The sequence below is a fragment of the Streptomyces sp. NRRL F-6492 genome, assembly GCF_001280125.1.
Lineage (GTDB): Bacteria > Actinomycetota > Actinomycetes > Streptomycetales > Streptomycetaceae > Streptomyces.
Genome location: NZ_LGEG01000269.1, coordinates 1 through 48,354 on the forward strand (window position 1 = coordinate 1; position 48,354 = coordinate 48,354).

Annotated in this window: 35 protein-coding genes, 2 pseudogenes and 1 riboswitch; of the genes and pseudogenes, 22 read left to right on the top strand and 15 right to left on the bottom strand. The window is 72.3% G+C overall.

Annotated elements, in window-relative coordinates; genetic code table 11:
• Positions 1 to 121 precede the first annotated feature (121 nt).
• Positions 122 to 1,003 carry an aldo/keto reductase gene (locus ADL08_RS31995; protein WP_053649297.1) on the bottom strand — a complete coding sequence of 294 codons (882 nt, stop codon included), beginning with the start codon at positions 1,001 to 1,003 and terminating at the stop codon, positions 122 to 124.
• 11 nt (positions 1,004 to 1,014) lie between these two features.
• Positions 1,015 to 1,938: an NAD-dependent epimerase/dehydratase family protein gene (locus tag ADL08_RS32000; protein ID WP_053649233.1), complete on the bottom strand. Its 924-nt coding sequence runs from the start codon at positions 1,936 to 1,938 to the stop codon at positions 1,015 to 1,017.
• Between the two features lie 67 nt (positions 1,939 to 2,005).
• Between ADL08_RS32000 and ADL08_RS32005 the strand changes: the two genes are divergently transcribed.
• From ADL08_RS32005 to ADL08_RS32025, 5 genes are all read left to right on the top strand, one after another.
• Complete coding sequence (locus ADL08_RS32005) at positions 2,006 to 2,545, top strand: Lrp/AsnC family transcriptional regulator (RefSeq protein WP_078968564.1); 540 nt, start codon at positions 2,006 to 2,008, stop codon at positions 2,543 to 2,545.
• Between the two features lie 61 nt (positions 2,546 to 2,606).
• Positions 2,607 to 3,011: a MerR family transcriptional regulator gene (locus tag ADL08_RS32010; protein ID WP_053649235.1), complete on the top strand. Its 405-nt coding sequence runs from the start codon at positions 2,607 to 2,609 to the stop codon at positions 3,009 to 3,011.
• 5 nt (positions 3,012 to 3,016) lie between these two features.
• Positions 3,017 to 3,358, top strand: a complete 342-nt coding sequence (locus ADL08_RS32015) for a thioredoxin family protein (RefSeq protein ID WP_053649237.1) — start codon at positions 3,017 to 3,019, stop codon at positions 3,356 to 3,358.
• A 63-nt stretch (positions 3,359 to 3,421) separates the two neighbouring features.
• Positions 3,422 to 3,907: a GNAT family N-acetyltransferase gene (locus ADL08_RS32020; protein WP_053649238.1), complete on the top strand. Its 486-nt coding sequence runs from the start codon at positions 3,422 to 3,424 to the stop codon at positions 3,905 to 3,907.
• Between the two features lie 125 nt (positions 3,908 to 4,032).
• Complete coding sequence (locus tag ADL08_RS32025) at positions 4,033 to 6,267, top strand: HelD family protein (protein WP_053649241.1); 2,235 nt, start codon at positions 4,033 to 4,035, stop codon at positions 6,265 to 6,267.
• Between the two features lie 18 nt (positions 6,268 to 6,285).
• Here ADL08_RS32025 and glgB read toward each other — a convergent pair whose 3' ends face one another.
• The 4 genes from glgB to ADL08_RS32045 form a co-directional block, all read right to left on the bottom strand.
• On the bottom strand, positions 6,286 to 8,616 hold the full coding sequence (gene glgB, locus ADL08_RS32030) for a 1,4-alpha-glucan branching enzyme (protein ID WP_078968565.1): 2,331 nt from the start codon (positions 8,614 to 8,616) through the stop codon (positions 6,286 to 6,288).
• A 166-nt stretch (positions 8,617 to 8,782) separates the two neighbouring features.
• A complete protein-coding gene (locus ADL08_RS32035) occupies positions 8,783 to 10,132 on the bottom strand; it encodes a maltokinase N-terminal cap-like domain-containing protein (RefSeq protein WP_053649245.1) in 1,350 nt (449 codons plus the stop codon).
• A 234-nt stretch (positions 10,133 to 10,366) separates the two neighbouring features.
• Positions 10,367 to 12,061, bottom strand: a complete 1,695-nt coding sequence (treS, locus tag ADL08_RS32040; RefSeq protein ID WP_053649247.1) for a maltose alpha-D-glucosyltransferase — start codon at positions 12,059 to 12,061, stop codon at positions 10,367 to 10,369.
• Positions 12,058 to 14,043, bottom strand: a complete 1,986-nt coding sequence (locus ADL08_RS32045; protein ID WP_053649249.1) for an alpha-1,4-glucan--maltose-1-phosphate maltosyltransferase — start codon at positions 14,041 to 14,043, stop codon at positions 12,058 to 12,060. Before ADL08_RS32045 ends, treS begins: the two co-directional genes overlap by 4 nt.
• A 447-nt stretch (positions 14,044 to 14,490) precedes the next feature.
• On the opposite strand from ADL08_RS32045, the gene glgP reads away from it, so the two are divergent.
• Both glgP and ADL08_RS32055 read left to right on the top strand, forming a co-directional pair.
• On the top strand, positions 14,491 to 17,061 hold the full coding sequence (gene glgP / locus ADL08_RS32050) for an alpha-glucan family phosphorylase (protein WP_053649252.1): 2,571 nt from the start codon (positions 14,491 to 14,493) through the stop codon (positions 17,059 to 17,061).
• Between the two features lie 167 nt (positions 17,062 to 17,228).
• Positions 17,229 to 18,152 (top strand): serine hydrolase, encoded by a 924-nt coding sequence (locus ADL08_RS32055; protein WP_053649254.1) that lies wholly within the window; start codon positions 17,229 to 17,231, stop codon positions 18,150 to 18,152.
• 83 nt (positions 18,153 to 18,235) lie between these two features.
• Here ADL08_RS32055 and ADL08_RS32060 read toward each other — a convergent pair.
• The 3 genes and pseudogenes from ADL08_RS32060 to ADL08_RS32070 all read right to left on the bottom strand — a co-directional run bounded on the left by ADL08_RS32060 (position 18,236) and on the right by ADL08_RS32070 (position 24,282).
• A pseudogene (locus ADL08_RS32060) lies at positions 18,236 to 20,195 on the bottom strand (M4 family metallopeptidase).
• 455 nt (positions 20,196 to 20,650) lie between these two features.
• The gene (locus tag ADL08_RS32065) at positions 20,651 to 22,489 is read right to left on the bottom strand and encodes an ABC transporter ATP-binding protein (protein ID WP_053649256.1); all 1,839 of its coding nucleotides are present in this window, start codon (positions 22,487 to 22,489) and stop codon (positions 20,651 to 20,653) included.
• Positions 22,486 to 24,282, bottom strand: coding sequence for an ABC transporter ATP-binding protein (locus ADL08_RS32070; RefSeq protein ID WP_053649259.1), 1,797 nt, complete (start codon positions 24,280 to 24,282; stop codon positions 22,486 to 22,488). Before ADL08_RS32070 ends, ADL08_RS32065 begins: the two co-directional genes overlap by 4 nt.
• 153 nt (positions 24,283 to 24,435) lie before the next feature.
• Here ADL08_RS32070 and ADL08_RS36910 point away from each other — a divergent pair.
• Positions 24,436 to 24,591, top strand: a pseudogene (locus ADL08_RS36910) (ATP-binding cassette domain-containing protein); the annotation flags it as partial.
• 391 nt (positions 24,592 to 24,982) lie between these two features.
• Here ADL08_RS36910 and glgX read toward each other — a convergent pair.
• Positions 24,983 to 27,184: a glycogen debranching protein GlgX gene (gene glgX / locus ADL08_RS32080; protein WP_053649263.1), complete on the bottom strand. Its 2,202-nt coding sequence runs from the start codon at positions 27,182 to 27,184 to the stop codon at positions 24,983 to 24,985.
• A 164-nt stretch (positions 27,185 to 27,348) separates the two neighbouring features.
• On the opposite strand from glgX, the gene ADL08_RS32085 reads away from it, so the two are divergent.
• A complete protein-coding gene (locus ADL08_RS32085; protein WP_053649265.1) occupies positions 27,349 to 28,566 on the top strand; it encodes a L,D-transpeptidase in 1,218 nt (405 codons plus the stop codon).
• Between the two features lie 49 nt (positions 28,567 to 28,615).
• On the opposite strand, the gene ADL08_RS32090 is transcribed toward ADL08_RS32085, so the two are convergent.
• Positions 28,616 to 28,861, bottom strand: a complete 246-nt coding sequence (locus ADL08_RS32090) for a hypothetical protein (RefSeq protein ID WP_053649267.1) — start codon at positions 28,859 to 28,861, stop codon at positions 28,616 to 28,618.
• Between the two features lie 686 nt (positions 28,862 to 29,547).
• Here ADL08_RS32090 and ADL08_RS32100 point away from each other — a divergent pair.
• The 5 genes from ADL08_RS32100 to ADL08_RS32120 all read left to right on the top strand — a co-directional run bounded on the left by ADL08_RS32100 (position 29,548) and on the right by ADL08_RS32120 (position 33,528).
• Positions 29,548 to 30,801 (top strand): L,D-transpeptidase, encoded by a 1,254-nt coding sequence (locus ADL08_RS32100; RefSeq protein ID WP_053649272.1) that lies wholly within the window; start codon positions 29,548 to 29,550, stop codon positions 30,799 to 30,801.
• Between the two features lie 84 nt (positions 30,802 to 30,885).
• On the top strand, positions 30,886 to 31,653 hold the full coding sequence (locus tag ADL08_RS32105) for an enoyl-CoA hydratase/isomerase family protein (protein ID WP_053649274.1): 768 nt from the start codon (positions 30,886 to 30,888) through the stop codon (positions 31,651 to 31,653).
• 125 nt (positions 31,654 to 31,778) lie between these two features.
• The gene (locus ADL08_RS32110) at positions 31,779 to 32,285 is read left to right on the top strand and encodes an ATP-binding protein (RefSeq protein WP_053649300.1); all 507 of its coding nucleotides are present in this window, start codon (positions 31,779 to 31,781) and stop codon (positions 32,283 to 32,285) included.
• A 390-nt stretch (positions 32,286 to 32,675) separates the two neighbouring features.
• A complete protein-coding gene (locus ADL08_RS32115) occupies positions 32,676 to 32,891 on the top strand; it encodes an EF-hand domain-containing protein (protein WP_053649276.1) in 216 nt (71 codons plus the stop codon).
• Between the two features lie 82 nt (positions 32,892 to 32,973).
• Positions 32,974 to 33,528, top strand: a complete 555-nt coding sequence (locus ADL08_RS32120) for a hypothetical protein (RefSeq protein WP_053649278.1) — start codon at positions 32,974 to 32,976, stop codon at positions 33,526 to 33,528.
• 51 nt (positions 33,529 to 33,579) lie between these two features.
• On the opposite strand, the gene ADL08_RS32125 is transcribed toward ADL08_RS32120, so the two are convergent.
• The 4 genes from ADL08_RS32125 to gcvT form a co-directional block, all read right to left on the bottom strand.
• Positions 33,580 to 34,950 (bottom strand): L-serine ammonia-lyase, encoded by a 1,371-nt coding sequence (locus ADL08_RS32125; protein ID WP_053649280.1) that lies wholly within the window; start codon positions 34,948 to 34,950, stop codon positions 33,580 to 33,582.
• Positions 34,951 to 35,108: 158 nt separating this feature from the next.
• Positions 35,109 to 36,377: a serine hydroxymethyltransferase gene (gene glyA / locus ADL08_RS32130; protein WP_053649282.1), complete on the bottom strand. Its 1,269-nt coding sequence runs from the start codon at positions 36,375 to 36,377 to the stop codon at positions 35,109 to 35,111.
• Positions 36,378 to 36,409: 32 nt separating this feature from the next.
• Positions 36,410 to 36,790 (bottom strand): glycine cleavage system protein GcvH, encoded by a 381-nt coding sequence (gcvH, locus tag ADL08_RS32135; protein WP_053649284.1) that lies wholly within the window; start codon positions 36,788 to 36,790, stop codon positions 36,410 to 36,412.
• 77 nt (positions 36,791 to 36,867) lie between these two features.
• On the bottom strand, positions 36,868 to 37,992 hold the full coding sequence (gcvT, locus tag ADL08_RS32140; protein ID WP_053649285.1) for a glycine cleavage system aminomethyltransferase GcvT: 1,125 nt from the start codon (positions 37,990 to 37,992) through the stop codon (positions 36,868 to 36,870).
• Positions 37,993 to 38,160: 168 nt separating this feature from the next.
• Positions 38,161 to 38,276, bottom strand: a riboswitch (glycine riboswitch).
• Positions 38,277 to 38,427: 151 nt separating this feature from the next.
• Here gcvT and ADL08_RS32145 point away from each other — a divergent pair.
• The 8 genes from ADL08_RS32145 (at position 38,428) to ADL08_RS32180 (ending at position 47,964) form a co-directional block, all read left to right on the top strand.
• A complete protein-coding gene (locus ADL08_RS32145) occupies positions 38,428 to 39,090 on the top strand; it encodes an AAA family ATPase (RefSeq protein WP_053649286.1) in 663 nt (220 codons plus the stop codon).
• 222 nt (positions 39,091 to 39,312) lie between these two features.
• Entirely contained in the window at positions 39,313 to 40,053 is a 741-nt protein-coding gene (locus tag ADL08_RS32150; RefSeq protein ID WP_053649287.1) for an enhanced serine sensitivity protein SseB, read from the top strand.
• 93 nt (positions 40,054 to 40,146) lie between these two features.
• Positions 40,147 to 40,938: an enhanced serine sensitivity protein SseB C-terminal domain-containing protein gene (locus ADL08_RS32155; protein ID WP_063885393.1), complete on the top strand. Its 792-nt coding sequence runs from the start codon at positions 40,147 to 40,149 to the stop codon at positions 40,936 to 40,938.
• A 352-nt stretch (positions 40,939 to 41,290) separates the two neighbouring features.
• Complete coding sequence (locus ADL08_RS32160) at positions 41,291 to 42,319, top strand: ABC transporter permease (RefSeq protein WP_053649289.1); 1,029 nt, start codon at positions 41,291 to 41,293, stop codon at positions 42,317 to 42,319.
• A gap of 109 nt (positions 42,320 to 42,428) precedes the next feature.
• Positions 42,429 to 44,198: an ABC transporter substrate-binding protein gene (locus tag ADL08_RS32165; RefSeq protein ID WP_053649291.1), complete on the top strand. Its 1,770-nt coding sequence runs from the start codon at positions 42,429 to 42,431 to the stop codon at positions 44,196 to 44,198.
• 114 nt (positions 44,199 to 44,312) lie between these two features.
• Positions 44,313 to 45,311 carry an ABC transporter permease gene (locus tag ADL08_RS32170; RefSeq protein ID WP_053649293.1) on the top strand — a complete coding sequence of 333 codons (999 nt, stop codon included), beginning with the start codon at positions 44,313 to 44,315 and terminating at the stop codon, positions 45,309 to 45,311.
• Entirely contained in the window at positions 45,308 to 46,459 is a 1,152-nt protein-coding gene (locus tag ADL08_RS32175) for an ABC transporter ATP-binding protein (protein ID WP_053649295.1), read from the top strand. Before ADL08_RS32170 ends, ADL08_RS32175 begins: the two co-directional genes overlap by 4 nt.
• An 8-nt stretch (positions 46,460 to 46,467) precedes the next feature.
• Positions 46,468 to 47,964: an ABC transporter ATP-binding protein gene (locus ADL08_RS32180; RefSeq protein WP_107092156.1), complete on the top strand. Its 1,497-nt coding sequence runs from the start codon at positions 46,468 to 46,470 to the stop codon at positions 47,962 to 47,964.
• Positions 47,965 to 48,354 lie beyond the last annotated feature (390 nt).

A 48,354-nucleotide genomic window follows, 5' to 3' on the forward strand; every position in this document is an offset into this window, starting at 1 on the left:
CGGGGACACCCCGTTCCCGGGGACACCCCGTTCCCGGGGACACCCCGTTCCCGGGGACACCCCGTTCCCGGGGACACCCCGTTCCCGGGGACACCCCGTCCCCGGGGACACCCCGTCCCCGTCACCCCCGTACCGCCTCCCCCGCCAGCTCCGCGAGTTCCTCCTCCGTCAGGACGAGCCCGGCCGCGGCCGCCGAGTCCCGGGCCGTCTCCGGACGGCTCGCTCCCGGGATGGGCAGGACGTTCCCCGGGCGCGAGAGCAGCCAGGCGAGCGCCACCCGCTGCGGGCTGGTCCCGCGCGCCCGCGCCACCCGGTGGAACGCCCCGAACTCCGGGTCCTCCTCCAGGGCGGACGTCCCGTCCAGGGAGCTGCGCGAGATCCCGCCCAGCGGGCTCCACGGCAGGAAGGCGAGACCGAGGTCCGCGCACAGCCGCAGCTCCGCCTCGCCCGCGCGGACGGCGGGGGAGTACCGGTTCTGTACGGAGACGAGCCGGTCGCCCAGGACCTCCCGGGCCAGCAGGATCTGCTCCGCGTCCACGTTCGAGACCCCGGCGAGGCGGACCGTGCCCGCGTCCAGCAACTCCCGCACCGCGCCGAGCGATTCGGCGTACGGGACGGCCGGGTCCGGCTTGTGCAGCTGGTACAGGCCGATCGCGTCGCCCCCGAGCCGCCGGGCCGAGGCCTCCGCCGCCCGCCGCAGGTGCCCGGGCCGGCCGTCCACGGTCCAGCCGCCGCGGGCCGTCCGCCCCCGCCCGCCCTTCGTCGCCACCAGCACCCCGTCCGTGCGGCCCCCGTACGAGGCCAGGGCCCGGGACACCAGGAGCTCGCCCTCGCCCGGCTCCCCGCCCGGCGGGTGGTAGGAGTCGGCGGTGTCGAGCAGGGTCACGCCCGCGTCCAGGGCCGCGTGCACCGTGGCGACGGCCCGCGCCCCGCCGGGCCGCCCCTCGATGGAGAGCGGCATCGTGCCGAGCCCGACCGCCCCGACCCGTACGTCCCCCAGCATCCGGAACCGCGTCACCGCACCGCTCCGACCGCCTCGGCGACGGCCCGCGCGAGCCACTCCGAGGAGTGCGTGAAGGAGTAACCCAGCTCCGTGGCCCGCGTGTTGTCCATTCCATAGGAGCGGGCGAAGGAGAACGGCGAGTTCTCCCCCGCCTCCACCTCCCCGACCGCCACCTCCCGGAACACCGTCCGGCCGCCCACCTGCCGCTCGATCTCCGCGCAGAGGTCGGCCGTGCGCAGCGGGCCGTGGGAATGCGCGTTCACCGGTCCGGTGAAGTCCGTCTCCACCGCCCAGGCGAGGAACGCGGCGATCTCCTCCACGTGGACGTAGGTCGCCGGGTGGTTCACCGCCGGCACCGCGATCGGCTCGCCGTCCCGGACGCGCCGCACGTAGTGGTCGAGCCGGCCGGTGAAGTCGTCGTCGCCGCCGAGGACGTGCGCCACCCGCACCGAGGCCCACGCGAACGGCGTCCCGGCCGCGAACACCGCCTCGGCCTGCCGCTTGCCCTCCCCGTAGTGCGCGTCGCGGAACGCCGGGTCGTCCCAGGCCGCGCCGGTGTCGACGGCGACCGACGCCAGGTCGAGGGCGGTCTCCGGGACCGGCGCGGCCGAGTCCTCGTGCTCGTACACCTCCACCGTCGACGTCATCACATAGCGCCGGACGCGCCCCGCGAAGACCCGCCGGGCGATCTCCGCCTGGCGCGGGGTGTAGCAGACCTGGTCGAGGACGACGTCGAAGGAGCGGCCCGCGAGCGCGGACGCGAGCGCGGCCTCGTCGTCACGGTCGGCCACCAGGTGCCCGATTCCCCCGGAGGGACCGCCGGGGGCTCCGGAAGAGCCCCGGTTGAGCACCGTGACGCGATGTCCGGATTCCCGCAGGAGGGCGATGACCCGCTTGCCGAAATAGCGGTTCCCGCCGATGACCAGAACGTCCATGAATTCCCACTCCCTCGCCTCTGGGGACAAGTGTTACGTTCGCCGTTCGCCGTCTGAAGGGGGAAACATGGGCGTTCCGACCGTCACGCCGAAGGAACCACGGCATTCGAGGAGCGCCGCCGACGAAACGTCGGCGGCCCCCTATGCGGCTTTCGACCCCGTCGACCGGCAGATCCTGGACCTCCTCCAGACCGACGGCCGGATCAAGCTGAGCGAGCTCGGCCGCCGCGTCCGGCTCAGCCCGGCGGCCGTCACCGAACGGGTCCGCCGCCTGGAGGCGAGCGGCGCGGTCACCGGCTACGGGGCCCGGGTCTCCCCGGCCCGCCTCGGCTACGGCCTCCAGGCCTTCATCCGGGTGAACCCGCACGGCGGCTACACCCTCAAGCACCCCCGCACCCTCGAACTGACCGCCCGCCCCGAGGTCCTGGAGGTCCACCACGTGGTGGGCGAGGACTGCTGGATCCTCAAGGTCGCCGTCACCGACACCGTCCACCTCGAAGACGTCCTGGAGCAGACCTCGGCCCTCGGCCGCACCACGACCTCGATCGTCCTGTCCTCCCCGGTGGAGGGGAAGCCGCTGCTGCCGCCGGACCGCACGCGCCCCTGAAGCCCATCCGGCTACCCCGCCCCTTGCCCTGACGCCGACGTCAAGGCCTACGGTCGGGGGCATGCGCATCGGAGAGCTGGCCGAGCGGGCCGGGACCACCACGCGGACCCTGCGGTACTACGAGTCCCGCGGTCTCCTGACCGCCCGGCGCACGGACCGGGGGCACCGCACGTACGACGAGGACGACCTGCGGCTCCTCCAGCAGATCAGGACCCTCCAGGACTTCGGGTTCGAGCTGGAGGAGACGCGGCCGTTCGTCGACTGCCTGCGCGCGGGGCACCCGGCGGGGGACGCGTGTCCCGCGTCGATCGCCGTCTACCGGCGCAAGGTCGCCGAGCTGGACGGGCTGATCGAGCAGCTCCGGGCGGTGCGCGCCCAGGTGGGCGCCCAGCTGCTGCGGGCCGAGGCGGAGCTGCCGCACGGCCCGGAACCCCGGTGCGAACTGACCACGGACACGGAGGAGTGACGGACATGACGACGAACACCACGGGCGTGACCGAGGTGACGGACGCGGACTTCGACACGGAGGTGCTGGGCTCGGGGCCGCCGGTCCTGGTGAAGTTCACCGCCGAGTGGTGCGGGCCGTGCCGGCAGCTGAAGCCGGTGCTCGGCGCGCTCGCCCAGGAGGAGGCCGGACGCCTCCGGATCGTCGAGATCGACGTGGACCGCAACCCGGGGACCACGGTGCGCTACGGGGTCCTCGCCACCCCGACCCTCATGGTCTTCCGGGCCGGCGAGCCCGTGAAGTCCCTGGTGGGCGCCCGCCCGAAGCGCCGCCTCCTGGAGGAGCTGGAGGACGTGCTCGGCTCCTGAGCCGCCGGGGCTCCCGCACCCGCCGGGAGGCACTCCCGGCGGCCCGTGCCAGACTCGGGCGGCATGAACCGTGATCACGACACGACCGGTCTGACCGTCGGGGACCGCGACCCCGAGCTGGCTGAGCTCCTCGACCGGGGGCTCGACGCGTACAACTTCGCGGCCACCGGGACCGGCCCCGAGGACCAGAGCGAGTTCTCGGTGAAGGCCGTCGATCCGGCGACCGGCGAGGTCGTCGGCGGGATCACGGCCTGGACCTGGGCCGGACTGCTCGGCATCGGCATGCTCTGGGTCCACGAGGAGCACCGCCGCGACGGCTGGGGCGGCAGGCTCCTCCGCGCCGCAGAGGAGGAGGCCCGCCGTCGCGGCTGCGACCGGGCCACCGTCTCCTCCTTCACCTTCCAGGCCCCGGACTTCTACCGCCGGCACGGCTATGTGGAGACCGGCCGCACCCTCGGCATCCCGGGCGGCGCCGAGGACGTCCACTTCCACAAGGACCTGACCGGGAACCCGGCGGACGGAGAACGGGAAAACCCCGACCGGAATTGACAGTCGGGGTGTTGTGAAGCGTATATTGATGGATTCCGTGTCTGCATATCAAAAAAGCGCACCCAGGTGCGCCTTTGAGTCACGGTGAATCTCAATAAACGCACTGTATCGCGCCGGGAGTCGAATTGTCAACCGAGGAATTTCGGAACGAACAACAATTCATCACCGATCTCTACACACGACTCGACGACCTGAGGGACCAGGCCGAGGCCGCCGTCGACCGCGCCCTGCGCACCCCCGGCACCGGCGGCAACCAGGGCCGGCTCGAACGGGACGTGATGGTCGCCGAGCAGTCCGGGCTGCTCGCCGCGCTCGACGCGGGGGAGAGCGGGCTCTGCTTCGGCCGGCTCGTCTTCCGCGACGGGCGCGACCACCACATCGGCCGGCTCGGCATCCGCGAGGACGACCCGAACCGCACCCCCCTCGTCGTCGACTGGCGCGCCGAGGTCGCCCGCCCCTTCTACCTCGCCACCGGGTACGAGCCGATGGGCCTCTCCCGCCGCCGCCACATCGGCACCACCGGCCGCACGGTCACCGCCCTCCACGACGAGGTCCTCGACCTCGCCGACGCCACCCGCACCGGGCACGAGAGCCGGGACGCCGACGAGGTGCTGCTCGCCTCGCTCGACGCCGCCCGCACCGGCCGCATGCACGACATCGTGCAGACCATCCAGGCCGAGCAGGACGCCATCATCCGTTCCCCGCACCGGGGCGTCCTCGTCGTGGAGGGCGGCCCCGGCACCGGCAAGACCGCCGTCGCCCTGCACCGGGCCGCGTACCTCCTCTACGCCCACCGCGAGCAGCTCGCCCGGCGGGCCGTCCTCATCGTCGGCCCCAACCCCGCCTTCCTCGGCTACATCGCCAACGTGCTGCCCTCCCTCGGCGAGACCGGCGTCCTGCTCGCCACCCCCGCCGAGCTCTTCCCCGGCGTCCGCGCCACCGGCACCGACGCCCCCCGGGCCGCCGCCGTCAAGGGCTCCGCCGCCATGGCCGACGCCCTCGCCGCCGCCGTACGGGACCGCCAGCGGGTCCCCGAGCGCGGCGAGCCCCTCGTCGTCCCGCACGACGACGGCGACCTGGTCGTCGACTGGGACATGGCCCTGGAGGCCCGCCACAAGGCCCGCGAGACCGCCCTCCCGCACAACCTCGCCCGCCCCTACTTCGTCTTCCGGATCCTCGACGCCCTCGCCGAGCAGCTCGCCGACCGCATCGGCGCCGACCCCTACGGCGGCCCCAACTTCCTCGGCCCCGACGACATCGCCCTGCTCGCCAAGGGCATCGCCGCCAACCCCGAGGTGTACGCGGCCCTCGACACCCTCTGGCCCGCCCTCACCCCACGGGACTTCCTCGCCGACTACCTCACCGAGCCCACCCACCTGCCCGACGCCGACGCGGACGCGATCCGGCGCGAGGGCGGCGCGTGGACCCCGGCCGACGTGCCCCTGCTCGACGAGGCCGCCGAACTGCTCGGCGAGGACGACTCGGCCCTCCGCGCCACCGAGGAGGCCGAGCGGCAGAAGCGGATCCAGTACGCGCAGGGCGTCCTCGACGTCTCCTACGCCTCCCGCACCTACGAGTTCGAGGACAAGGAGGAGCAGGACAAGGACGCCTCCGAGGTCCTCTCCGCCCACGACATCATCGACGCCGAGCGGTTCGCCGAGCGCCACGAGGAGGCCGACCACCGCACCGCCGCCGAGCGGGCCGCCGCCGACCGCACCTGGGCCTTCGGGCACATCATCGTCGACGAGGCCCAGGAGCTCTCCGCGATGGCCTGGCGGCTCCTGATGCGCCGCAGCCCCACCCGCTCCATGACCCTGGTCGGGGACCCGGCCCAGACCGGCGACCCGGCCGGCGTCGGCGCCTGGCGGGACATCCTCGGCCCGTACGTGGAGGACCGCTGGGAGCTGGTCCGGCTCGGCGTCAACTACCGCACGCCCGCCGAGATCATGGCCGTCGCCGCCGACGTGCGGCGCGAGGCCGACCCCGGCTTCGAGCCGCCGAGCTCGGTCCGCTCCACCGGCGTCGAGCCCTGGGACCGCACGGTCGAGGACCCGGTCGAGGAGGCCGCCGACGCGGTCGCCGCCGAGCGGCGCCCCGACGGACGGCTCGCCGTGATCGCCCCGCCGGAGCTGCACCCGGCCCTGGCCGGCGCCCTCCCGGACGCCGCCCGCGGCCCGGCCCCCGACCTGACCCGGCCGGTGGTCCTGCTCGACCCCCGGCAGGCCAAGGGCCTGGAGTTCGACACGGTCCTCGTCGTCGACCCGGACGGCATCCGGGCCGGCGCCCCGCACGGCGTGAACGACCTGTACGTGGCGCTGACCCGGGCCACCCAGCGCCTGGGCGTGATCAGGCCCGCGTGATCACGCCCGCCGTGCCCTTCAAGCCGGCCTGAGCCAGACCGTCGCCAGCGGCGGCAGCGTCATCCGCACGCTGGACGAGCGTCCGTGCCACGGCACCGACTCGGTCTTCACCGGGTCGGTGCCGACCACGTCCGAGCCCCCGTAGCGGCCCGCGTCCGTGTTCAGCACCTCCGTCCAGGCCGCGAAGGTGTCCGGCACCCCGAGCCGGTAGTCGTGCCGCACCACCGGCGAGAAGTTCGACACGGCGAGCAGCGGCGAGCCGAAGCCGTCGAAGCGCAGGAACGCGAAGACGTTGTCCTCGGCCGCGTCCCCGACCACCCACTCGAACCCCTCGGGCGAGGTGTCCCGCTCCCACAGCGACGGCGTCACCGTGTACACCGTGTTCAGGTCGCGGACCAGGTCCCGCACGCCCCGGTGGTCGGCCTCCGCCCCGTACTCCGGGTCGAGCAGCCACCAGTCCGGGCCCTGGTCCGCCGACCACTCCCCGCCCTGCGCGAACTCCTGGCCCATGTAAAGAAGTTGCTTGCCGGGGTGGGCCCACATGAAGCCCAGGTAGGCGCGGTGGTTCGCCCGCTGCTGCCACCAGTCGCCCGGCATCTTCGACACCAGGGCCCGCTTGCCGTGCACCACCTCGTCGTGCGAGATCGGCAGGATGTAGTTCTCGCTGTACGCGTACACCATCGAGAACGTCATCTCGTCGTGGTGGTACTTCCGGTGCACCGGCTCCTTCTGCACGTACTCCAGGGAGTCGTGCATCCAGCCCATGTTCCACTTCATGCCGAAGCCGAGGCCGCCGAAGCCGCCCGGACCCACCTGGTCCGTCGGCCGCGTCACCCCGTCCCAGGCGGTGGACTCCTCGGCGAAGGTCACGATCCCCGGGCAGCGCCGGTACACGGTCGCGTTCATCTCCTGGAGGAACGCCACCGCGTCCGGGTTCTCCCGGCCGCCGAACTCGTTCGGCACCCACTCGCCGTGCTCGCGCGAGTAGTCCAGGTAGAGCATCGAGGCGACCGCGTCCACCCGCAGGCCGTCGATGTGGAACTCCTGGCACCAGTACACGGCGTTGGCGACGAGGAAGTTCCGCACCTCCTTGCGGCCGTAGTCGAACTCCAGGGTCCCCCAGTCCGGGTGGTGCGACCGGCGCGGGTCCTCGTGCTCGTACAGCGGCCGCCCGTCGAACTCCGCCAGCGCCCAGTCGTCCTTCGGGAAGTGCGCCGGGACCCAGTCCATCAGGACCCCGATCCCCGCCCGGTGCAGCGCGTCCACCAGGTGCTTGAAGTCGTCCGGGGTGCCCATGCGGGCCGTCGGCGCGTAGAAGCCGGTCACCTGGTAGCCCCACGAGCCGCCGAAGGGGTGCTCGGCGACCGGCATGAACTCCACGTGCGTGAAGCCGAGGTCGCGCACGTACGCGGGCAGCTGCTCGGCCAGCTCGCGGTAGGTCAGCCCGGGACGCCAGGACGCCAGGTGCACCTCGTACACCGACAGCGGGGACTCGTGCGCCGGGCGCGCGCCCCGCCGTTCCATCCACTCCCCGTCGCTCCACGCGTGGTGCGACTCGGTGACGATCGACGCGGTGTTCGGCGGGCACTCGGTCCGCCGGGCCATCGGGTCCGCCCGCAGCGTGTGCGAGCCGTCGGGGCGGGCGATGTCGTACTTGTAGGCCGTGCCCTCGCCGAGGCCGGGCACGAACAGCTCCCACACGCCCGTCGAGCCGAGCGAGCGCATCGGCAGGCCCGCGCCCCAGTACGTGAACTCGCCGGTGAGCCGCACCCCGCGCGCGTTCGGCGCCCAGACCGCGAAGCGGGTGCCGGTCACGCCCTCGTGCGTCATGATCCGGGAGCCGAGCGCCGTCCACAGCTCCTCGTGCCGGCCCTCCCCGATCAGGTGCAGATCGAGGTCGCCGAGCGAGGGCAGGAAGCGGTACGGGTCCTGGACCTCCAGCTCCGTGCCCCCGGGGCCTTCGTCGTAGCGCACCCGCAGCTCGTACGCCGGCACCTTCCGCAGCAGCGGCAGCAGCCCGGAGAAGAGGCCGTCCCCGTCGTCGTGGAGCACGACCCGGCGGCCCTTGGTGAGGACGGCGACCTCCCGGGCGAACGGGCGCAGCACCCGCACCACCACCCCGCCGCGCACCGGGTGCGCGCCGAGCACCCCGTGCGGGTCGTGGTGCTCCCCGGCGAGCAGCCGGGCCCGGTCGCCCGGGTCGAGCGGTGGCGCCTTCCGTACGGCGGGCCGCTCCGGCGCCGGCTCCTTCCGCACGGCGGGCAGGTCCGCCGCGGACGCCTTCCTGGCAGTGGCTGACGCGGGCGCCTTCTTGGCAGTGGACGTCTTTCCTGCGGATCGGGCGGTCACGGGGATGCCTCCTGGAGGACGGGAAGGGGAAGGGGGGGAGTCGTGGCGAACACGCCTGTGGAACGGGCCGCGGGGACGCCGGGACACTCGGCCGAACGGGGCCGGTGGGGGTTCCCGCGGGTGGGAGCGGGCCCGGAGGACGGGCCCGCTGCTCCGAACGGGGTACTCACGGGATCGCCGCCAGACGTTCGATCGCCGCCATCGGGACCGGCAGCCAGTCCGGCCGGTGCCGGGCCTCGTAGACGACCTCGTACACCGCCTTGTCGGTCTCGTAGGCGCGCAGGAGCGCCGGGTCCGAGCGGGGGTCGGCGCCCGCCGCCTCCGCGTAGCCGGTGCAGAAGGCGGCCCGGCAGCGGGCCGCCCAGTCGGCGTTCCAGGGGCGGTGGGTGCGGGCCGCGTAGTCGAAGGAGCGGAGCATCCCGGCGACGTCCCGGACCGTGGGCTGGGGGCTGCGCCGCTCGTCCAGCGGCTTCGCGGGCTCGCCCTCGAAGTCGATCACCGCCCAGGCCCCGTCGGAGCCCCGCAGCGTCTGTCCGAGGTGCAGGTCGCCGTGGATGCGCTGGACCGCGCCCGCCCCGGCGGCCCCGCTCGCCGCCGCGAAGACGGCCCGGAGGCCGGGCACGTGCGGCAGCAGCGCGGGCACGGCCTGCGCCGCCGTGTGCAGCCGCCGGTCCATGGCGTCGGCGAGCAGCTCGGTCTCGGCCTTCCCGAGCCGCCGCGTCGGCAGCGTGTCGGCGAGGGCCAGGTGCACCTCGGCCGTGGCGCGGCCGAGCGCCCGTGCCTCGGTGGTGAACTCCCGCCCGTCGGCCAGCGCGTCGAGCGCCAGCCGCCAGCCGTCCCGGGAGTCCCGCAGGTACGGCTGGAGCACGCCGAGGGTCGCGGCCCCCGACTCGAACCAGGCGACCGGCGCGGGCACCCGGGCGCAGCCGGCCCGGCTGAGGGCGAGCGGCAGCTCCAGGTCGGGGTTGGCGCCGGGGCTGACCCGGCGGAAGATCTTGAGGATGTACGCGTCGCCGTAGACGAGCGAGGAGTTGGACTGCTCGGCGTCGAGCACGCGGGGCGCGAGCGCGGCCGGCAGGGCGGTGGTGGCGTGGAAGCGCAGCGGGCCGGTCCGGCCCGGGGTGCGCAGCCGCTCGTAGAGGAGCCCGGCGAGCCGCGGGTCGCGCAGCCCTTCGTAGACGGCCCGTCCGGCGAGCGGCCCCTGCCGGATCCGCCCGATCAGGGCGGGGGCGAGGCGGGGCGGGAGCTGGGTCCGTACGCCCAGGAGCAGTTGGTAGCAGTCGGAGGGCGAACCGGCCGGGCGGCCGGGTTGTTCGACCCGTACGAGCAGATGGAGGAGGCCGGGCCCCGGGCCGTCCGGCGGCAGCAGCTCGGTGGCCGCGTCCAGGGTGAATCCGGTGACCCTGCGGCCCTTGCCCGCGAACCAGCGCTGCCGTGGCAGCCATTCGTGGAGCAGGGGGGCGAGGGAGGGCAGGAGGGCGTCCGGGGCCCGGGTGTTGGATGCGGTCTCCGGCATGGCATCGCGTCCTTTCCCCGGGGCGCGCAGTTGGCTTTCGTATACGTTCAAATGCGCAGAGTGTCCCGGATGGCGGCTTGGACTGTCCGGATGTGCGGGACGTGTCGGAAAGGGAAGATCCGTACGGGCCCGGGAAGAAGGCCCGTATGGACCTGAATCGTGCTGTCGTTCCCAGTGCCCGTGGCGGGACGGGCGAAACCGCCCCGCCGCGGACATGGCCGAACCCGTGCGGTGTCAGTCCTTCTTGAGGCGGAACCAGTAGAACCCGTGGCCCGCGAGGGTCAGGAGGTACGGGAGTTGCCCGATGGCAGGGAACTTCACGCCACCGATCAGCTCCATCGGGTGCAGGCCGGCGAAGCGCCGCAGGTCCAGCTCGGTCGGCTGCGCGAACCGCGAGAAGTTGTTCACGCAGAGCACCAGGTCATCACCGTCCTCGCGGAGGAAGGCGAGCACCGCCGGGTTCGACGCCGGGAGTTCGGTGTACGTCCCCGTGCCGAAGGCCCGGTTCTGCTTGCGGATCTCGATCATCCGCTTCGTCCAGTGCAGCAGCGACGACGGCGACGCCATCCCCGACTCCACGTTGGTCACCTGGTAGCCGTGGACCGGGTCCATGATGGCCGGAAGGTAGAGCCTGCCCGGGTCGCAGGAGGAGAAGCCGGCGTTCCGGTCGGGCGTCCACTGCATCGGGGTGCGCACCCCGTCCCGGTCGCCCAGCCAGATGTTGTCGCCCATGCCGATCTCGTCGCCGTAGTACAGCACCGGCGAGCCGGGCAGCGAGAAGAGCAGGGCGGTGAACAGCTCCATCTGGTTGCGGTCGTTGTCCAGGAGCGGGGCGAGTCGGCGCCGGATGCCGATGTTGGCCCGCATCCGCGGGTCCTTGGCGTACTCCGCGTACATGTAGTCGCGCTCTTCGTCCGTGACCATCTCGAGCGTCAGCTCGTCGTGGTTGCGCAGGAAGATGCCCCACTGGCAGCCCGACGGGATCGCCGGGGTCTTCGCCAGGATCTCGGAGACCGGGTAGCGCGACTCGCGCCGCACGGCCATGAAGATCCGAGGCATGACCGGGAAGTGGAAGGCCATGTGGCACTCGTCGCCGCCGGACCGGAAGTCGCCGAAGTAGTCGACGACGTCCTCCGGCCACTGGTTGGCCTCGGCGAGCAGCACCGTGTCCGGGTAGTGCTCGTCGATCTCCTTCCGGACCCGCTTCAGGAAGGCGTGGGTCGCCGGGAGGTTCTCGCAGTTGGTGCCCTCCTGCTGGTACAGGTACGGCACCGCGTCGAGCCGGAAGCCGTCGATCCCCAGGTCCAGCCAGAACTTCAGCGCGGACAGGATCTCCTTCTGCACCGCCGGGTTCTCGTAGTTGAGGTCCGGCTGGTGGGAGAAGAACCGGTGCCAGTAGTACTGCTTGCGCACCGGGTCGAAGGTCCAGTTGGAGGTCTCCGTGTCGACGAAGATGATCCGGGCGTCCGGGTACTGCTTGTCGTCGTCGGCCCAGACGTAGTAGTCCCCGTACGGCCCGTCCGGGTCACGCCGCGACTCCTGGAACCACATGTGCTGGTCGCTGGTGTGGTTCATGACGAAGTCGATGACCACGCGCATGCCGCGCTGGTGGGCCGCGTCCACGAACTCCACGAAGTCGGCCAGGTCGCCGAACTCCGGGAGCACCGAGGTGTAGTCGGCGACGTCGTAGCCGCCGTCCCGCAGCGGGGACTTGAAGAACGGCGGCAGCCAGAGGCAGTCCACGCCCAGCCACTGGAGGTAGTCCAGCTTGGACGTGATGCCCTTCAGGTCGCCGACGCCGTCGCCGTTGCTGTCCTGGAAGGAGCGGACGAGGACCTCGTAGAAGACGGCCCGCTTGAACCAGTCGGGATCACGGTCCTTGGCGGGGGTGTCCTCGAACTTGTCGGGGACGGGCTCGTTGACAGTCATGAGATGGGTGACCCTCCGGTCTGCGGGGACGGTCGCAGGGCCAGCACGTGCGCCGGCGTGACGCCCGGTTCCAGGCGCACGTAGTTGGCCCTGCCCCAGTGATAGGTGTCGCCGGTGAGCTCGTCGCGCACCGGAGCGGTCTCGTGCCAGTCGAGGCCGAGTTCCGGCATGTTCAACGAGACCGTCGCCTCCTGGGTGTGGTGCGGGTCGAGGTTGACGACCACCAGAACGGTGTTCGAACCGGAGCGCTTGCTGTACGCGATCACCTGCGGGTTGTCCACGTCGTGGAAGGTCAGGTTCCGCAGCCGGCGCAGCGCCGGGTGACGGCGTCTGATCCGGTTCAGGGCCGTGATCAGCGGGGTGATCGTGCGCCCCGCGCGCTCCGCCGACTCCCAGTCCCGGGGCCGCAGTTCGTACTTCTCCGAGTCGAGGTACTCCTCGCTGCCCGCCCGCAGCGGGGTGCCCTCGCACAGCTCGTACCCGGCGTACATGCCCCAGGCGGGCGAGAGCGTCGCCGCGAGCACCGCCCGCGCCTCGAACGCGGGCCGGCCGCCCTCCTGGAGGTAGCCCGGCAGGATGTCCGGGGTGTTCACCCAGAGGTTCGGCCGCATCTGCGCGGCCGTGTCGCGGGACAGCTCCGTGAGGTACTCCGTCAGCTCCTCCTTGGTGTTGCGCCAGGTGAAGTACGTGTACGACTGCTGGAAGCCGATCGCGCCCAGGGTCCGCATCATCGCGGGCCGGGTGAACGCCTCCGCCAGGAAGATCACGTCCGGATCGGCCCTGTTGACCTCGCCGATCACCCGCTCCCAGAACACCACCGGCTTGGTGTGCGGGTTGTCGACGCGGAAGATCCGGATCCCGTGGTCCATCCAGTGCCGCAGCACCCGCACGGTCTCCTCGACGATCCCGTCCATGTCCTTGTCGAACGCCACGGGATAGATGTCCTGGTACTTCTTCGGCGGGTTCTCCGCGTACGCGATCGAACCGTCCGGGCGGTGGTGGAACCAGTCCGGGTGCTTCTCCACCCACGGGTGGTCCGGCGAGCACTGGAGCGCGAAGTCGAGCGCGACCTCCAGGCGCAGCTCCCGGGCCCGCGCCACGAAGGCGTCGAAGTCCTCGAAGGTGCCCAGGTCCGGGTGGAGGGCGTCGTGCCCGCCCTCCGGCGAACCGATCGCCCACGGCACGCCCACGTCGCTCGGCGACGCCGACAGCGAGTTGTTCGGGCCCTTGCGGTGGGTCTCGCCGATCGGGTGCACCGGCGGCAGGTACAGCACGTCGAAGCCCATCGCCGCCACCGCGGGCAGCCGCTCGGCGGCCGTGCGGAAGTTCCCCGGGACCGTGCGCCCGTCGACCGTCCGCGCCCCCTCCGAGCGCGGGAAGAACTCGTACCACGAGCCGTACAGGGCCCGCTCGCGCTCCACCTGGAGGGGGAACTTCGGTGAGGAGGTGAGCAGTTCGCGCAGCGGGTGGCGGTCCAGGACCTCCACCACCCGGGGGGCGAGCGCCGCCGCGAGCCGCACGGCGGCGGGGCGGGAGGGGTCGCGCAGGGTGTCCGCCGCCGCGAGCACCGCCTCCCGGCCGCCGCCCTTCTTCGGGACGCCCTTCGCGGCCCGCTCGTACAGCTCGGCCCCCTCGGCGAGGACCAGTTCGGAGTCGATCCCGGCCGGGATCTTGATCTTCGCCGTGTGCCGCCAGGTGGCGACCGGGTCGCTCCAGGCCTCCACGGCGTACGTCCAGGAGCCCTCGGCGTCCGGGGTGACCTCGGCCCCCCACCGGTCGGTGCCCGGGGCCAGTTCGCGCATCGGGATCCAGGGGCCGGGGCGGCCCGACGGGCCGCGCAGCACGACATTGGCGGCGACCGCGTCGTGGCCCTCGCGGAAGACGGTCGCCGTCACCTCGAAGGTCTCTCCGGCCACCGCCTTCGCGGGGCGCCGGCCGCAGTCGACCAGTGGGCGGACGTCCAGTACGGGAATGCGTCCCATGAGCGGATTCACAGCATCACCTGACGGGGTACGGGGGTGCGGGTGGTGGTGCGCTCTTTCTAGCTCCGCCGACGGCCGGCGGGTCGGGGGCGTGCCCTCTCCCGTCCGCGTTCACCCGGACGGCCGAACCGAGGGGGTGAAAGGGGGTCAGGAACGGGCGCGTGCCGGGCGTTACCGGAGGAGCCTTCCCATGGTGCACCCTCGGGCAATCCGGCGCTTTGTTAACTACTCGGTCGTAGCAAATCGGGCAAGGGCGGAAGTCGGACACGCATCCGTCACCACCCCTGTGGCACCAGGAGGTTGCTCCCGTCCGTCCCGTCACGGGGGTGTCCTCACCCGTCGGTTCCCGTTGCTCCGATCCGGTCGGGGCTACCATCGGAGCGGCACGCCGGACACACAGCGTGGTGCGTCCGCTCCGGTCCGTACTCGCCTGCGAAGGTGGAACACGTGAAGGCAATCCGTCGATTCACCGTGCGCCCCGTCCTCCCCGACACCCTTCGACCCCTCGCCGACCTGGCGCGCAACCTGCGCTGGTCCTGGCACGAGCCCACCCGGGCCCTCTTCGACTCCCTCTCCTCCGACCCGGCCCGGCCGGGCCCCCGGCCCGGCACCGACCCCGTCCGGATCCTCGGCGCCCTCGAAGCCCCCCGGCTCGCCGCGCTCGCCGCCGACCAGGACTTCCTGGCCCGGCTCCGCGCCGCCGCCGAGGACCTCGACGCCTATCTGAACGCCCCCCGCTGGTACCAGCGGCAGCCCGACGGCCTCCCCGCCGCGATCGCCTACTTCTCGCCCGAGTTCGGCGTCGCCGCCGCCCTGCCCCAGTACTCCGGCGGCCTCGGCATCCTCGCCGGCGACCACCTCAAGGCCGCCAGCGACCTCGGCGTCCCCCTGATCGGCGTCGGACTGCTCTACCGGCACGGCTACTTCCGCCAGTCCCTCGCCCGGGACGGCTGGCAGCAGGAGCAGTACCCCGTCCTCGACCCCGGCGAGCTGCCCGTCACCCTGCTCCGCGAGCCCGACGGCACCCCCGCCCGCGTCACCCTCGCCCTGCCCGGCGGCCGCAGCCTGCACGCCCGGCTCTGGACCGCCCAGGTCGGCCGCGTCCCGCTGCTCATGCTCGACTCCGACGTCGAGGAGAACGCCCCCGGCGAACGCGGCGTCACCGACCGCCTCTACGGCGGCGGCAGCGAGCACCGCCTCCTCCAGGAGATGCTCCTCGGCATCGGAGGCGTCCGCGCCGTCCGCACGTACACCCGGCTCACCGGCCACCCCGTGCCCGAGGTCTTCCACACCAACGAGGGCCACGCCGGCTTCCTCGGCCTCGAACGCATCCGTGAACTCCAGGGCGAGGGGCTCGACTTCGACAGTGCCCTGGAGACCGTCCGGGCCGGCACCGTCTTCACCACCCACACCCCCGTCCCGGCCGGCATCGACCGCTTCGACCGCACCCTGGTCGCCCGCCACCTCGGCGAGGACGGCGCCCTGCCCGGCGTCGACACCGGCCGCGTCCTCGCCCTCGGCGACGAGCTCCCCCTCGGCGGCGAACCCGGCGTCTTCAACATGGCCGCCATGGGCCTGCGCCTCGCCCAGCGCGCCAACGGCGTCTCCACCCTCCACGGCGCCGTCAGCCGCGCCATGTTCGCCGGACTATGGCCGGGATTCGACCCCGACGAAGTGCCCATCACCTCCATCACCAACGGCGTCCACGCCCCCACCTGGGTCGCCCCCGAGGTCGGCCCCCTCGGCCCCGACGCGAGCGACCGCGAGCTGTGGGACCTGCGCCGCACCCTGCGCGAACGGCTCGTGACCGACGTGCGGGACCGGCTGCGCGCCTCCTGGCGGCAGCGCGGCGCGGCCGCCGCCGAACTCGGCTGGACCGACTCCGTCCTCGACCCCGACGTCCTCACCATCGGCTTCGCCCGCCGCGTCCCCTCGTACAAGCGGCTCACCCTGATGCTGCGGGACAAGGACCGGCTGCGGTCGCTGCTGCTCCACCCCGAGCGGCCCGTGCAGCTCGTCGTCGCCGGCAAGGCCCACCCCGCCGACGACGGCGGCAAGCGGCTCGTCCAGGAACTCGTCCGCTTCGCCGACGACCCCCGGGTCCGGCACCGGATCGTCTTCCTGCCCGACTACGGCATGGAGATGGCCCGCGGCCTCTACCCCGGCTGCGACGTCTGGCTCAACAACCCCCTGCGCCCCCTGGAGGCCTGCGGCACCAGCGGCATGAAGGCCGCCCTCAACGGCTGCCTCAACCTCTCCGTCCTCGACGGCTGGTGGGACGAGTGGTTCGAGCCGGACTTCGGCTGGGCCATCCCCACCGCCGACGGCGCGGCCGCCGCCGACGAGGAGCGCCGCGACGACCTGGAGGCCGCCGCCCTCTACGAGCTGATCGAGCGCCGGGTCGCCCCCCGCTTCTACGACCGGGGCGCCGACGGCGTCCCGGCCGGCTGGACGGCGATGGTCCGGCGCACCCTCGCCGACCTCGGCCCCAAGGTCCTCGCCGACCGCATGGTCCGCGAGTACGTCGAGCGGCTCTACGCCCCCGCCGCCACCGCCCGCCGGGCGCTCACCCCGGACCGGGCCGGCGAGCTCGCCGCCTGGAAGGCCCGGGTCCGGGAGGCCTGGCCCAAGGTGACCGTCGACCACGTCGAGGTCGGCGACGGCCTCGCGGACGACGTGGCCGACGCGGAGCTGGGCGCCACCCCGGTCGTCCGGGTCCGGGTCGCCCTCGGCGCGCTCGGCCCCGACGACGTCGAGGTCCAGGCCGTCACCGGCCGGGTCGACGCCGACGACACCCTCACCGCGCCCCGCACCGTCACCCTCAAGCCGGCGGGCGGCCCGGACCTGGAGGGCCGCCTCCCGTACGCGGGCACCCTGGAGCTCGACCGCACCGGCTCCTTCGGCTGCACCGTCCGCGTCCTGCCCGCCCACCCCCTCCTCGCCCACCCGGCCGAGCTGGGCCTCGCGGCCCTGCCGGAGGAGACGACGGGGGAGGGGGCGGGGGTGCTGCTGCGATAGCGGCCCGTCCGGTCCGTCGCGGGGCGCCCTGATCGTGGGGCGCCCCGTGCCACGGTGACGCCCGATCCCCCTGTTTCGCTGGATTCGTACAACCATCCGCACGCTCATGAGTCATCCAAGGCGATGACGCCGTAGGCGTGCTGGTTTCGTTTCCAGGGGGAACCCACATGAATCACCGCATATCCCTGCGCGCCCGCGTGCTCCCGGCCGTGGTCGCCGCCGGAGTGCTCGTGCCCGCCGTGGTGGGCGCGGCGCCCGCCTCCGCCGCCACCGCGCCGCAGGTCAGCTGCACGTCGGGCAAGGCCGGGCTCGCCGCCAAGCTCCAGAAGGACATCACCGCCGCCCTCGCCACGCGCACCGGCACCGTCGCCGTCGGCCTGCGCGACCGCGCCACGAACACCACCTGCACCCTGCGCGCCACGTCCTCGTACGACTCGGCCAGCGTCGTGAAGGTGACCGTCCTCGCCGCGCTCCTCTGGGACGCCAAGAAGACCAACCGCTACCTGACCTCGCGCGAGAACACCCTCGCCACCGCCATGATCACCAAGTCCGACAACGCGGCCACCACCTCCCTGTGGAACCAGCTCGGCGTCACCAAGGTGAAGGGCTTCCTGACGGCCGCCGGCATGACGCGGACGGTGCCGGGATCCGGCGGCTACTGGGGGCTCACCCAGATCAACGTCACCGACGAGCAGCGGCTGCTCTCGCTGATCAGCGCCAAGAACTCCGTCCTGAGCGACAACTCCCGCGCCTACGTCCTCAAGCTCATGAAGAACGTCGTCAGCTCGCAGAAGTGGGGCACCCCGGCCGGCGCGCCCTCCTCCGTCTCCGTGCACGTCAAGAACGGCTGGCTGCAGCGCGCCACGCGCGGCTGGCGCGTGCACAGCGTCGGCGCGTTCCAGGGCGGCGGCCACGACTACACCGTCTCGATCCTCACCGACGGCAACAGCTCGATGAACTACGGCGTGACCACGATCCAGGCCGTGGCCAAGGTGATCCACCGGGACCTGGTCCCGACCGCGCCCGCCGCGTCCCGCTACACGCCGACCGCCGCGCCCCAGGAGGCGCACGTCGCGGTGCCCCGCGGCTGACGGGCCCGGCGGAGACGCGCGGACGCCCCGGGGGCAGTGCCCCCGGGGCGTCCGTCACTTCGTTCCGGCCCGTCCCGTGAGGGTTACGGGAAGGTCAGCTTGAAGGCGTTGATGTAGCCGGTGTCGGCCGAGGCCTTGTCCTGGACGCGGAGCTTCCAGGCGCCGTTGGCGAAGGTTGTAGACCGAGCCGTCGGGGGCGACGAGGTCGACGATCAGGTCGCCCTTGTAGGTGTGGACGATGTCCACGCCGACGGAGAGGTTGCTGGGCGCGTTGCCGGTGACGCCGGTGACGTTGACCGTCGAGGTGACGGCGGCGCCGTTGTCCGGGACCGCGACGTCGGCGGTGTTCTCGAAGACCTTGCCACCGGGGTTGCCGCCGCCGGGGCGGGCGCCGACGTTGATGCCGGCCCAGGCGTTCTCGACGGCCGTCACCTCGGGGCTGGTGGCGCCGTAGAGCGCCTTCGCCACGTCGACCGTGCCCGTGCGGGCGGCCGCGTAGTTGGTGTTCGAGCCGAACTTGGTGGTGAGCGCCTTGAACCAGATCAGCGCGGCCTTGTCCCGGCCGATGCCCGTGACGGGCAGGCCGTCCGAGGTCGGCGAGTCGTAGTTCACGCCGTTGATCGTCTTGGTGCCGCTGCCCTCGGAGAGCAGGTAGAACCAGTGGTTCGCCGGGCCCGAGGAGTAGTGGACGTCGATCGAGCCGATGCCCGAGTACCAGGCGTCCTTGGACGAGCCGTCCTTGCTCGGCTTGTCCATGTAGCGCAGCGGGGTGCCGTTGCCGCGGATGTCGATCTTCTCGCCGACCAGGTAGTCGCCCTGGTCCTGGGCGTTGTTGGCGTAGAACTCGACGGCCGCCGCGAAGATGTCCGAGGTGGCCTCGTTGAGGCCGCCGGACTCGCCGCTGTAGACGAGCTTGGCGGTGACCGAGGTCAGGCCGTGCGTCATCTCGTGCGCGGCCACGTCGATCGAGGTCAGCGGCTTGGTGTTGCCCGCGCCGTCGCCGTACGTCATGCAGAAGCAGGAGTCCTGCCAGAAGGCGTTGACGTACGCGTTGCCGTAGTGGACCCGGGAGTACGCGCCGACGCCGTCACCGCGGATGCCGGTGCGGCCGTGCACGTTCTTGTAGTAGTCCCAGGTGAGCGCGGCGCCGTAGTGCGCGTCGGCGCCCGCGGTCTCCTTGTTGGACGGGTTGCCGTTGCCCCACACGTCGGTGGAGTTGGTGAACAGCGTTCCCGTGCCGGAGCTGCCGCCGTTGAGGTTGTACGTCTTGTGGCTGCCGCGGCTCGTGTCCGTCAGCGTGTACGAGGGCGCGGTGCCGAGGGTCACCTGGCCGCTGTACTGCGTGTTGCCGGTGCCCGTCTCGACGGCCTGCCACTCGTAGAGCTTCGCGCCCGTCTTGGCGTCCGTGACGACGTGCAGCTCGTTCGGGGTGCCGTCGTGCTGGAGGCCGCCGACGACGGTCTCGTACGCGAGGACCGGGGAGCCCTCGGCGAGCCAGACGACCTTGCGGGGGGCGCGGCTGGCGGCGGTCTTCTCGGAGCCGTCCGCCCGCGCGAGGCCGACGGCCTGCTTCTCGGCGGCCGCCGGGGCGACCTCGGCGGTCGTGTCGACGTTCTTCAGCTCCGCGCGGACCGCCTTGGTGACGCTCTGCCGGGCGCCGGCCTTCGACTCCTCGACGACCAGGTCGCCGCCGAGCACGGGCAGGCCCGCGTAGGTCCGCTCGTAGCGGGTGTGGGTCGTGCCGTCGCGGTCCTGGACGACGTCGCGGACGACCAGCTTCTCCTGGGCGCCGAGGCCGAGGGACTTGGCCGTGGCGGCCTTGTCGGCGTCGGCCGCCTTGATGAGCGCGGTGCGCTCGGCGGGGGTGAGGTCGGCCGGGAGCTTGCCCGGATTCGCCGACGTGCCCTGCTGCGCCTTGGGGGCGACGCTGAACGGGGTGTCCGCCGCGGTGGCGGCGCCCGTCTGGACGCTCACGGCGAGCATGGCGGCGGCGGCTATCAGGGCGCCGGTCGCGGTGGCGCGACGGCTGGGCGTGGATCTCACGCGGACTCCTTTTGCGAGGGGGGTACCGGCGGGCCTGGGTGAGTCCGTCGGGCAGAGCAAGGAGAGCGGTTGAGCACGTTCGGGTGATGCCTGAACTTTCGTTCGTACAGCCGGGGAGAGAGTCGCAGGGATGACGGGGACCTGTCATGAGTGCGGCTGGAAGTTGGCCAGAAATCGTCCGCTGCTGGTACGGCCGCGTTCGTTAAGCGGACGTTTCGTGGACCGTGGGCGGGGCGTGGGGTGGTGTTCGGCCTGAGGCGCGTTTTCGCCCGTGGTACCGGGGCGGTGGGGGCGTGCGCCGGTGCGCCGGGGCGCGTGGGCGGTTCCGGGGGCCGCCTTCGGGAGCGCGTGACGCACGGCGCCCGAGGGTCCCGGCGGAGTGACCGGTTCTCGTGCGCCCCGCATCGCGCCCCACGTCCCGAACGCGGCCCCCCTCCGAGGCCCCCGTTCCCGTCTCAGCCCACCAGGCTGTCCCGCCACGCCCGGTGCAGGCCCGCGTAGTGGCCGTCCCCCGTCACCAGGGCCGACGGGGGGCCGTCCTCGACGATCCGGCCCGACTCCATCACCAGGACCCGGTCCGCCACCTCCACCGTCGACAGGCGGTGGGCGACGACCACCGCCGTACGGCCCTTCAGGACCGTGTCCATGGCCTGCTGGACCGCCCTTTCGCCGGGCACGTCCAGGGAGCTCGTCGCCTCGTCCAGGATCAGGACCGCCGGGTCCGCCAGGAGCGCGCGGGCGAAGGCCACCAGTTGGCGCTGGCCGGCCGAGATCCGGCCGCCGCGCTTGCGCACGTCCGTGTCGTAGCCGTCGGGGAGCCCCGCGATGAAGTCGTGGGCCCCGATGGCCTTCGCCGCCTCCTCGATCTCGGCGCGGGTCGCGTCCGGGCGGCCGATCGCGATGTTCTCCGCCACCGTGCCCGAGAAGAGGAACGCCTCCTGGGTGACCATGACGATTCCGCGTCGCAGCTCCGGGGTGGTGAGGTCGCGCAGGTCGACGCCGTCGAGGAGGACCTGCCCCTCCGTCGGGTCGTAGAAGCGGGCCAGGAGCTTCGCCAGGGTCGACTTTCCCGCGCCCGTCGCTCCCACCACGGCCACCGTCTGGCCGGCCGGGATCTTCAGGTCGAAGGTGGGGAGGACCTCGCCGCCCGTGCGGTACGCGAACCTCACGTCGTCGAAGACCACCTCCCGGCCGGGGGCGCCCTCGCGGCGGGGGAGTTCGCGGGGCGCCGTCGTCTCCGGGACGCCCGGTTCCTGGGCCAGGAGGCCCGCGATCTTGGCGAGGGACGCCGCCGCCGACTCGTACGAGTTGAGGAACATGCCCAGGCGGTCGATCGGGTCGTACAGGCGCCGCATGTAGAGGACGGCGGCCGCCAGGACGCCCAGTTCCAGGGAGCCCTCCGCCACCCGGTACGCGCCCCAGAGGCACATTCCGGCCACCGCCGTGTTCGCCACCAGGCGCGAGCCCACGACGTAGCGGGCCATCTCCAGGAGCGCGTCGCCGTTGCTTCGTTCGTGGCGGTGGTTGAGGGCCGCGAACTCCGCGTCGTTGGTCTCCTCGCGGCGGAACGCCCGGACCGGGCGGATGCCGTTCATCGTCTCCGCGAACTTCACGATCACGCCCGCGATCGCGGTGGAGCGCTCGCCGTACACCCGGCCCGCGCGGCGGCGGTAGAGCTGCACCAGGAGGTAGAGCGGGACGAAGGACGCCGTCGCCACCGCGCCGATGCCCAGGTCCAGCCAGAGCAGGACGAGGGTGATCGAGACGAAGGAGAGGACCACGCCGATCAGTTCCTGGAGGCCCTCCGAGAGCAGTTCGCGCAGCGACTCCACGTCCGTGGTCGAGCGGGAGATCAGCCGGCCCGAGGTGTAGCGCTCGTGGAAGTCGACGCTGAGGACCTGCGCGTGGCGGAAGATCCGGCCGCGCAGGTCCAGGAGGACGTCCTGGTTGATCCGGGCCGCCCCCCGGACGAAGACGTACTGGAGGAGGCCCGAGAGGACCGAGCAGAGGAGGTAGCCGAGGGCCACGGCGACCACCGGGCCGTGGTCCCCCGCGCGGAAGGCCGGGACGGCGCGGTCGATGGCGTACGCGACGAGCAGCGGGCCCGCCTGGACCGCGGCCTCCTTGACCAGGAGGACGAGCGCGGCGACCGCGACCCGCGCGCGGTGCGCGGAGAGCAGGGAGCGGAGCAGGGCGCCCGTCGCCCCCGGGGGAGCGGGCAGGTCGTCGCGGTCGAAGGGGTCCGGCTCGTCCGGCGGGGTGGTGGGCGGCTTGGTGAGCGTGGTGTCCGTCATCGCCGTTCCTTCCCGCCCGACATCAGCCAGGCGTACTCCTCGCTGCCGCGCAGCAGTTCCTGGTGGGTGCCCACGGCCGTGATCCGGCCCCCGGACAGCAGCGCGACCCGGTCGGCCAGCATCACCGTCGACGGGCGGTGCGCCACCACCAGGGCCGTCGTCTCCCGCAAGACCTCCCGCAGGGCCGCCTCCACCCGCGCCTCAGTGTGCACGTCGAGGGCGGAGAGGGGGTCGTCCAGGACGAGGAAGCGGGGCCGGCCGACCACCGCGCGGGCCAGGGCGAGCCGCTGCCGCTGGCCGCCCGACAGGCTCAGACCCTGCTCGCCGACCCGGGTCGCGGCGGCCTCGGGCAGCCGGTCCACGAAGCCGTCCGCCTGGGCCACGCCGAGGGCCCGCCGCAGTTCCGGCTCCCCGGCCTCCGCCCCGGCCCCCATCAGGACGTTCTCGCCGACGGACGTGGAGAACAGGGTGGGTTCCTCGAAGGCCATCGACACCAGGGAGCGCAGTCGGTCCCGCTCCATCAGCGCGACGTCCTCGCCGTCGAGGAGGATCCGGCCGCCCGTCGTCTCGTGCAGGCGCGGCACGAGGGCGGTGAGGGTCGTCTTGCCGGAGCCCGTGCCGCCGACCAGGGCCAGCGTCTCGCCGGGGCGGATGTGCAGGTCGACGCCGTCCAGGACCGGCGGGGCGCCCTCGGGGGCGTCCGGGTAGCGGAAGGTGACGTTCTCGAAGCGCACCCCGTCCGGGCCGTCGGCCCGCGGGACCCCGGGGGCGGCCGTGTCCGGCTCCTCCGGGGCGTCCATCACCTCGAAGTACCGCTCCGTCGCCGTCGCCGCCTCCTGGCTCATCGCGAGCAGGAAGCCGATCGACTCCACCGGCCAGCGCAGCGCGAGCGCCGTCGACAGGAACGCCACGAGCGTGCCCGCCGACAGGCCGCCGTCCGCGACCTGCACCGTGCCGAGGACGAGCGCCGCGCCGATGGCCAGTTCCGGTACGACCGTGATGACCGCCCAGATCGCGGCGAGCAGCCGGGCCTTGACCAGCTCCGTGCCCCGCAGGCGCTCGGAGAGCTCGCGGAAGGCCCGCGCCTGGCTGCGGTGCCGGCCGAAGCCCTTGACGATCCGGATGCCGAGGACGCTCTCCTCCACGACCGTCGTCAGATCGCCCACCTGGTCCTGGGCCCTGCGCGCCACCAGGCCGTACCGGCCCTCGAAGAGCGAGCAGACGACCACCAGCGGCAGCACCGGGGTCAGCAGCACCAGGCCGAGGGACCAGTCCTGGGAGAGCAGCAGCACGTACCCGGCGAGGATCGTCACGCCGTTGACCAGGAGGAAGGTCAGCGGGAAGGCGAGGAACATCCGGACCAGCATCAGGTCCGTCGTCCCGCGCGAGAGGAGCTGGCCCGACGCCCACCGGTCGTGGAAGGCGATCGGCAGCCGCTGGAGCCTGCCGTACAGGTCCGACCGCATCCGCGCCTCCACCCCGGCGAGCGGCCGCGCCACCAGCCAGCGCCGGAAGCCGAAGAGCACCGCCTCCGTGATCCCGAGCAGCAGCAGGTACAGCGCGCCGAGCCACACGCCCCCGGGGTCCCGGTCCGCGACGGGCCCGTCCACCAGCCACTTCAGGACGAGGGGGATGACGAGCGACAGACAGGAGGCGACTATCGCGACGAAGGCGGCCGTGAACAGCCGCCCCCGCACGGGTCGTACGTACGGCCACAGGCGGAGCAGGACGCGCACCGCCGACCGGTCGGCGGCGTCCGCCGGGTTCGCTGGGGGCAAGGGTTTCTCGGGCATCAGGTCCGACCTTACGGTTCACCACTGACACCGCTCATCCGGTTTTCCGGCCGCGGCTCCCCGGGTCGTACCGGCCGTCAACCGATCGGCCGACGGCCGGTACGAGCGGATCGGCCGATACCGGCGGGCCGCCCCGGCCGGGAGGCTCGGGGCATGACGACAGCAGCGATCGAAGTGCGGGGACCGCACAAGTCCTACGGCGGCCGGAAGGCCGTCGACGGGGTCTCCTTCGAGGTCGGCCAGGGGGAGGTCTTCGGGATCCTCGGACCCAACGGCGCGGGCAAGACCACCACCGTGGAGTGCGTCGAGGATGCCGAGCGGACCACCGTCACCCTGCCCGCCCTGAAGGCCGGCGCCTGCGCCTCCCACGACACCGGTCTGGGCCACCTGGCCCGGGTCCGCCCCGTCCCCTGCGGCGAGGACGCGGACCTGCGGGTCTTCGGCCAGGAACGGATCGACGAGACCGTCAAGGGCCAGAACCCGGCGGGCCTCGGCGACCGGCTCGCGTCCGAGCGGTGCGAGAGGGCCTACCGGGCGGCGCCCGCCGCCTGGACCTCCGGCGGGCGGGCCTCCGGCCAGTACTGGGTGGCGGGGGACGAGAACCTCACCTTCACCTACGTCGGCCCCGACGCCACCGTCAGCGGCGACTTCACCTGCTACGTCGCGCTCCGCTGACCTCCCCCGCCCCCGCCCCCCGGCCTCACCTCGACACCCGCAGCAGCACCACCGACCGGGCCCCCACCGCGAGCACCTCACCGCCCCGGTGGACCGTGCCCGGCGGCCCGGACTGGTCCTCGCGGGCGGTGTCCACGACCAGCTCGTACGTCTCCGCCCACGGCGGGCCCGGCAGCCGGAAGTCCAGGGGGCGGTGGTCGGCGTGCAGGACGGCGAGGAAGCTGTCGTCGGTGATCCGCTCGCCCCGCGCGTCCCGGCCCGGGATGTCCCGGCCCGACAGGTACAGGCCGAGCGTGCCCGTCCGCGCGTACCAGTCGCCCTCCGTCATCTCGGCCCCCTCGGCCGTGAACCAGGCCAGGTCCCGCAGCCCGTCCGCGCGCTGCGGCCGGCCGGAGAAGAAGGCCCGGCGGCGCAGCACCGGATGGCGGTGGCGCAGCGCGAGCAGCCGCCGGGACAGGGCGAGCAGCTGGGCCCGGCCCGGGTCCTCCGGCAGCGACCAGTCGAGCCAGCCGATCTCGTTGTCCTGGCAGTACGCGTTGTTGTTGCCGCCCTGGGTGCGGCCCATCTCGTCGCCGGAGACCAGCATCGGCACCCCGGTCGACAGGAGCAGGGTGGTGAGCAGGTTGCGCTGCTGGCGCAGCCGCAGCGCCCCGATCTCCGGGTCGTCGGTCTCGCCCTCCGCGCCGCAGTTCCAGGACCGGTTGTCGTGGGTGCCGTCCCGGTTGCCCTCGCCGTTGGCCTCGTTGTGCTTCCGCTCGTACGTGACGAGGTCGCGCAGCGTGAAGCCGTCGTGGGCGGTGACGAAGTTGACGGAGGCGTACGGCCGCCGGCCGCCCCAGGCGTACAGGTCGCTGGAGCCGGAGAGCCGGTAGCCGAGGTCCCGCACGTCGGGCAGCGCCCCGCGCCAGAAGTCCCGCACGGCGTCCCGGTAGCGGTCGTTCCACTCGGTCCACAGGGGCGGGAACGCCCCGACCTGGTAGCCGCCGTTGCCGACGTCCCAGGGCTCCGCGATCAGCTTCACCCGGCGCAGCACCGGGTCCTGGGCGATGACCGCCAGGAAGGGGGAGAGCATGTCGACGTCGTGGAAGGACCGGGCGAGCGCCGCCGCCAGGTCGAAGCGGAAGCCGTCCACCCCCATCTCGGTCACCCAGTAGCGCAGGCTGTCGGTGATCAGCCGCAGCACCTGCGGCTGCACCACGTGCAGCGTGTTGCCGCAGCCCGTGTAGTCGGCGTACCGGCGGGCGTCGGACTGGAGCCGGTAGTAGCCCCGGTTGTCGATGCCCTTCAGGGAGAGGGTCGGGCCCAGCTCGCCCGCCTCCGCCGTGTGGTTGTAGACCACGTCGAGGATGACCTCGATCCCGGCCGCGTGCAGCGCCCGCACCATCTTCTTGAACTCGCCGACCTGCTGCCCGGCCGTCCCCGAGGAGGAGTAGCCGGCGTGCGGCGCGAAGTAGCCGACGGAGTTGTACCCCCAGTAGTTGCGCAGGCCCCGCCGCAGCAGGTGGTCCTCGTGCGCGAACTGGTGCACCGGCAGCAGCTCGACCGCCGTCACCCCGAGCCGTACGAGGTGGTCGACCGCCGCCGGGTGCGCGAGCCCCGCGTACGTGCCGCGCAGGTGCTCGGGGATGCCCGGGTGCAGCCGGGTGAAGCCCTTGACGTGCACCTCGTAGATGACCGAGTCCTGCCAGGGCGTCTTGGGCCTGCGGTCGTCGGACCAGTCGTCGTCGTCGTGGACGACGACCCCCTTCGGCACGTGCGGGGCGGAGTCCCGCTCGTCGCGGACGGTGTCGGCCACGTGCTGCTGCGGCCAGTCCCGCACGTGCCCGTACACCTCGGGCGGCAGGGAGAACTCGCCGTCGACGGCCCGCGCGTACGGGTCGAGGAGCAGCTTCGCCGGGTTCCACCGGGCGCCCGTCCACGGGTCCCAGCGGCCGTGCACCCGGTAGCCGTACCGCTGCCCCGGGCCGGTCCCGGGCACGAAGCCGTGCCAGATCTCGTGGGTCAGCTCGGTCAGCGGCAGCCGCGTCTCCGTCCCGTCCTCGTCGAACAGGCACAGCTCCACGGCCTCCGCCCCGCCCGCCCACAGGGCGAAGTTGGTGCCCGCGACCCCGCCGGGCCCGACCCGGCAGCGGGCGCCGAGGGGCGTCGGCGCCCCCGGCCACACGGGTGGCCCCGCCCGCTCCAGGGCGCGCTGCTGTACCGCCTCCTGCTCGGCTGCGCTCGTCACCGTCCGGCCTCCCGCGGCTCCGTCGGGCCCGCGCCCGGGGACCGGCGGCGTCCCTGCCACCGGTCCCCGGGCGTGGTTCTCCTCCTGTTCTTCCCGTACGGCCGTGCTCCCAACATGACCCGCACGCACGTTTCCCCTGGAGGGTGGCCGTCGTTGGGCCGGGCGTGAGATCTGTATGGAAGCGGGCGGGGCGCGCCCTCGCGGTGGCGGGACTGTTGGCGGGCCTCGCGGGCTGTACCGGGGCGGACGGCGGCGGGGGCGTCGACCTCTCCCCGCCGGGCAAGGGGCGGGCCCCCGGCGACGTCATCCGGGTCACCCCGGAGGACGGCAGCCGCGCGGTCCCGGCCGGGGCACCGGTCGAGGTGAGGGTGGACAGCGGACGGCTCGAACGGGTGACCGTCGCCCGGATCGAGGACGGCCGGCGGACCGAGGTCGCCGGGGAGATCTCCGCCGACGGGCTGCGCTGGCGGCCGCCGGCCCGCAGCCGGCTCGCCCCGGCCGCCAAGTACGGCGTGGACGCCGTCGCCCTCGACGCGCACGGGCGCCGCTCGGCCCGCCACACCACCTTCACCACCGCGGTGCCCGAGTCCCGCTTCATCGGCTACTTCAAGCCGGAGAACCGCTCCACGGTCGGCACCGGCATGATCGTCTCCTTCTCCTTCAGCAGGCCCGTCGAGAACCGGGCCGCGGTCGAGCGCGCCGTCCGGATCACCTCGGACCCGCCGGTCGAGGTCGCCGGCCACTGGTTCGGCAAGGACCGCCTCGACTTCCGCCCGGAGCGGTACTGGGCCGCCGGCACGAAGGTCACCGTCGACCTCGACCTGCGGGACGTCGAGGGCGCGCCCGGCGTGTACGGCATCCAGCGCAGGAAGGTCGGCTTCACCGTCGGCCGCTCCCAGGTCTCCGTCGTGGACGCCGCCGCGCACACCATGGAGGTCCGCAGGGACGGCGAGGTCCTGGCCACCCTGCCGATCACCGCGGGAGCGCCGAAGACCACCACGTACAACGGCAAGATGGTCGTCACCGAGCTGTACGACGTGACCCGGATGAACGGCGCCACGGTCGGCTTCGGCGGCGAGTACGACATCAAGGACGTGCCGCACGCGATGCGGCTCACCGACTCCGGGACCTTCCTGCACGGCAACTACTGGGCCGAGCCCGACACCTTCGGCTCCGCCAACGTCAGCCACGGCTGCGTGGGACTCCGGGACGAGAAGGGCGGCAGCGCGCGCTCGCCCGCGGGCTGGTTCTTCGACCGGACCCTCGTCGGCGACGTGGTGGAGGTGGTCAACTCCCGCGACCGGAAGGTCGCTCCCGACAACGGACTCGGCGGCTGGAACACGGACTGGAAGAGCTGGAGGGCCGGCTCCGCGCTCCGCTGACCCCCCCGCCGTTCCCGGGAGGCGGCGCGCGTCCCGGGAACGGCCCGGGTCAGACGTGGTGACTCAGCACGTGACCGGACCCGATGATCAGACCGGCGGCGAGTCCCACGACGACCGCCACCGCGATGGCTCCCGCTTTTCGTTCGGGGCCGTTCAGCAGCCGCGCCGGCTCGTCCCGTGCCTCGTCGAACGTCCTGGTGCGGGTCGAGGCGGAGGAGAGTTCCCAGTCCTTGACCTGCCGGGCCGTCAGCCGCGGCGTCTCGGCGGAGAGGGGCCCGTCGAGCGCGGACTCCACGTGCCGCCGGAGCCGTGAGCGCCGTCCGCCCGTCGCCGCCGGCGAGGGGGCCGAGCCAGGGCAGGGGGCCGGGACACGGAGGGGGCCAGAGCGGCCACACCGGCGGGTACGGCAGCGGAAGCAGCAGTTCCTTGACGCCGGGCCGGAGCAGCGCCGCGACGCGTTTCTGGAATCGTTGCTGGTTGAAAAGTCGCCGAACGGCGACGGGGGAGTGCGGCTCGGGCCACACATCTTCGAAACGGCACGACGGACCGGCCGGACGCGACCGGGACCCGGCGCCGTGTCGGACGGAGCGCGCCGGTGGCGTCGGCCCGCCCCCGCGTCCAGGATGTCGGGTCCGTCGCCTCCGAGTTCGGCGCGCGGGTGCGGGACGCTCCGTGGGCGCGTGGGATCGAGCCGAGCGTCCCCGGCGCCGACCGGCCGCGGATCGGCACGCCGACGGAACGACCCCCGTCGGCGGCGTACCCCGGAGGGGCCGTCACGCCCCCGGTCGACGGCCGCGAACCGTGACCGACGGGGAAGGCGTCTTCCGGTGAGGTACCAGCACGTCAATCGGGACGGAACGGTGACATGCGCGAGGATCTTTCGTGTCCTGCGGTGTGATTGTCTAGCGCCGTGTGCGCGAGCCAATGCGCACGGGGGTGGGGCCGCGGCGACGCCGGGCCGTGCGAGGGGAGAAGACCACAGTGAACGGGCAGCCGATATCGGGGGCGTCGGTAGGGACCACGCGGCGGGGCCGGGGACGCGGGGGCGTCCGGCTGCAGGCCCTGGCGGCGGGAGCGCTGCTCCTGGTGCTCACCGCCTGCGGCGGCGGGGACGCCACCGACGGCGCGAAGGGCCCGGAGGGGCAGGGCGCGGGCAAGCAGGAGAACGCGGCCTCCCAGGCCGTCGTGACGATCCTTCCGAAGGACGGCGCCGACTCGGTCGCCACCAGCGGCGCCCTCAAGGTCACCGCCCAGCAGGGCAAGCTGACCACGGTCACGGTCGCCGACTCCAAGGGCACCGAGGTCGAGGGCGAGATCGCGGCGGACGGCGCCAGCTGGCAGCCGACCGCCCACCTGTCCGGGGGCACCCAGTACAAGGTCCACGCCGTCGCGAAGGACGCCGGGGGCCGCGAGTCGGCGAAGGACACCACCTTCACCACCCTCGTCCCGAAGAACACCTTCATCGGCCACTACACGCCGGAGGACGGCTCGACCGTCGGCGTCGGCATGCCGGTCTCCATCAACTTCACCCGGGGCATCACCGACCCGGAGGCCGTCGAGAAGGCCATCAAGGTGACGGCGGTGCCGTCCGTCCCGATCAAGGGCCACTGGTTCGGCAACGACCGCCTGGACTTCCGCCCCGAGCGGTACTGGGCCGCCGGCACCAAGGTGACGGTCCACCTCAACCTGGACGGCGTCGAGGGCCGCCCCGGCGTCTACGGCAAGCAGAAGAAGACGGTCACCTTCACCATCGGCCGCCGCCAGGTCTCCACCGTCGACGCCAGCGCCAAGACGATGAAGGTCGAGCGCGACGGGAAGATCGTCAAGACGCTGCCGATCACCGCGGGCGCGCCGTCCACGACCACGTACAACGGTCAGATGGTCATCAGCGAGAAGTACAAGGTGACCCGGATGAACGGCGCCACGGTCGGCTTCGGCGGCGAGTACGACATCAAGGACGTGCCGCACGCGATGCGCCTGTCCCAGTCGGGCACCTTCGTGCACGGCAACTACTGGGCCCCGAAGAGCACCTTCGGCTCGCAGAACGTCAGCCACGGCTGCGTCGGCCTCGCGGACACCCGGGGCGCGGGGGACGGCTCGACCCCGGCCGCCTGGTTCTACGACAGCTCGATCATCGGTGACGTGGTCGTCGTGAAGAACTCCAAGGACAAGCAGATCAAGCCGGAGAACGGCCTCAACGGCTGGAACATGCCGTGGTCGGAGTGGATCGCCTAGGCGTTCCCGAGCTTTTCGGCGGGGCCCGGTGCTGTGAGCAACAGCACCGGGCCCCTCGTCGTCGACGAGCCCTAACCTTCTCCCATGACTGTGAACCTCGAAGTCGCCGAAGGCGTCGGCACGATCCGCCTCGACCGCCCCCCGATGAACGCCCTGGACGTCGCCACCCAGGACCGGCTGCGCGAGCTCGCCCAGGAGGCGACCGACCGCGACGACGTGCGGGCCGTGGTCCTGTACGGCGGGGAGAAGGTGTTCGCGGCCGGCGCGGACATCAAGGAGATGCAGGTCATGGACCACGTGGCCATGGTCAAGCGCTCGCGCGCCCTCCAGGACGCCTTCACCGCCGTCGCCCGCATCCCCAAGCCGGTCGTCGCCGCGATCACCGGCTACGCGCTCGGCGGCGGCTGCGAGCTGGCGCTCTGCGCCGACTACCGGATCGCCGCCGACAACGCCAAGCTCGGCCAGCCCGAGATCCTGCTCGGCCTGATCCCGGGCGCGGGCGGCACCCAGCGCCTCTCCCGCCTCGTCGGCCCCTCCAGGGCCAAGGACCTCGTCTTCACCGGCCGGATGGTGAAGGCGGACGAGGCCCTCTCCCTCGGCCTGGTCGACCGGGTCGTCCCGGCCGCCGAGGTGTACGAGCAGGCGTACGCGTGGGCCGCGAAGCTGGCGCAGGGGCCGGCCGTCGCCCTGCGGGCCGCGAAGGAGGCGATCGACCAGGGCCTGGAGACCGACATCGACACCGGTCTGGCCATCGAGCGCACCTGGTTCGCCGGTCTGTTCGCCACCGAGGACCGCGAGCGCGGGATGCGGAGCTTCGTCGAGGAGGGCCCGGGGAAGGCGAAATTCGGCTGAGCTGTCCTAAAGGAATTCGTCGGGTGTCGGCCAGGTGTCCGTAAGGCGCCTACCGGGGGCCCGTGGGGGGCGGATTCCGGCGGAACGGCCCCCGCGGGCCGTTCCGTGCGGCCATGATGGGGGGCATGGCGGGCCTGGAGGGTAGGGAACAACCACGGCAGCGCGCGAGCGCCGCCGCGGGGCGGTGGCCACTGGCCGCGGATGACGAACAGGCCGCCGAAGCAGTCGAGTTGTACGGGAACCCGGCCGAGGACGACGTCCGGCTGCCGTCCCGGCCCGAGTCCGCGTGGGTGGCCCGCAGGCTCACGCAGCACGTCGTGATGCGCCAGTGGGCGCTGGGGCCGCAGATCGCCGAGCACGCGGTCCTCCTGGTCTCGGAGCTGGTGGGGAACGCCGTCCGGCACACCGGGGCCCGCGTCTTCGCGCTGCGGTTGCAGCGGCGCCGGGGCTCGATCCGGGTCGAGGTGCGCGACCCCTCGCGCGGGCTGCCCTGTCTGATGCCGGTGCACGAGCTGGACACGAGCGGCCGGGGACTCTTCCTCGTCGACAAGCTGGCGGACCGCTGGGGCGTGGACCTGGCGCCGCGCGGCAAGACGACCTGGTTCGAGATGCGGGTCGCGGACCGCCCCTGAACGCACGGAAGCCCCCGTGTGCCGTGGTGGGGCGTGCGGGGGGCTTCCGTGTGATGCGCCGTGGACGGGGGGGTGTATCCACGGCCGCTGTGTCGACCTGGCCCGGGTCAATGGGGGTCGTGTCATCGACTATGTCAGACAAGTGCCCCATCACCAAAAGTCCCTAGTGGGGCAAAAGCGGGCAAAGGTGAACACTTTAACTGTGAATCGTTGGTGACGTGTGGCACCTGCCTTGTAAACAGTGAATGACTATGCGGTTCATTGTTTGTTTGTCGGGGTCGTCCGCATGCTGGGCCCCTGGCGGGGCGCTCTGAACCTCCCGGATCGGCCGACCGGACCGGGGCGGCTAATCTGACCCCGTCAGACAAGCACCATGAAGGGGCGGAAACAGTGGCGGACATCGAGTCGGCACGCACGGCATTCAACCGGTACGACGTGGACGGGGACGGCTTCATCACCGCCGGGGAGTACAAGAGCGTGATGGCGCAGCTGGGCGACTTCAACGTCACCGAGACGGTCGCCGAGGCGATCATCAAGCAGCGCGACGACAACGGCGACGGCCGGCTGTCGTGGGACGAGTTCTGGTCGCACCTCAGCAAGGCCTGACCCGCCCGCCCGGACGGGCCGCGCGACTCCGGTCGCCACCCGTCCGGGGCCCGGCGCCGACCGACGTACTGGAGGACCGGCCGTGACCGGCATCGGATTCCTCGCCTCGTTCCTCGCCACCGGAGAGTTGTGCGGCCTCCGCGTCGGCTCGACGCTCGCCGAGGCCGACCGGGCGTTCCACCACCCCTTCGTCGATGTCGTCGACGAGGGAGGGGCGTGGCTGCGGCGGGACCACGGACTCGTGGAGTTCGCCTTCAACCCGGACTCGGGGCCGGAGCCGGAGCAAGAGCCGGAGTCGGAGTCGGGGCCGGAGCCGGCGTGGGTGATGGCCACCGCGACGGTTCGGCTGCACCGCCTCGCGTCGGACGACGACCTGGCCCGGACCTGGGCGCGGAGCACGGGCGTCGCGTTTCCCCGGTACACCTCCTGGGAGGAGCTGTACGACGAGCTCTCCCGTACCTGGGGCGTCCCGGAGCTGGACGTCGCCGACCAGGGCGGATTCCTCCGGTACCGGGCCGCGTCCTCGAACGTCTCCGTCCTCGTCGTGGACGAGGAGGACGAGGAGCGCGGTCACCGCGTCGGCGACGGCGACGTGTGGAGCCTCGACCTGTGGGCGCCGTTCCGGACGGTCCGGTGACCGCCTCGGGGAGGCGGACACCGGTCGGAGAATCGTTTCCGGTCCGCGGCCTCAGCACTCGATGATGTTCACCGCGAGCCCGCCCCGCGCCGTCTCCTTGTACTTGACGCTCATGTCGGCGCCCGTCTCCTTCATGGTCTTGATGACCTTGTCGAGGGAGACCAGGTGGCTGCCGTCGCCGCGCATCGACATCTTCGCGGCCGTGACGGCCTTGACCGCCGCCATGCCGTTGCGCTCGATGCAGGGGATCTGGACCAGGCCGCCGACCGGGTCGCAGGTCAGGCCCAGGTTGTGCTCCATGCCGATCTCGGCCGCGTTCTCCACCTGCTCGGGGGAGCCGCCCAGGACCTCGGCCAGGGCGCCGGCCGCCATCGAGCAGGCCGAGCCGACCTCGCCCTGGCAGCCGACCTCGGCGCCGGAGATCGAGGCGTTCTCCTTGAAGAGCATGCCGACCGCGCCGGCCGCGAGGAGGAAGCGGACCACGCCGTCCTCGTCCGCGCCGGGGACGAAGTTCATGTAGTAGTGCAGGACGGCGGGGATGATGCCGGCCGCGCCGTTCGTCGGGGCGGTGACCACCCGGCCGCCCGCCGCGTTCTCCTCGTTCACCGCCATCGCGTACAGGGTGATCCACTCCATCGAGTGGGCCGCGGGGTTGCCCTCGGAGCGCAGCTTGCGGGCCGAGTTCGCCGCGCGGCGGCGGACCTTCAGGCCGCCGGGCAGGATCCCCTCGCGGGACATGCCGCGCGAGACGCAGGACTGCATGACCCGCCAGATCTCCAGGAGGCCCGCGCGGATCTCGTCCTCGGTGCGCCAGGCCTTCTCGTTCTCCAGCATCATCGCGGAGATCGACAGGCCGGTCTCCTTCGCGAGGCGGAGCAGCTCGTCGCCGGTGCGGAAGGGGTACTTCAGGACCGTGTCGTCCGGGACGATCGGGTTCTCGCCGGCCACGGCGTCCTCGTCGACGACGAAGCCGCCGCCCACCGAGTAGTACGTCTTCTCCAGGACGAGCCCGCCCTCCGCGTCGTACGCGAAGACCGTCATGCCGTTGGCGTGGTACGGGAGCGCCTTGCGCCGGTGCAGGACCAGATCGGCGTCGAAGTCGAAGGGGATCTCGTGGGCGCCGACCAGGTTGATCCGGCCGCTCGCCTTGATCCGCTCGAACTCCTCGTCCGCGTGCTCGACGTCGACCGTGCGCGGAGAGTTCCCCTCCAGGCCCAGGAGGACCGCCTTGGGGGTGCCGTGGCCGTGGCCGGTGGCGCCGAGCGAGCCGTACAGCTCCGCCCGCACCTTCGCCGTGTGGGCCAGCAGGCCCTCGTTCTTGAGCCGGCGGGCGAACATCCGGGCCGCTCGCATCGGGCCCACCGTGTGGGAGCTCGACGGGCCGATGCCGATCGAGAACAGGTCGAAGACCGAGATGGCCACGGGAGGACTCCTTGTGGGGGCTGGACGTCGTTGTCTGCCGGGGTGGTGCAGAGAGCGCGTGTGCGGGGGACATGGGTCGGGGCACCGCGCCCGTCGTTCCAGTGTGCGCGGTGCCCCGGATGTCCGTACGAACAAAAGCGTACGAAATTACTGCGATATCACTTCAGGCCGGGGTACAGCGGGTGCTTGTCCGCGAGGGCGGTCACCCGGGCCTTGAGGGCCTCGGCCTTCTCCGCGTCGAAGCCCGGCTTCAGGGTCTCGGCGATGACGTCCGCGACCTCGCGGAAGTCCTCGGCCCCGAAACCGCGGGTCGCGAGCGCCGGCGTGCCGATGCGCAGGCCCGAGGTGACCATCGGGGGACGCGGGTCGTTCGGGACCGCGTTCCGGTTGACCGTGATGCCGACCTCGTGGAGCCGGTCCTCGGCCTGCTGGCCGTCCAGCTCCGAGTCGCGCAGGTCGACCAGGAGCAGGTGCACGTCCGTGCCGCCGGACAGGACCGAGACGCCGTGGGCGGTCACGTCGTCCCGGACCAGGCGCTCGGCGATGATGCGGGCGCCGTCCAGGGTGCGCTGCTGGCGCTCCTTGAACTCCTCCGAGGCCGCGACCTTGAAGGAGACGGCCTTGGCCGCGATCACGTGCTCCAGGGGGCCGCCCTGGAAGCCGGGGAAGACGGAGGAGTTCAGCTTCTTCGCGAACTCCTTCTTCGCCAGGATGATGCCGCCGCGCGGACCGCCGAGCGTCTTGTGCGTGGTGGAGGTCACCACGTCCGCGTGCTCGACCGGGTTCGGGTGCAGACCGGCGGCGACCAGGCCCGCGAAGTGGGCCATGTCGACCCACAGGTAGGCGCCGACCTCGTCCGCGATCCGGCGGAACTCCGCGAAGTCCAGCTGGCGCGGGTACGCCGACCAGCCCGCGATGATCACCTTCGGGCGGTGCTCCTTGGCGAGGCTCTCGACCTCGGCCATGTCGACCAGACCGGCCCCGTCCACGTGGTACGCGACCACGTCGAACTGCTTGCCGGAGAAGTTCAGGCGCATGCCGTGGGTGAGGTGGCCGCCGTGCGCCAGGTCCAGGCCCAGGATCGTGTCGCCGGGCTGGGCGATCGCGAAGAGGGCGGCCTGGTTCGCGGAGGCGCCGGAGTGCGGCTGGACGTTGGCGTACTCGGCGCCGAACAGGTCCTTGATCCGGTCGATGGCGATCTGCTCGGCCACGTCGACGTGCTCGCAGCCGCCGTAGTAGCGGCGGCCCGGGTAGCCCTCGGCGTACTTGTTGGTGAGGACGGAGCCCTGGGCCTCCATGACCGCGACCGGAGCGAAGTTCTCCGAGGCGATCATCTCGAGGGTGGACTGCTGACGGCGGAGCTCGGCGTCGACGGCGGCGGCGACGTCGGGGTCCAGCTCGTGGAGGGGAGTGTTCAGAAGCGACATGAATCGATCCCTAAGGGGTCTCGGGCCCGGTCTCAGTTCCCGGCGGAGAACGCGGCGTACTCGTCGGCGGTGAGCAGGTCGTCCGGCTCACCCGCGACGCGCACCTTGAACAGCCAGCCACCCTCGAACGGAGCCGTGTTCACCAGCGACGGGTCGTCCACCACGTGCTGGTTGGCGGCGACGACCTCACCCGAGACGGGGGAGTACAGGTCGCTCACGGACTTCGTCGACTCCAGCTCGCCGCAGGTCTCGCCCGCGGTGACGGTGTCGCCGACCTCGGGGAGCTGGGCGTAGACGACGTCACCGAGCGCGTTGGCCGCGAACTCCGTGATGCCGACGGTCGCGACGCCGTCCTCGGCGTCCGACAGCCACTCGTGCTCCTTGGTGTACCGCAGCTGCTGGGGGTTGCTCATGACCTGATTCTCCTGGATCGGGGGAGTACTGATGAACGTGGGTCTTGCGGGGTGAGACGCGCGGTGGGACGACTTCGTCACTTCTGGCGCTTGTAGAACGGCAGTGCCACGACCTCGTACGGCTCGTGGGTGCCCCGGACGTCCACACCTACACCCCGGGTGCCGGGCTCCGCGTGCGCCGCGTCCACGTAGGCCATCGCGATCGGCTTTCCGAGGGTCGGGGACGGGGCCCCGGAGGTGACCTCGCCGATCACCGCGCCGTCCTTGACGACGGAGAACCCGGCGCGCGGGACCCGGCGGCCCTCGGCGATCAGGCCGACCAGCCTGCGCGGCGGGGCGGTCTCGGCGCGCTCGGCGGCCTTCTCCAGGGCCTCGCGGCCGACGAAGCGGCCCTCGTTGGTCGTCTTCTCGAACTTCACGACCCGGCCGAGGCCGGCGTCGAGGGGGGTGAGGGAGGTGGTCAGCTCGTGGCCGTACAGCGGCATGCCCGCCTCCAGGCGGAGCGTGTCGCGGCAGGACAGGCCGCAAGGGATCAGGCCGACGCCCTCGCCCGCCTCGGTCAGCGCCTTCCACACGCCCTCGGCGTGCTCCGGCTTCAGGAAGAGCTCGAAGCCGTCCTCGCCGGTGTAGCCGGTGCGGGCGATCAGCGCGGGCACGCCCGCGACCGTGCCCGGCAGGCCGGCGTAGTACTTCAGGCCGTCCAGGTCGGCGTCGGTGACCGACTTCAGGATGCCGGGGGACTCCGGGCCCTGGACCGCGATCAGGGCGTACGCGTCGCGGTCGTCGCGGACCTCGGCGTCGAAGCCGGCCGCGCGCTCGGTGAGCGCGTCCAGGACGGTCCGGGCGTTGGAGGCGTTGGCGACGACCATGTACTCCGTGTCACCGAGGCGGTAGACGATCAGGTCGTCCAGGATGCCGCCGTCCTCGCGACAGATCATCGTGTACCGGGCGCGGCCGGTGCCCACCGTGGAGATGTTGCCGACCAGGGCGAAGTCGAGCAGCTCGACGGCCTGCGGCCCGGTGACGGTGATCTCGCCCATGTGGGAGAGGTCGAAGAGGCCGGCCCGGGTGCGGACGGCGTGGTGCTCGTCGCGCTCGCTGCCGTACCGCAGCGGCATGTCCCAGCCCGCGAAGTCGGTCATGGTCGCGCCCAGGGAACGATGCAGCGCGTCGAGGGCGGTCAGGCGGGGGGCAGAGGTCATGGGGTGGCTCCCGGGTCCCAAGGGCGTTCGGTGACGAAGACATGACGGGCGAGGACGTCCTCCCCATCTGTCATGGAACCTGAGAGGTTCACCGGGGGCATCTCGTCACCGAGAGTCCGGCTTGCACCTTGGGTGGGGACACGACGGTGTCCCGCTTTTCAGATCTGCCTCATCCACGCGGTACGGGGCCTGAGAGATTCAAGGGAGGGTCTTGCTCCTTCGGCGCCCGGACACACTCTGTGGGTGACCCACTCCGTGGTCCGGAACTCTCCCGCGCGGATTCGAACGGCCGGTATGCGGTTGTACAGGCGACTGTGCGCGCCTGGCGGGCACATCATTGCACGCGGTGTCGGCGCGGCAAATCGCTTGTGCCCCATTACCGTTTCTTTACACTTCTTGGGAAGGGTCTCCTGAGGCCCGGCAGGGGGAGCAGCGATGACGATCCAGCACACCGGCGCGTACGCGGCGGGCACCGGCATACCGTCCCCACGGGCCCGCGCCCGGACCCGGGGACGGAGCCGGATCCTGCGGGACCTGCGCGAGCGCGGGGGCCGGGGCCCCCGCGCCCTCACGTTCGCGGCCGGAGACCTCGTGGTCGTCTCCGGGCTGCCCGGCAGCGGCAAGTCCACCCTCATGAGGCGGACCGCCGGGGGCCGGGGCGTCGACTCCCAGGACGCCCGGGAGCGCTGGGACGCCCGGATGCCCCGCCTCCTGCCGTACGCGGTCTACCGCCCCCTGGTCCGGATCGCGCACTACGCCGGGCTGCGCCGCGCCCTGCGCTCCGGCGCGAGCGTGGTCGTGCACGACTGCGGCACCCAGTCCTGGGTGCGCGGCTGGCTCGCCCGCGAGGCCCGCCGCCGGGGGAGCGACCTGCACCTGGTCCTCCTCGACGTCACCCCCGACACCGCCAGGGCCGGGCAGGACGCCCGGGGCCGGGGCGTCTCCGCGTACGCCTTCGCCCGCCACCGGCGCGCGGTCGGCCGGCTGCTGCGGGCCGCCGGGACCGGCCGGCTCCCGCACGGCTGCGCCTCGGCGACCCTGCTCGACCGGGACGCCGCCGACACCCTCCGGGAGATCACCTTCGGGGAGGCGGTCTGACGGACGGGCACCGCGCACGGCGCCTCCGGGGCCTCCCGTACGGCGACTTCGGGCCTCCCGTACGGCGCCTCCGGGGCCTCCCGTACGGCGACTCCGGGTCCCGCCCGCGGCGCGTCCGGGGCGCTCGTACCCTTCTCTTCTGGCCACGGCGGTGCCGGGGCGGCGTTAGGGTGCTGCCGGGCGGCCGGGTACGGCAGGCCGTGCGAGAAGGGGAACGGGACCGTGGACGTGACGTGGCCGGGCAACGAGCTCGAAGAGGTGCTTGCCGCCTCGCTCGGCAACCCCGAGGCGGGCGGCCGCCTCCTGGAGGTGCTGGGCCGCAGCCCGGTCTGGGTCCCCCTGCCCAACGGCGGCGGCCCCGACAGCCCCGACCTGGACCTCGCCACCCTGGAGATCGACGGCGCGGCCTACGTCCCCGTCTTCAGCTCCGAGCAGCAGCTCCGCGCCTGCGCCGGCGACCACATGTCCTTCGCCGTCGCCCCCGCCCGCGACTTCGCCCGCGGCCTGCCCCCGCAGCTCGGCATCGCCGTGAACCCCGGCGGCGCCGTCGGCGTCCCGCTGCCCCCGCCCGCCGTCGCCGAGCTCTGCCGCGCCGGCCGGACCCCGCTCGACGGGCCCGCGTCCGGCGGCCGCGTCCGGCTCTTCGAGCCCGACTGGCAGGACGACCCCGTCGACTTCCTCGCCGCCGCCTCCGCCGAGTTCGAGGCCACCGGCGTCGTCGCCAGCGCCCGCCGCGCCCTCGCCAGCGTCGAGGGCACCGAACCGGCCCTCTTCATCGGCGTCCAGCTCTCCCACTGGGAGGGCGCCGACCGCACCGCCCCCCTGGACGCCCTCGGCCGGGCCCTCGGCCGCGTCGAGGTCGCCTGGCCGGTCAACCTCATCCTGCTCGACATGGCGCAGGACCCGGTGGGCGACTGGATGGTGGAGCGGGTCCGCCCCTTCTACCAGCGCGCCGCCGTGTGAGCGGCACCCTGTTTAAGCTGAACTGACTCGACGGCCGCACCTGACCCGGTGGCCGCACAGACGTGGTGGACGAAAAGAGGGGCGGAACCCAGGGTGAGCGCGTCAGGCACCGCTGCGACCGGTCAGGTCGAGCACATGCTGCGCCAGGTGGCACCCGGACGCTACGACGCGTACGAGCAGCTGCTGCACGCCCTCGCCGACGGCGAGCTCCGGATGCTGCTCTGGCAGGGCTCGCCCGGCTCGCCCGACGCCCAGTACGGGAACATGGAGGTCGACGGCTTCGGCTACGCGCCCTGCGTCACCTCCGACCAGGAGCTCGCCGCCTCCGGCTGGAACCGCGCCCACGAGCGCGTCACCGGCCGCGAGATCGCCCGCGCCCTCTACCCCGACCGCTGGGGCGTCTGGCTCAATCCGCACGCCCCCGGCGGCGGCGTCGGCATCCCCTGGGCCGACCTGCGCCGGATCGCCACCGGCCTCGACCGGATGCCCGCCGGGCCGCTGCGCGTCACCGAGCCCGCCCTGGAGATCCCGCAGTTCTACGCCCTGATCACGCAGAACGCCCACCGCACCCCGGCCGTCCGGGCGCTGCGCCGCGGCTGGGTGCAGCCCGCGCTCGGCTCCCCGTACCTCGTCATCGGGCTCGACCTCTACGACACCTCCCCGGCGGCCGTCGACACGGTCCGGTCGATGATGCGCCAGTCCATCGGCTCCGTCCCCGACGGGCTGCCCGTCTCGACGGTCGCCCTCTCCGACGCGTACGACCCGGTGGCGCTCTGGCTGCGGGCGAACGCGCGCCCCTTCTACGACCGCGAGGCGCACGCCGGGCGCGGCTCCGCCCCCGCCCCGGGGTACGGATACCCGCCGGCGGCACCGTCCGGATACTGAGACGTCCCCTCCTTTCCCGTCCGCCCCACCGGCCCCGCCGGAAGCCTTTGTTCGCCCCAATTGAAGAGGTCAAACGCCCAGTTGGGTGACATGTCCGATTGGGGGGAAGAGGGGCCGAGATGGTCCGCTCACACCCGCGCGGCGTCCGGATAACGGAAGTCGCAGCACCGCATCACGTTTGAGCAACCATTCCCCGTCAGGGCTGGCGGGTGATCACAAGCGCGTTGAAGACTCCCCGGAACACCGGGTGTTCGGCTCCTTTCGGGCAGATACCCAGCAGGTTGTTCCACCGAGCCGCTACCCGCGGCGGGCAAGGGCCGGCTACCGGCGGCCGAGAGGGGTCCTCACCACGATGACGGCACCACTGCGCGAGACCAGTGCGGGCGCGTCGACCGCCACCGTCGACGGCGTGCCCGCCGATCCCGGCTCCTCCGGCACCCCCGGCACCCCCGACAAGGCGATCCAGGGCCGCTCGCCCTGGAAGATCGCCTGGACCCGCCTCAAGCGCGACAAGCTCGCCCTCGCCGGCGCCTGCGTCGTCGTCTTCCTCATCCTGGTCGCGCTCTTCGCGCCGGTCATCGTCGGTCTCCTCGGCCACCCGCCGGACGAGTTCCACGAGGACCAGATCGACCCGCTCTTCGGCACCCCGATCGGCGCCTGGGGCGGCATCAGCTCCGACTTCCTCCTCGGGGTCGAGCCGGTCAACGGCCGCGACGTCTTCAGCCGCATCGTCTACGGCGCCCAGATCTCCCTGCTCGTCGCCTTCCTCGCGGCGGTCTTCGCGGTCCTCCTCGGCACCGTCCTCGGCATCGTCGCCGGCTACTTCGGCGGCTGGATCGACGCGGCCCTCAGCCGGGTCATGGACGTCATGCTCGCCTTCCCGCAGCTGCTCTTCACGATCGCGCTGGTCTCGGTGCTGCCCAACGAGCTGTTCGGGATCGAGGGCTCGGGCGTGCGCATCGGCGCCCTCGTCGTCGTGATCGGCTTCTTCGGCTGGCCGTACGTCGGCCGCATCGTCCGCGGCCAGACCCTCTCGCTGCGCGAGCGCGAGTACGTGGAGGCCGCCCGCAGCCTGGGCGCCGGCCGCCTCTACATCCTCCGCAAGGAGCTGCTGCCCAACCTGGTCGCCCCGATCACGGTCTACGCGACCCTCATGATCCCCACCAACATCCTCACCGAAGCGGCCCTCAGCTTCCTCGGCGCGGGAGTGAAGCCTCCCACCGCCTCCTGGGGACAGATGCTGTCCAAGGCCGTCAACACCTACGAGTCGGACCCCCTGTTCATGGTGATCCCCGGCCTCGCGATCTTCATCACCGTCCTGGCGTTCAACCTCTTCGGCGACGGCGTGCGCGACGCGCTCGACCCGAAGGGCTCCCGCTGACCGTTCGCCGACGACCCGCAAGACCCGCCCCTGCCGCTGTCGACAGGAGGCTCATCCCCCTCGGCGGACCGCCGTAACGGCCGCCACTATCCCGGAGGTTGCGAGACCCATGACTCTGATGAGCTCTCAGAGGCGCAGAATCGCCGCGGGCGCGCTGCTCGCCGCGGCCACGATGGTCGTCACCACGGCCTGCGGCGGCGGCAACGGCGGCGGCGGCAGTGACAAGGGCAAGGACGGCCTCGCCTTCAACGGCGGCGTCAACAAGGTCCTCAACGCCTCCGACAAGAAGGGCGGCGAGCTGAAGTTCATCGGCTCGCAGGAGGCCGACTCGTGGGACCCGCAGCGCGGCTACTACGGCTTCGTGTGGGACTTCGCCCGCTACTACACCCGCCAGCTGGTCACCTTCAAGGCCGAGCCGGGCGCCGCCTCCACCGAGCTGGTCTCCGACCTCGCCACCGACACCGGCAAGGTCTCGGCCGACGGCCTCACCTACACCTTCACGCTGAAGGACGGGGTCACCTGGGAGGACGGCAAGCCGATCACCTCCAAGGACGTCAAGTACGGCATCGAGCGCATCTGGGCGCAGGACGTCATCTCCGGCGGCCCGATCTACCTCCAGCAGGTCCTGGACCCCAAGGGCGAGTACAAGGGCCCGTACAAGGACACCTCCGCGGACAAGCTCGGCCTGAAGGCGATCGAGACCCCGGACGACAAGACCATCGTCTTCAAGCTGCCGGTCGCCAACGGCGACTTCCTGCAGATGCTGGCGATGCCCGCGGCCTCCCCGGTCCGCCAGGACAAGGACACCAAGTCCAAGTACGGCCTGAAGCCCTTCTCCTCCGGCCCGTACAAGTGGGACTCGTACACCCCCAACAAGTCGATCAAGCTCGTCCGCAACGACAAGTGGGACGCCAAGACGGACACGATCCGCAAGGCCCTGCCGGACAAGATCAGCGTCACGTTCACCACGAACGCCGACGACATGGACAACCGCCTGATCGAGGGCGAGTACGACCTCGACATCAACGCGACCGGTGTCGGCGCCGCCGCCCGCCAGAAGGTGCTCCAGCAGCACAAGAGCAACATCGACAACCCGCAGACGGGCTTCATCCGCTACGCGGTCTTCCCGCAGACGGTCATCGACAACGTCGAGTGCCGCAAGGCCATCATCTACGCGGCCGACTCCAAGTCCCTCCAGACCGCCCGCGGCGGCCCGCAGGCCGGTGGCGACATCGCCGCCAACATGCTGCCGCCGGCGATCAAGGGCGCCGACCCGAAGGCCGACCCGTACGGCAAGCTCGCGGGCAAGGCGGACGTCGCGAAGGCCAAGGAGGCCCTCGCGAAGTGCGGCAAGCCGAACGGCTTCAAGACCACCATCGCGGTCCGCAACAACAAGCCGATCGAGATCGCCACCGCCGAGTCCCTCCAGCAGTCGCTGAAGGCCGTCGGCATCGAGGCCCAGATCGACCAGTTCGACGGCGCCCAGACCTCGGGCATCATCGGTTCGCCGAAGGTGGTCAAGGAGAAGGGCTACGGCATCATCATCATGGGCTGGGGCGCCGACTTCCCGTCGGGCCAGGGCTTCCTCCAGCCGCTGGTCGACGGCCGCTTCATCCTCCAGAGCGGCAACAACAACTTCTCGGAGCTGAACGACAAGGCCGTCAACGGCCTGTTCGACCAGGCGCTGAAGGAGACCGACCCGGTCAAGGCCGGCGACCTCTACAAGCAGATCAACACGAAGGTGTCGGAGGCCGCGGTCTACCTGCCCTTCACCCACGAGAAGAACATCATCTGGCGCAGCTCCCGCCTGACCAACGTCTACACGGCGGACGCCTACAACGGCCGCTACGACTACGCGTCGCTCGGCGTCGTCAAGTAATCCGACCCGCTCCACCGGCGCACCACCCGCCGCCAGGTCCGAAGGGCAGGTGATGGCCGAGGGCGGCGGCCGGGGGACCCGATCGGGTCCCCCGGCCGCCGACCGGCCGACCGCATGCTTGCATACATAGTCCGGCGACTCTTCGCGGTCGTCGTGATGCTGCTCGTCGTCACGCTCGTGACGCTCAGCATCTTCTTCCTCATTCCCAAGCTGACCGGCAGCGATCCTGCCGCGATGTTCGTCGGCAAGCAGGCGGACCCGGCCTCCATCGAGGGCATCCGGCAGAAGCTGGGCCTGGACGAGCCGATCCTGGTGCAGTTCTGGCACTTCGTCTCCGGCATCTTCGTCGGCCGGGACTACACGGGCGGCGGCGACAGCATCCACTGCGCGGCCCCGTGCTTCGGCTACTCCTTCAAGACCGAGCAGGACGTCTGGGCCATGCTGGTCGACCGGATCCCGGTCACCCTCTCCATGGTCGTCGGCGCGGCCGTGCTCTGGCTCCTCATGGGCGTCACCGCCGGCGTCGTCTCCGCGCTGAAGCGCGGCACCGCGATCGACCGCATCGCGATGGTCACCGCCCTCGCCGGAGTCTCGCTCCCCATCTACTTCACCGCCATGCTGGCGATGTTCCTCTTCCGCACCCAGCTCGGCTGGCTGGACGCCAAGTACGTCCCGTTCACCGAGTCCCCGGGCGAGTGGTTCATCGGCCTCCTCCTGCCCTGGGTCACCCTCGCCTTCCTCTACGCGGCGATGTACGCGCGCCTCACCCGCGCCACCATGCTGGAGGTCCTCGGCGAGGACTACATCCGCACCGCCCGCGCCAAGGGCCTGCCGGAGCCGGTCGTGCTCGGCAAGCACGCGATGCGCTCCACCATGACCCCCATCCTGACCATCTTCGGCATGGACCTCGGCGCCCTCGTCGGCGGCGCGGTCCTGACCGAGACCGCGTTCAACCTGTCGGGTCTCGGAAACGCCGCCTTCAAGGCGGTCGGCGACCGCGACCTGCCGGTGATCCTCGCGGTCACCCTCATCACGGCCGCCTCCGTGGTCATCGCCAACCTCGTGGTGGACCTTCTGTACGCGGTGATCGACCCCCGAGTGAGGCTCGCATGACGGACCAGCTGTCGAAGACCGGAGCGGCGGTGGGAGAGCCCGCCGCCACCGGGAAGCCCGCCGCCGGGAAGTCCGCCGCCGGAAAGCCCGGTCCGGGGAGGCCCGCCCCCTCCGACGCCTTCCTCGACGTACGCGACCTGAAGATCCACTTCCCGACCGACGACGGTCTGGTCAAGTCGGTCGACGGCCTCTCCTTCCAGCTGGAGAAGGGCAAGACCCTCGGCATCGTCGGCGAGTCCGGCTCCGGCAAGTCGGTGACCTCGCTCGGCATCATGGGCCTGCACACGGTCGGGCAGTACGGCCGGCAGAAGGCCCGCATCTCCGGCGAGATCTGGCTCAACGGGCGCGAGCTGCTCTCGGCCGACCCGGAAGAGGTCCGCCGGATGCGCGGCCGCGAGATGGCCATGATCTTCCAGGACCCGCTGTCCGCGATGCACCCGTACTACACGGTGGGCGCCCAGATCGTGGAGGCGTACCGCGTCCACCACGACGTGAACAAGAAGACGGCGCGCACCCGGGCCGTCGAACTCCTCGACCGGGTCGGCATCCCCGAGCCCGTCAAGCGGTTCGACAACTACCCGCACGAGTTCTCCGGCGGCATGCGCCAGCGCGCGATGATCGCCATGGCGCTCGTCAACAACCCCGAGCTGCTCATCGCCGACGAGCCGACCACGGCCCTCGACGTGACCGTGCAGGCGCAGATCCTCGACCTGATGCGGGACCTCCAGAAGGAGTTCGGCTCCGCGGTCGTCATCATCACCCACGACCTCGGCGTCGTCGCCGAGCTCGCCGACGACATCCTCGTCATGTACGGCGGGCGCTGCGTCGAGCGCGGCCCGGCCGAGCAGGTCTTCTACGAGCCGCAGCACCCCTACACCTGGGGCCTGCTCGGCTCGATGCCGCGCATCGACCGGGAGCAGACCGACCGGCTCATCCCGGTCAAGGGCAACCCGCCCAGCCTCATCAACATCCCGAGCGGCTGCGCCTTCAACCCGCGCTGCCCGTACGCGGACGTCCCCAAGGGCGGCATCACGCGCACCCAGCGGCCCGAGCTGGAGCTCGTCGGAGAGCGCCACCACTCCGCCTGCCACATGCCGCAGGAGGAGCGCACCCGCATCTGGACCGAAGAGATTGCGCCGAAGCTGTGAGCGAGACCATGGAACCCCTGCTCAAGGTCACCGGCCTGCAGAAGCACTTCCCCATCCGGAAGGGCCTGCTCCAGCGCCAGAGCGGCGCGGTCAAGGCGGTCGACGGCCTCGACTTCGAGGTCTACCCCGGTGAGACCCTCGGCATCGTCGGCGAGTCCGGCTGCGGCAAGTCCACGATGGGCCGGCTCATCACCCGCCTGCTCGAACCGACCGGCGGCACGGTCGAGTTCCAGGGCAAGGACATCTCCCACCTCGGGGTGTCCGGGATGCGGCCGTTCCGCCGGGACATCCAGATGATCTTCCAGGACCCGTACGGCTCGCTGAACCCGCGCCACACGGTCGGCACGATCGTCTCGGCGCCCTTCCGGCTCCAGGGCGTCGAGCCCGAGGGCGGCGTGAAGAAGGAGGTGCAGCGCCTCCTCGGCCTGGTGGGCCTCAACCCGGAGCACTACAACCGCTACCCGCACGAGTTCTCCGGCGGCCAGCGCCAGCGCATCGGCATCGCCCGCGCGCTCGCGCTCAAGCCGAAGCTGGTCGTGGCGGACGAGCCGGTCTCGGCCCTGGACGTCTCCATCCAGGCGCAGGTGGTCAACCTCCTGGACGACCTCCAGGACGAGCTGGGCCTCACCTACGTGTTCATCGCGCACGACCTCTCGGTCGTCCGGCACGTCTCGGACCGCATCGCCGTGATGTACCTCGGCAAGATCGTCGAGCTCGCGGACCGCAAGTCCCTGTACGAGGCCCCGATGCACCCGTACACCCGGGCCCTGATGTCGGCGGTCCCGGTCCCGGACCCGCGCCGCCGGGGCGTCAAGAGCGAGCGCATCCTCCTCAACGGGGACGTCCCCTCCCCGATCGCCCCGCCGCCGGGCTGCCGCTTCCACACCCGCTGCTGGAAGGCCACGGAGGTCTGCAAGACCCAGGAGCCCCCGCTCCTGGAACTCCGCCCGGGCCAGCGCGTGGCCTGCCACCACCCGGAGAACGCGGAGGGCGTGACGGTACCGGGGACACGGGAGTCGGTGGAGATCACCAAACGCCCGGAACCGACCACGCCGGCCGCCACCGGGACGGAGGCCTCTGCCGGGACGGAGACCCCGGTGAAGGCCGAGGCTTCGGTCGGGTCTGTTGCGGAGGTGCCGACCGGGGTGGAGACCTCGGCGAAGGCCGAGCTTCCGGTCGGGTCTGTTGCGGAGGTGCCGACCGGGGTGGAGACCCCGGTGAAGGCCGAGCTTCCGGTCGGGTCTGTTGCGGAGGTGCCGACCGGGGTGGAGACCCCGGTGAAGGCCGAGGCTTCGGTCGGGGCCGTTGCGGAGGCGTCCGCCGGGACGGAGACCCCGGCGAAGGCCGAGAAGCCCGCCGGGGCGGAGGCCGCGACCGGGCCCGAGGCGTCTGCCGCGACGGACGGCCCGGCCGGGACCGGGCCCGAGGGCAAGGCATCGGCGGAGACGGACGGTCCGGCCGAGGCCGCCGGGCCCGCCGCCGAGGGCGACGCGCCGAAGGCGTGACCCCGGAGAGGTCCCTGTCGCCGCCCGGCGACGGGGACCTCTCGCGTGTACGGGGCGGAGCCCGCCCCGTACGCCTCCCGTGCCCGCAGGGGGCTTGCGCCTGTCCCGCCCCCGTGCGCCCGCAGGGCGCTTGCGCCTGCCCCGCGTCCCGCGCCCGCGGGGGCTTGCGCCCGTCCCGCGCCCTGAGCCCGCAGGGGGCTTGCAGCTGCACGGTGCCGACTGCCAGCTGCCAGCTGCCGGCTGCCCGGTGCTCGCGCCCGCCCCGCGTCCGGCGGGGCCGAGCGCCTCGCCCGGCGGGCCGGTCGTGCCCGGGGCGCGGGGCCCGGTGGCGGCGCCTGCTCGCGGCGCGAAGCGCTCGCGTCAGGGGGGTTCGGGGGCGGAGCCCCCCGG

Bases quoted from the DNA above. Each gene is read 5' to 3' on its own strand.
- ADL08_RS32065 (WP_053649256.1), bottom strand. From the start codon at position 22,489: ATGACGGACACCACGCTCACCAAGCCGCCCACCACCCCGCCGGACGAG.
- ADL08_RS31995 (WP_053649297.1), bottom strand. From the start codon at position 1,003: ATGCTGGGGGACGTACGGGTCGGGGCGGTCGGGCTCGGCACGATGCCG.
- ADL08_RS32180 (WP_107092156.1), top strand. From the start codon at position 46,468: ATGGAACCCCTGCTCAAGGTCACCGGCCTGCAGAAGCACTTCCCCATC.
- ADL08_RS32005 (WP_078968564.1), top strand. From the start codon at position 2,006: ATGGGCGTTCCGACCGTCACGCCGAAGGAACCACGGCATTCGAGGAGC.
- ADL08_RS32045 (WP_053649249.1), bottom strand. From the start codon at position 14,043: ATGGGACGCATTCCCGTACTGGACGTCCGCCCACTGGTCGACTGCGGC.
- ADL08_RS32000 (WP_053649233.1), bottom strand. From the start codon at position 1,938: ATGGACGTTCTGGTCATCGGCGGGAACCGCTATTTCGGCAAGCGGGTC.
- ADL08_RS32175 (WP_053649295.1), top strand. From the start codon at position 45,308: ATGACGGACCAGCTGTCGAAGACCGGAGCGGCGGTGGGAGAGCCCGCC.
- gcvT (WP_053649285.1), bottom strand. From the start codon at position 37,992: ATGACCTCTGCCCCCCGCCTGACCGCCCTCGACGCGCTGCATCGTTCC.
- ADL08_RS32165 (WP_053649291.1), top strand. From the start codon at position 42,429: ATGACTCTGATGAGCTCTCAGAGGCGCAGAATCGCCGCGGGCGCGCTG.
- ADL08_RS32170 (WP_053649293.1), top strand. From the start codon at position 44,313: ATGCTTGCATACATAGTCCGGCGACTCTTCGCGGTCGTCGTGATGCTG.
- ADL08_RS32055 (WP_053649254.1), top strand. From the start codon at position 17,229: ATGAATCACCGCATATCCCTGCGCGCCCGCGTGCTCCCGGCCGTGGTC.
- ADL08_RS32105 (WP_053649274.1), top strand. From the start codon at position 30,886: ATGACTGTGAACCTCGAAGTCGCCGAAGGCGTCGGCACGATCCGCCTC.
- ADL08_RS32160 (WP_053649289.1), top strand. From the start codon at position 41,291: ATGACGGCACCACTGCGCGAGACCAGTGCGGGCGCGTCGACCGCCACC.
- glyA (WP_053649282.1), bottom strand. From the start codon at position 36,377: ATGTCGCTTCTGAACACTCCCCTCCACGAGCTGGACCCCGACGTCGCC.
- ADL08_RS32020 (WP_053649238.1), top strand. From the start codon at position 3,422: ATGAACCGTGATCACGACACGACCGGTCTGACCGTCGGGGACCGCGAC.
- ADL08_RS32015 (WP_053649237.1), top strand. From the start codon at position 3,017: ATGACGACGAACACCACGGGCGTGACCGAGGTGACGGACGCGGACTTC.
- ADL08_RS32070 (WP_053649259.1), bottom strand. From the start codon at position 24,282: ATGCCCGAGAAACCCTTGCCCCCAGCGAACCCGGCGGACGCCGCCGAC.
- ADL08_RS32010 (WP_053649235.1), top strand. From the start codon at position 2,607: ATGCGCATCGGAGAGCTGGCCGAGCGGGCCGGGACCACCACGCGGACC.
- ADL08_RS32145 (WP_053649286.1), top strand. From the start codon at position 38,428: ATGACGATCCAGCACACCGGCGCGTACGCGGCGGGCACCGGCATACCG.
- ADL08_RS32035 (WP_053649245.1), bottom strand. From the start codon at position 10,132: ATGCCGGAGACCGCATCCAACACCCGGGCCCCGGACGCCCTCCTGCCC.
- ADL08_RS32110 (WP_053649300.1), top strand. From the start codon at position 31,779: ATGGCGGGCCTGGAGGGTAGGGAACAACCACGGCAGCGCGCGAGCGCC.
- treS (WP_053649247.1), bottom strand. From the start codon at position 12,061: ATGACTGTCAACGAGCCCGTCCCCGACAAGTTCGAGGACACCCCCGCC.
- gcvH (WP_053649284.1), bottom strand. From the start codon at position 36,790: ATGAGCAACCCCCAGCAGCTGCGGTACACCAAGGAGCACGAGTGGCTG.